The organism is Psychrobacter sp. UBA3480 (assembly GCF_002377945.1).
Classification (GTDB): Bacteria; Pseudomonadota; Gammaproteobacteria; order Pseudomonadales; family Moraxellaceae; genus Psychrobacter.
The window spans coordinates 227,425-285,095 of sequence record NZ_DFQV01000033.1 but is presented as its reverse complement, the minus strand read 5'-3'; the positions used below and the strand labels follow the sequence as shown (position 1 = coordinate 285,095).

The window sequence follows — 57,671 nt, the reverse complement described above, 5'->3', positions numbered from 1 at the left end:
GTGTGCCAAGTGCCAACTGGGAAGCAGATGATTATGCGGCAATGATAGTGCCTAAGTTGCAGGCATTGGCGGAGCGGATTGGTAGTGGGGTTTAAAACAGTAATATGGTGAAGATATAAGCCTTCCAGCCAGTCATAATTTTTCTATTGATATAAACTAAAGAGCTGGTTAATTGGCTGGCTCTTTAGCATCCAACACCCACACCGCATCGTGTCCAACAAAATATGTATGATGATCTGCCACTTCTATGTTATAGACATGATCTTCTTATTTTTTCTTCGTGGGACTGGTTGACCACGTTGGTGTTATGTACCCATGCTCCTGCGCGACCAATGAAGTAGGTATGATTGTCTGCCACCTCAAAGTTGTAGACGGTTGTCGTATAAGGAATAGGCTCGCTTTGATTGTCTTTTAAAAGATTCGTTAGCAGTAGTTTACCTTTTTCGTCTTTGATACCAATATCGAGATAACCGTGTTGTTGGTAATAGCTGACGTCTTTAACATAGCCTGTACCCTTATATTCTGCTTCGCTATAGTCGAGCATGTGCGATTCGGCATCTTGCACATAATCATCGTAGTAATCTTCATGATAGTGCTCTTGATACCAGTAATAATTTGGATTGAATTCTAGATTATCATTAGCGACTTGATAGGTAGGTTGCACACGCTCAACGGTATACATTATGCCATCAGTATTCACAGCAATCTCATACTGTTGTAGTTCGTCCACACGTTTAAAGTGAGGCTGATCATAGAACTCAATGTCCGCCTGTGGGTTTTCCATGGCACCAACGACCCAAACAGGGTGATTGGGTGTCGCTAGAAAACGGCTTATGCGGCTAGCTGACTTGTATGTTTGATAATCAACCATCTCTCGATCTTTATTAAACTTCTCAATATTTTTCTCTAAACGCACGATCCACATCTCTTTGTCTTCATGCACAAAGGTCTTGGTCACAGGCTTATACTCTATGTTACCACTACCATCTTCAGGCTTGGAGAGTACAGGCTTTGATAAAACTAAGTCGCCCACTTTGATATCTTGAATTGGCACTAAACCTTTGTCTGTAAGAATCAAAGTCCCTGCCACAAATCCTGTGTTATTCATTAATTTTCCTTTTATTTTTTATTATTGATGTGGTTAGTTGTTTGAACTGGCGTCATGTACCCAAACACCATGCTCGCCAACAAAGTAAGTGTGATGATCTTCGACTTCAATATTATAGACTATTGCTAGATAGTACTGCTCTTCACTAGATTTGGCAGAATGATACTTACGCTCTTCATCAGTCAATTTCTCATAAGCACCAGTCCAACCATCTTTGTCTAGTAGCCCTTCGTCGTGTAAATAAGCATTTTGTACCATTCTAAAATCATCGTCAGTCTGAATTTCTTTCACAAATCGATGATCTGGGCTTTCTGATAAATCGATATGGTCTTGTCTTTCATCCCACCAGTCATATTGCGCTGACTTGTAGACATCGACATTTTTTAAAATGACTGGTTTACCATAACTAAAGTCAATAATATTGTAAATATCGCCCGGCTCATCTGATAAATGGTCTCGCTGTATGGCAATATCCTTAATACTGGTTCTTATCAAGGGCGTTGAAAATGTATAGAAGCTGGTTTGGAATATAGGACGATTATTATAAGTAACCAACGTATAATCCTTATCTCTATAGTCTTTGTCATCCTGGGCTAAATCTACCGCACTCAACCACCCTTCCTCTTTTGTCCAAAAAGTATGGTTTTCCGTACAGTAGATATAGAACACTCCAGTTAACTCATCATTGTTATCAAATCCATCATTCTCTACAGCAGAGCTAACTCTAGCATCCATCACTTCATCTTTTATAGTGTTGTAAGCTACCCTGACTATTTTCTGCTTTTGTGCTGATACAAAAGTATTCAATACTTTTGTATCAGCAAGCTCGCTGTCGGGGTTATGTTCATTACGGGATAACACCATATCACCAACTTTTAGCTGCTCAATAGGCACTAACCCTTTATCCGTAAGAACGAGCGTGCCTGCCACAAATCCTGTGTTGTTCATATCATATCCTTTTTAATATTATTGCTTTAACCCATCAAACCTCAGCCCAAACTTCATCAGGTATTTACAAAATCTGTCGCTATCATTCGGGCTTTTTAGCTTATCGCGTGAGTTTGCGTACAGATAGCGCCCAGCCGCCGCTTGGTTTTTATGACTAATACAAACCTCAATCACATACGCTAATTGCACTGTATCAAACGGATCAATAGTTTTCAGCATGTCTTCATCGAAATCTTCTATTAAAACATTATGGCTACCCTGCTCAACGGTTTCGCTGTTTAAAGTAACATATGGGCTATTTTTAATCACTTTATTGCATATACTGTCATTACTTATTTCCGTAATCGAACTAATGCCGCTCTCAACAGAAATGATTTGGATAACCCTGTTACCCATTGATACCGACGTAACGACGTCATGCGTGTATGATGTACGCGACAAATGTAAGCATCTTATCTATATCAATCATTACTATTGAGCCTCGTTATGCCTGAATCTCGTACCAATCTAAACCCTGAACCCAAAACCAGCTCGCCGTATTTTATCGGATTATTACTTCGCTATAGCACGTTCGGCGCGGCGATTTTAATTCTGTTAGCGGGCTTATTACTGGTAAGTTGGTGGCTGATTGTGATCGGTGGTTTGGCTGTGGCACTTGGTATTTATGATTTGATTCAATCTAAGCACGCGATATTGAGCAACTACCCTGTCGCTGGACATATTCGCTATGTGTTGGAGGATTTCCGCCCTGAGATTCGCCAGTACCTGCTTGAGGACGATAAAGAACAAGTGCCGTTTTCACGTCAGCAGCGCGCACTAGTCTATCAACGTGCTAAGAACGTCAGTGATACCAATGCCTTTGGTACGCTAGATAATTTATATACCCATGGTAAAGAATGGTTTTTGCAATCCACCATCAGTACTCCACTAGAGAACAAAGACTTCCGTATCATGGTAGGCGGTGAGCGTTGTCAGCAGCCACACGATATGTCGGTATTTAATATCTCTGCGATGAGCTTTGGCAGCCTGTCCGCGAACGCTATCATGGCACTCAATCAAGGCGCAAAACTCGGCGGTTTCACCCATGACACGGGCGAAGGCGCTATCAGCCCTTATCATCGTAAGTTCGGTGGTGATTTGATTTGGGAATTGGGTACAGGCTACTTTGGTTGCCGTGATGATGATGGTAACTTTGATCCACAGTCTTTCGCTGAAAAAGCCGTCGATCCTCAAGTTAAAATGATTGAAATCAAGCTTTCACAAGGTGCCAAGCCTGGTAAAGGTGGCGTTCTTCCCTCTAGTAAAATCACGCAAGAGATTGCCGACACACGTCAAGTACCTACGGGTCAAGACTGTATCTCACCCTCTTCACATACTGCATTTAGCACCCCACGCGAGTTGGTCGCCTTTTGGCAGCAGCTACGTGAGTTATCTGGTGGCAAGCCAGTTGGCTTTAAGCTATGTATTGGTCAGCCATGGCAGTTTATGGCGATTGTCAAAGCGATGATAGAGACGGATAACTATCCTGATTTTATCGTTATCGATGGTGCAGAAGGCGGCACAGGTGCAGCGCCCGTCGAGTTTATGGACAATGTCGGCATGCCAATGGTTGAAGGGTTTTTATTGGTTCATAACACTTTAGTCGGTGCAGGTATTCGTGACAAAATTAAGCTTGGCGTCAGTGGCAAGATCGTATCAGGCTTCGATATTGCGCGCATGATTGCGCTAGGTGCCGATTGGTGTAACTCGGCACGTGGCTTTATGTTTGCGGTTGGCTGCATTCAGTCGCGCTCTTGTCATACCAACACTTGCCCGACAGGTGTGGCAACCCAAGATCCGTATCGTCAAAAGGCGCTCGACGTCCCTAGTAAGGCTGAGCGTGTTGCAAGTTTCCACAAAAACACGCTAAAATCGCTTGCCAGTATCGTAGGCGCGGTCGGTTTACAGCATCCTAGCCAATTACAGCCGTACCATATCGCACGCCGTCTAGATGATGGGCAAATTAAGCTGCTATCCAAATTCTTCTACTTTGCTGATAAAGGCGCATTACTCGATCATAGTGCCCGTGCCGATGTATTTAACCAGATGTGGGTCATGGCAAACCCTGATAGCTTCTTAGCCAACAACGATGCGCTCATTGCTTATAACAAAGACTCACGCGATAAGGGCAAAGAAACTGGCGCGCCAACAGAACAAAGCGCTGGATATAATTCTGAGCATTTGACCAACATCACCGATGGTGGACGATTAATTGGTAATGTGAATAATACAATCCGCGACTTCCCGCCTGCTAGCGACTGAATCAGCGCCTAAATCGTTGTACTTAAAAAATAGTAATGAAGGTGTAATTAAGCCGTAGATAGCAACCAAACTTAAATAATTAGTACATTAAAAGACGTGTGATTGATGCCAAGTTCTATTTTTACCTTATCCCTATCAACGATAGTGCTTGCGCTAGGCCTGAGTGCCTGCCAGCAGACCAATACTAATGCGGCTAGTAGCGATACCGATAGCTGGTCATGTCAGACTGAAGACAAGCCCTTTGCTTATAGTGTTTGCCGTGTAGATGCTACCGCGTTAGCGAGCGAGCGCTATTCATTACAACTGTTTTGGCAATCCTCTGATAACAATGAGCCTCTGCTAACCTTTGATGCGTTATTGGCCACATTACCGAACAATGAGACCCTTAACTTTGCGATGAATGCAGGCATGTATAATGAAAATTATGCACCGATTGGCTATACCGTCATCGAAGGCAAAGAACTCAAATCGCTAAATACAAAAGAAGGTGGCGGTAATTTTCATCTATTACCTAATGGGGTTATGTGGTGGGACAAAGCTGGCAACGTGCAAATCACCGAAAGTAATGCGTTAAATGAGCAGCTAAACAATGGTGATGTGCAGCCTTGGTATGCGACGCAATCTGGCCCTATGCTGGTCATCAATAACGAGATACACCCACAGTTCAACCCTGATAGCAGCTCAATCAAACTGCGTAATGGTGCAGGTGTTTGCCGTGACGGAAGTATACAGCTCGTTAATAGCGATGAGCCTGTGACTTTTTATCAGTTTGCAGAGCTATTTAAGGATGAGCTGGGTTGTTCAAACGCGCTGTTTTTAGACGGTGGTATTGCCTCAGCGTTGTATGCGCCTAGTATCGATAAGCAGGATAAAAAAGAGATGGGCGTGATGATTGGATTGGTTGAAAATAAAGAGTAATGCGCCCTGATACTCTTTTTTTTCAACTAAGATTAAAAAAGCACTTAGCGTGATTATTTCATGCTAAGTACTTTTTCATTACTGGCGACAGTCGGCTAGCAATAACAGTTAGTTGGCTAGCTAACTATTAACGAAACTAAGCTAAAAACTTAACCACCTAAGCTCATCTTAGGACCAAACGGTTCGTAGTGGACACTATCGACACCATGATCTAATGCTACTAACCCATCAATCATGCTCTCCATAAACGGCATCGAGCCGCACACATAGATATCGGCAGGCTTAGGCAAGGTAGCAAGCCATGTCTCATCCAATATCTGCCCCGACTCAAAGTAAAATATATACTTTTCTACAGTCTCAGCCTGTTCGAGTAATGCCTCTACCTGATCAGAAAAAGCATGATGTGTAGCATTTTGGCATGCATAAACCCAAATAATAGGTCGTTTAGGATTGGCTAATACTTGCGCCTCTAGCATAGACAGTACAGGCGTAACCCCGACCCCTGCACTCATCAATACTAACGGAATCTCATTTTGCTGTACCAAACCTTGATTGATCGCAAAGTCACCAGCTGGCGCCGATAATAGAACCGTATCACCGACTTCTAGTTGGTCATGCATATAGTTAGAAACCAACCCATGATACTCATTACGGTTATCACGTCTAACAGCAAACTGAATGCCTGTATCAGTACTAGCAGAGCATAAAGAATAATGGCGCAGGGCTATATGGTCGCTATCTTTTGGGTCTGTTTTCACCGTGATATATTGACCGGCAGTTAAGGTCAACTTGCTTAAATCAATCTCTTGAGCGTTTGCTAAATCATTGCCTTTATTGTTCTCACTCTTATCGACTGGTACCACGGTAAAGGCTGCTATATCTGTAGCGACTGCTTCCTTTTTAGTGATTTTAAACAGTGCAAACCCCTGCCACATTGCTGCTTCATACATACCATGTTCAATCTGGATAAACACGGAGGCAATTTCATCATAAGCTTCTGTCCAAGCATGGATAATATCGTCATTGGCCGCCTCTCCTAATACTTCTTTTATCGCCCCAATTAAATGCTTGCCAACGATAGGATAATGCTCAGGCAATATCTGTAAGGCTCTATGCTTGTGGCTAATCTGGGTCACTTGTGGCAATAGCGTAGCCAGTTTGTCCAAGTGCTTGGCAGCGGCCAATACTGTCATTGCTAGTGCCGTCTGCTGTCTTCCCAATTTTTGATTGGTCTCATTAAAAATATCTAATAGCTCAGGATGCTCATTAAACATATTTTTATAAAACACAGTGGTAATCGCAACGCCATGCTCTTCGAGTACAGGAACAGTTGCGGTGACGATTTCTAACGTTTTTGGTGAGGCCATGTTGTTTCTCTTAATCATTAACTACATTGATAAATTGAGATGTTAAAAATCATCGGTCTAAACTGGCAATAATGAGCAGACCTTTTTACAGTAGTCATCAAAATTTTTAACCGCCCAATTCAGAATATTTATAACATTCATTTAAAATGAATGTTAACACACTTTACTAGGCATACCAATATACAATCAATATAGAGTTCATTGGCATCAATAAAAAACAGCCGCTATGTTGTCATAACGGCTGTCATTATAAGGATTAACGCCTTGCTAACAGGCTTTATCAATTAGGCTGAATATTAAAATTATCGTGCCATATATTGAGTCATTTCTTCAACACCATGTAATGTCATCGGATACATTTTATTTTCAAACAGCTTTTTAATCTCAACGATGGTCTGCGTATATTGCCAGTAGCTAGGGTTTTCAGGATTGAGCCAAGTTACTTTATCAAAATGCTCAAGTACACGCTTCAACCATACGATGCCCGCTTCATTATTCATATACTCTACGCTGCCGCCTACTGTCATCAGCTCATAAGGTGACATCGATGCATCACCGACGAAGATAACACGATACTCACGGCCATATTTATTGAGTAGCTCAAACGTTGGCATCGGTGCACTATGGCGACGATTGTTGTCCTTCCACACATAGTCATACAAGCAGTTATGAAAATAAAAGAACTCTAAAGTTTTGAATTCATTTTTTGCCGCAGAAAACAGTTTTTCGAGCGCTTCAACATGGATATCCATACTGCCACCCACATCAAACAACATCAGCACTTTGACTCGGTTACGGCGCTCCGCTTGCATATGTATATCGAGCACACCCTTTTTTGCCGTGCGCTTAATCGTCTCATGAATATCAAGCTCATCAGCACTGCCAGTCCGTGCAAACTGACGCAGATTGCGTAGCGCCATTTGAATTTGGCGAGTACCGAGCTGATTGTCGTCATCGAGGTTACGATATTTACGCTGCTCCCAGACTTTTGCTGCGCTACGTTTACGAGACTCACCGCCGACGCGTACGCCTTCTGGATGATCGCCATAGGCACCAAATGGTGAAGTGCCGCCTGTGCCTACCCATTTACTACCACCTTGATGACGCTCTTTTTGCTCTTTTAACCGTTCTTCTAATGCCTTCATCAGCTCTTCAAGCGAGCCGTACTTTTTCAGTAGGCGTCTTTGCTCTTCGGTCAGATTCTTTGGATCGAGCTTTAGATCCAGCCACTCTTTGGGCACGTCCGTTAGCTTGGCTAATAGCTCATCCATATCGAGACTATCGACACCTTCAAAATAATCCGCCATGGCCCGATCGAACTTATCAAAATGGCGCTCGTCTTTGACCATGCACAGTCGAATCAGCCGATACATATCTTCGCGGCTAGCAAAAGTAGTCAGTGCTGGATCTTCAGGATGCGACTGCATCATCAGCCCTTTATCTAACGCGGCATTGAGATCGAGCAGCTCGCGCGTACTGACTGGCACGCCGTAAGTACGCAAGGTGTAGAATAGTTTGATAAACATAAGAGTCGTATCACTTATTGGCTGATATCATTAATTGGTACAGTCACAGGTTGAGCGTTTGCATTGACCTTCATAATAGACATCCGATATCGGACACAAGATATTAAAGCCCACGCAAGCGGCAAACATTAGCGACGCATCATATTGGCAAAACGCTGTAATAAACTCACATCGGCCTCGTTTTTGAGCAACGCACCGTATAGAGGCGGGATAGATTTCTCACCGCGCAGATTTTCTTCTAACTCGTCCTGAGCCATATCATCAGCAAGTAACAAAGTTAACCAATCAACCAACTCAGACGTTGATGGCGGCTTTTTAAGACCTTGAATACCACGCAGTTTATAGAAGATATCCAATGCATCATTGACCAGTTTTTCTTGAATATCTGGAAAATGCACTTCGATGATTTGGCGCATGGTTTCCTCTTCTGGGAAGTCAATATAATGGAAGAAACAACGACGTAAAAACGCATCTGGCAGCTCTTTTTCATTGTTTGAGGTAATAATAACTACTGGACGCTGCGCCGCTGTAATAGTTTCGCCCGTCTCATAAACATAAAAAGACATCTTATCAAGCTCATGTAGCAAGTCATTTGGGAACTCGATATCGGCTTTATCGATCTCATCAATCAGTAGTACGCTACGCTCTGTACTGGTGAAAGCGTCCCACAGCTTACCTGGCTTAATATAGTTGGCAATGTCGTAGACTTTATCATCACCTAATTGCGAATCCCGCAGGCGTGATACCGCATCATACTCATACAGTCCTTGCTCAGCCTTAGTCGTCGATTTGACGTGCCAAGTAATCAATGGCATGCCCAAACTCTCAGCAACTTCTTCGGCAAGCAACGTTTTACCTGTGCCAGGCTCACCTTTAATCAGTAATGGCTTTTGTAAGGTCATAGCGGCATTTACGGCCAGTTGCAAATCATCGGTAGCAATATAACTACTGGTACCAGTAAAGTTTTGCTTAGTATTGTCAGTTGTGGTCATAATCAGATCTCGATTGTTGTTATAGATGAGTTGTTATAAATGGATAGGTCTAAAACATAAATGACTAATAACGAATAAGTTAGTAAAGAATAAATTAGATTAGCACAGCCTGATGCATTGCCAAAATACTCATGCGTTCGCATTTATTAACAATTGTTATGTGCAATGTATAGTGAGCAATTATTTATATGCCTAATAAACAGTCGAGCACAAAAAAAGACACGCAGCGGTGTCTCTTTTTCGGGTATCAAATAAATTCTAAAACAATAGTACTATCTTAATGCCTAGCCTATTTTTATCACTTATCAGACGTATCGCTATCCGTTTTCTTAGCCAATGCATTGTCTTTTTTTAAGCTTACGTTAGTATCAGGCTGTTCGGTTACGGTAGCGCCTTCTGGCAAATAACTGCCTGTGGTCATTTGCAACGTTGCCTGTGTATCTTCTGCGCTGCGGCTACGGGCTTTGTCCAAGCTTGATGCAAATGCGCTGCGTATCAGCTGCCATACAAAACCAACAAACAACCCTGCGACCAGTATCACCAAGATCGGCAACATATTGGCCACCGCGCCTGCGTAATCTTTCATCATCACAGCATAGACGACGCTAATGCTGGCTGGTGCAAGCTCGCTCGGATCGCCAAGCGCTGTACCTGGTGCTAATAACACTGCAAACAGAACCATCCAGCTCATACCGCCCAATGGTTTTGGCAGTACACGAGCAACGAGTATCCATAGCACTAGTACCAAAACAGCACCACCCAGATAAGCATACATCGGCAAATCAGCGGGCGGGACATCCTTTACCATTTGGCCCCACCAAATGGCAATCTCACCGAGAATGTCACTGATAGACTCTAGCGGTAAGCTATGTAAGATATTTTTTAACCAGTCCATGCGTGTTTATTTACCTGCGTTTATCGCCGGTGACACAATCTGTGTCTAGCGGTATATGTGCGTTCTGTAGAACCAGAATGAGGCCAACTACATAATGAACTTATGCATTATGTAGGCTTATATCTGCATTGCGTAGGGTGTCAGTTTATCACGACTCTCTACTCAAATGCATGTGAGCAAGTGTGTCGTAGGTTTTTATCGACGCTGTTTTTAAGGTAGCGCACTGACATTTCCTACCACCCTCACTTGCTGACAATTCCATTAATTATAGATGCTGTCCTGCGATTCACGAGCACGCAGCTCTGCTTGGCGACGCATCACGTCTTGCGGCGGCAACTGCACAAAGTAGCCTTGAGACTGCAGTTTTGCCAGTACTTCTTCTTTATCGACACGAGCGAGCTTATCTTTAGTTGACAAGTCCAGATGCATGACGAACTTACTACGGCCTAAACCTGCACGGAAATCTTTTGGTAATACACCAAGCCAGTCTTTGATTTCATCAGTATCATCAGGATAATCAGGACGCGCAATGTAGATATACATGTCGTCATGTTTGGGAAATTTATAAATATCGCAATGCATAAAAACCACCTATCAGAAACTATGGGCGTAGGTTAGCATATTTCAGGCAAATACCAGTAGTCGCTTTGCGTTTTGCTGTCGTAATTTTTGTCAAAACACACAGATAAAACGCTGATATGAGCGATAAAAATATCGTTGTAAAACATAGCCTATTTAACAGACTGCCCTATTAAAACATCATTTTTGCCAAATTTATTTATTTTAATGGCTTTGATGACTTGTAAAAGCGCTTTGAACCTTTCATAATAAAAGCGTTTTTCAGGAGAGAGTTTATCAGCATTGTTTTTGTATTGAACCCTATTGGTTATACAACTATTGCAATTGCTAGATAACCACCGAAGGCGCATCCACCCTGCCAATCGCTCAGGTAAAAGGACTGAAAAACGCATGTCACTGTTGTTTGATAATGTTTAGTAATATGACGCTCATAGCGCACTACTTTTTTATCAAACATAAGGCATAACAAATCTGGAGAGTGGTAAGCACGGACGACGTCTTACCCACCGAAGGGGAGAAAATACGCTATCATCGACGATAGGGCTCATACAACTGCCCAAAAATGATGATTCGTGTTGAAAATCTCAGGTCACAGGACAGATAGGGCTTTAGCTCAAACTGACGTACAGCGTCTGTTTGGTTTACGTCTTCATCTTTGTTTCTGTGTCACCCTTTGATGTGATATTTGCGCCTTGCAATATTACTTCTCGCTACTTTTACGTTGCGCATCACTCCTTACTCTGCCGAGTACGACTGATGTACACATAAGGATTTGTTATGACTGATACCTATTCTCAAGACTCTAGCAGCAACCAAGCTCCTCAGCGTACCCCTTTTTACCAGTCTCATATTGATAGTGAGGGCAAACTGGTCGATTTTTCTGGTTGGGAATTGCCAATTCATTACGGTTCACAAATCGAAGAGCACGAAGCAGTACGTACAGATGCAGGTATGTTTGATGTCTCACATATGGTTGTGACTGACATCAAAGGCGCTGATACCAAAGCTTGGCTACAAACACTGCTCGCAAACGATGTCAACAAACTCACTACCGCTGGTAAAGCGCTATACTCTGGCATGCTCAACGAGCAAGGCGGCGTCATCGATGATTTGATCGTCTACCTGATGAATGCAGAAGAAACTGAGTACCGTATCGTCTCTAACGCAGCCACTCGTGATAAAGACTTAGCACAATTTAATAAAGTCGCCGAAGGTTTCAATATTGAGATTACCGAGCGTCCTGAACTTGCCATGCTCGCCGTCCAAGGTCCAAATGCTATTGCAAAACTGGCTCAAGCCAAACCAAGTTGGGCAGATACCTTAGCAGCACTAAAACCTTTCGTTGGTGCTGACTTGACCGATATCGAAGGCACTGATTGGTTTGTAGCTCGTACTGGCTATACTGGTGAAGATGGCGTCGAGGTCATTATGCATGCCGATGATGCGCCTGCTTTCTTTGAGCAGCTAAAAGCAAATGGCATCAAACCTGCTGGTCTTGGCGCGCGTGATACCTTGCGTATGGAAGCGGGCATGAATCTTTACGGCCATGATATGGACGAGACCATCAGCCCTTACGAATGCAACATGGGCTGGACGCTAGCGCTCAAAGACGACCGTGCTTTTGTCGGCCGTGAAGCAATGGTCAGCAAACGTAAGCAGTCAAAAGAAGACAACACCGCTATGAAGCAAGTGGGTCTGCTATTGACCACGCGTGGCGTATTGCGTGAAGGCATGACAGTGACTATCAATCAAGGCACTGATAATGAGCAAACTGGCATTATCACCAGCGGCACATTCTCCCCTAGCCTAAAAAATTCAATCGCGATTGCCCGTGTGCCTGCCAGCTTATCAGAAGATGACAGTGTACAAGTCGACCTACGCGGCAAAGGTAAATTCGTCGATGTACGCGTACTGAAGCTACCTTTTGTCCGTAACGGCAAGCAACAGTTTGACTCTTAGGTCTTATAAATTCTATCATTAGAGCGCGTTGTCATTTTACACACGATTATAAAAATGACGACACGCCCAGCCTCCATTATTTTTGTTAATTAACCTCTATCACTTAGGAGAGAGACCATGAGCAACATCCCAGCAGAGCTAAAATATATTGCGAGTCACGAGTGGCTACGCCTAGAAGACGACGGTACGATCACTGTTGGCATCACTGACCATGCTCAAGATCTATTGGGTGATGTGGTATTCGTTGAGCTACCAGATGTGGGCGATATCATCGCTGTTGATGACGAAATCTCAGTTGTTGAATCAGTAAAAGCGGCTTCTGACGTTTATGCACCTATTTCAGGTGAAGTCATCGCTATCAACGAAGCACTAGAAGATGATCCTGAAATCATCAACTCTGACCCATACGGCGAAGGTTGGTTCTTCAGAATGAAGCCTGACAACATCGCTGACTACGAAGCACTAATGACTGCTGACGAGTACGAAAGCGACTTATAAGCTAAGCACGTAAGCTAAGCATGCTCTCACAAGACATTAGCACTTGTAAGACTTTAGCTCGTACAAAGTATTAATCCCGACTAAACATCATAGATACTGGCAGCAGCTGGTATCTATATTCTCTATTTAAACGATTTAAAAACCTTTCTCATGAAAAGTATTGGCTCATTGACCATGCTTATTATTTGAAAGCAGCTTTATATGTAGATCTCCAACAATCATTATCGTCCGATGTTATTGCTACCAAGCGTTATCTCATTGACTCGTATTGATCACCTATTCGAATCCCAATGAATACGTGCTATCAATAACGACGCAAACTGATAACCCAATTTTCAGCATGGATCCTAATATGAATGCCAACACCGATAATAAAGACCCCATTGCCACGCCAAACCATACGCCGCAGCTACAAGCATTTCGCGATATCGTAGAGTCACGCCGTTCCGTGCGCCGTTTTACTGACACACCTATCCCTGATGACGTATTGGCAGACTGTCTGCGTTTGGCCATGCTAGCGCCAAACTCTAGCAACCTACAGCCGTGGGAATTTTATGTTATCGATGATGCTGACAATCGCAAACACGCTGTCAAAAACTGCATGAATCAAAACGCCGCAAAAACATCAGCTCGTTTGATTGCCATCGTTGCTCGTACTGATGTTTGGCACGATCACGCTAAGCAAGTATTGCGCGAATACCCTGATCAGCCAGTGCCAAAGAAAGTGAAAGACTACTACAACAAAGTCGTCACGATGGACTTTTTGCGCGGCCCAGCCAACGTGGTTTCGGCTGCAAAATGGGGCGCAACGCAAGTGGTTAGGCGCGTAAAGGGCCCGATCAAATCGCCTTACTATACGTTTGAAGACACCAAAAACTGGGCAACCAATAACACCGCACTTGCCGCCGAAAACCTCATGCTAGCATTACGTGCTCACGGGTTTGATAGCTGTGCTATGGGCGGCTTCGATGAGCCTGCTATGAAGCGATTACTAGGCCTAGGCGACGATCAGCATATCATTATGATGATTGGCGCAGGTGAACGTGCTGATAATGGCGTTTACAACACCCAGTTCCGTTTTGATCAAAAACAGTTTGTGCATTACGTATAACGTACCGCTCACACTATTCCCTTAATTGCTATTTTGTTTATTACTCCCTTAACCAAGGATTGTCATGACTATCTCTCAAAACCCATCGTTTGATACCTTTCAAGGATTGTTCAACGAAGCTGAATTTGTCTATCGCCACTTAGGTTCGAATGAGACCAAGCAAGCTGACCTACTCAGCGCTGTTGGTTATAAAGATATGCAAAGCTTTATCAATGACACTGTGCCTGAGCCAGTACGTTTGCACAAAGAATTGGATTTGCCAGTGGCGATGAGTGAGCACGCTGCACTTGCCAAACTACGCACAATGGCAGACGATATTACTGTTAACAAAAGCTATATCGGTCAAGGCTACTCTCCGGTTCGTATGCCTGCGGTCATTCAGCGCAATGTTCTTGAAAATCCAGGTTGGTATACCGCTTATACACCTTATCAAGCGGAAATCGCTCAAGGTCGTCTAGAAGCATTACTGAACTTCCAACAAGTATGTATCGATTTGACTGGTCTTGAGCTGGCTGGTGCATCATTGCTTGATGAAGCGACGGCCGCTGCAGAAGCAATGGCGATGTCAAAGCGTGTGAGTAAAAGCAAATCAACACAGTATTTCGTCGATGAGCGCGTCTATCCACAAACGCTAGATGTTATCAATACTCGTGCTAAGTACTTTGGTTGGGAAGTCGTTGTTGGTGACTTTGAAACGGCTAAATCTGGCGACTATTTTGGTGCGCTATTCCAGTATGTTGGTGCTGAAGGCGACGTTAAAGACTTAACAGACGTCATCAGTGCAGTAAAAGAAAACAAGACTTACGTCAGTGTCGTCAGTGACATCATGAGCTTGGTGCTATTGAAATCCCCAGCTGACATGGGTGCTGACGTAGCGCTAGGTAGTACTCAGCGTTTCGGTATCCCAATGGGCTTTGGTGGTCCACATGCCGCTTATTTTGCGTTCTCTGATAAAGCCAAGCGTTCAGCGCCTGGTCGTATCATTGGCGTATCAAAAGACGCACAAGGCAATACAGCACTGCGTATGGCTTTACAAACGCGTGAGCAGCATATCCGCCGCGAAAAAGCCAACTCAAACATCTGTACCTCACAAGTATTGCTAGCCAACCTCGCTGGTATGTACTCGGTATATCATGGTCCAGGCGGCGTGAAGCGTATTGCCACTCGTATTCATGCTTTTGCCACTGCGTTTGCTGATGCTATCACAGAATCTAACGACAGCAGCTTGAGCGTGGTACATGAACAATTCTTCGATACAGTCGTGGTTGATTGTGGTTCAGAGAAATTGGCTACTCAAATTTTCAAAAATGCAGATAACGTTGGCTACAACTTATGGCGTTTAAGCGACACCAAATTAAGCGTTGCCTTTAGTGAAACCAGCGATCAGCAAGACTTCAACACGTTGACTCAGCTATTCGTCAATAAGTCACATGACCTACCTGAAACCGCTCGCGTCTCTCTAGATAGCGCACACCTGCGTACGGATGACATCTTGACTCATCCAGTATTCAACTCGCATCATACCGAGCATGAAATGCTACGCTATCTAAAGTCGCTTGAAGACAAAGATCTAGCGATGAACCGCAGTATGATTTCACTTGGTAGCTGTACCATGAAGCTAAACGCCACCAGTGAGATGCTACCGATTACTTGGCCTGAGTTTGCTAATGTGCATCCTTTTGCACCGCGCGACCAAGTCACTGGTTATATCGCGATGATTGATAGCTTGCAAGATCAATTAAAAGCCATTACTGGTTTTGATGATGTCTCTATGCAGCCAAACTCTGGTGCTTCTGGTGAATATGCTGGTCTGTTAGCGATTCGCCGTTATCATGAGTCACTAGGCGAAACCAATCGCGATGTTTGCCTGATTCCTATGTCGGCGCACGGTACCAACCCTGCTACTGCCATGATGATGGGTATGCAAGTGGTCGTGGTCAAAACTGATGAAAACGGCAACGTTGATATCGACGACTTAACCGCCAAATGTGAAGAATACAGCGATCGCCTAGGTGCGCTAATGATCACTTATCCATCGACGCACGGTGTGTTCGAAGAAGGCATCCGTCATATCTGTGACTTGACCCACAAGCATGGTGGTCAGGTCTATATGGACGGCGCGAACATGAATGCTCAGGTAGGCATGATGCAACCTGCAGACGTTGGTGCTGATGTATTACACATGAACCTGCACAAAACCTTCTGTATTCCGCATGGCGGCGGTGGTCCAGGCATGGGCCCTATCGGTATGAAAGCGCATTTGGCAACATTTATGGCCAACCATACCTTGAGTCCTGTACATAATGCACAAAAAGACTGCTCAGCAGTATCAGCAGCACCTTATGGTTCAGCGAGCATCTTGCCTATTTCGTGGATGTATATTGCTATGATGGGCCGTGATGGTCTGCTAAAAGCAACGGAGTTGGCATTACTGAACGCCAACTATGTGGCAGCTGAATTAAAAGGTCACTACCCTGTCCTATATGCTGGCAAAAACGGCCGCGTAGCTCACGAATGTATCATCGATATTCGTCCGTTAAAAGAAGAGACTGGCATCACAGAAAGCGATATCGCTAAGCGCTTGATGGACTATGGTTTCCACTCACCAACGATGAGCTTCCCAGTCGCTGGCACGCTTATGATTGAGCCAACAGAGTCTGAATCAAAAGAAGAGTTAGATCGCTTTATCAGTGCGTTAAAATCTATCAAAGCTGAAGCCATGAAGGCCAAAGCTGGTGAAGATAACTGGACGCTAGAAGATAACCCATTGGTTAATGCACCGCATACCGCAGCTATGATTACTGGCGAAGAGTGGACGCATCCTTACAGCCGTGAGACTGCTGCATTCCCACTGCCATACATCCGTGCAAACAAGTTCTGGCCAAGTGTCGCGCGTGTCGATGATGCGTATGGTGATAAGAACCTAATGTGCTCTTGCCCAAGTATCGAAAACTATATGTAATTATCATTTTCGATAGTTATGCTCTGTAGTAAAAAACCTCCAAGTCAGCAGCTGACTTGGAGGTTTTTATTTTGCTGACTTTTTATCTATTACATTAGTAGGTAATATTATCAATAAAATAAACGATAAGAATTCAATGCAATAAAAGCTTATATCAATAATAAACTATTTATCTTAAATTTCTGAAGCAATCATTTGGACACTGCTATGCAATCTAAAGCGCCTAAACAAAAAACTCGCGTTATTCTAATTCACGGGCTACATCAAACCCCATGGATCATGCGGCCATTAGCCAAGCGCCTGCAAGTAGCAGGATTTGATACCCATCAGTACGGCTACCGTAGTATGCGTGATGGTATCAAAACCAATAGCGCCCGCCTAAATAGCTGGCTAGAAACAAACCATCATCCAGATCATCCTATCGATTTGGTCGGGCATAGCTTGGGTGGTTTGATCATTCGTGATTTTGTTGCTCAGTATCCAAAATGGCAAATTGGACGTTGCGTGACTCTAGGGACACCGCATATAGGCAGTGTGTGTGCAGATTATATCTGGCGATTGACTCCTGTTGTCGTAGGTCGTTCGTATATCGACGCACTCGACGGTACAGTCGCGCCATTGCCCAAACATGTAACGCTAGGCGTCATCGCTGGCAACCGACCTTATGGTCTAGGTCAGCTGTTTTTGCAATATCATAATCGCAAACTGCGCAAATCCGACAAGCCACCCCTTAACGAGCAACTTGCACATGACGGGACAGTATATATAGAGGAGACGAGGATAGAGGCAGCAGCTGATCATATCATCATGCCAGTCTCACATACTGGCATGCTAGTGAACCCAGATGTCGCCGAGCAAACTCGACACTTTTTAGAGCATGGACGATTTAAACGCTAAGAGCTGTATGAATACTTGAGTGTCAGTTTTCAGTCTTATCGAACGATTTCTTGTTAAACGGTGCCTTATCGAACGCTGCTTTATCGAACGATTCCTTATTGAACACGAATACCCATGCCCTGTTGCAGTTCGGTTTTATGCTTTTTGATGACTGGAATTAAGGTTTTAATGACCCAGTCGTTACGCCAACCTTTTAGCCCTTGTGGCAGTTCGCTCACATCTTTATCAAGAGCAACCACTTCATATAATTGTCCTAGCCATTTTTTACGCATCAATACACTGGCAGGTATACCGATTTCGCGTGCATGCTCATCAATTGCTTGCTGCACTGCTTTTGAGAGTACTTTATTTTTTGAGCGATATGGTGGCACTAGACAGTCTGGATGCTCTGTAGGCGGTAGACTCTTGGCATCTCTGATTACTTTCAGCAGCTCTTCACCATATAGTCGCAGCATACTACGGTGCATGGTCGTTTTATGTGCTAGCTCGCGCATACTGTTTGGTTTTTCAGTGACAATTTCACGAACTGCTTGTTTCTTTATCACAAAGGTACGCGGTTGATTGGTCGCACGTGCCAGCTCTTCTCGCCATGTAGCCACCCCTTTGAGTATCGCCATTTGCTGTGAGTTATAGCGGTAATCTGCCATCGTTAGATACATCGCTTCATCTTCGACGTGCTGCGTGTCATACAAATCACTGGCATAGAGCTGACAGTCGGCCCAAACATAATCATATAAACCTTGAGCCTTAAGCGCATGTTCGATACTGAGATACAGTGCTGGCAAATAACGCACATCATCGATGGCATACTGCTCTTGTTCATCTGTCAACGGGCGCTGGAGCCAATCAGACTGGCTGTGTTCTTTATCGATATGCATATCTAGCTGGTCAGCCAGTGCCTGCTGATACCCCATTTGCAATTGACCTGTTAAATAAGACAACGCAATTTGCGTATCGAAGATATTGGTCAACGGCGGGCAGCCAGACAGCAGATAAAAAATACCCAAATCTTCGCCACAGGCATGCCAAATAGCAACATCTACTTTGCGTAGCGCTTCCCACAGCTCAGCCAGTTGCAACTGCGGTGCATCCAGCAAATAAACATGATCACCAGTATTCAATTGCACCAGTGCCAAGCGCGGATAATAAGTGTCACGCTTGATAAACTCAGTATCTAAGGCCACGCGTCCGCAAGTCGCTAAGGCATCAATAACTTCATCTAAATCGCCTTGCTTACGTACCCATGTAATAGCAACGTCATCAGCAATATCCAATAGTGCATCAATATCTAGCACCTCAATATCTGGAGTATTAGTAGCTGACTCAGATACTGTAGTTACTGACATTGGCTCAGTATTAGCGGCTTCTTGTAATGAGCCATCATTGATATCAGAAGTATTTGATTGAGCTGAGGCGTTTGAAACGTTATTGGACACGGGCAGATACCTGCATTAATAGGAGAAAATAAAACGCTAAACCGCGCCTTAATAGAATTAGAAAATAAACAATAATAAAGTAATTATAACAATTCCAAGAAATGAATTGGGTAAGACTTTGACGCAATCAAAACATTATAAAAAAGAACGATTTTGCATGGCTTGACCAAGCGTCATACTATCCAGATACTCAAGCTCGCCACCCATCGGTACACCTTGAGCTAAGCGCGTCACTTTATTGACATGGCGACTGACTGCCTCACTGATAAAGTGCGCCGTAGTCTGACCTTCGACAGTCGTACCTGTTGCAAGTATTAGCTCTTCGACAGGCTCTTGCTTCACTCGCCATACGAGCTGATCAATATTTAAGTCATCAGCGCTGACACCATCAATTGGCGATAAATGCCCGCCCAACACAAAATAACGACCACGGTAACCAGCTGTCTGTTCAATCGCCATCACATCTGCTGCTGTCTCGACCACGCATAGCAGACTGTCATCACGTCTAACATCTTGGCAAAGCGGACATACAGCCTCATCACTAAAGCTATGGCAACGTTGACATTCAACAATATCACGCATGGCTTCATCTAGTGCTTGGGCGAGTGCCATGCCTTGTGGGCGTTTTTTACTGAGCAGATGTAGCGCCATTCGTTGGGCACTTTTTTGACCGACGCCTGGCAATATACGCAGCTGTTTGACCAGCTGATCAAATTTGGCTGTAAGCAAAGTAGCTTCCTTTAGTTGACTTTATCTAACTGAATTTATAAATCGTAGCTATAAAAATGGGGTCGTATCGTGTCGATAACAACCCCATTTTTGTCTTCAGTATGAAGTATTTAATGCTTAAAACATGCCTTGCATACCTGGTGGCAGACCCATACCTGAAGTCGCGCCAGCCATCGTTTCTTCGTAGAGTGCATCTGCTTGACGAACCGCATCATTGATAGCAGCAGCGATAAGATCTTCGATCATATCTGGCTCATCTTCTAGCAGACTTGGATCAATAGTCAAACGCTTAACCACATGACGACCAGTCATCGTGACTTTAACTAGGCCACTGCCCGCTTCTGCTTGTACTTCTTTGTTAGCAAGCTCTTTTTTAGCGTTTTCAACGTTTGCTTCTACTTTCTTTTGCATCGTTTGTGCTTGTTGCATCAATGCTTGAATGTTCATAGTTGCCTCTTTTGTTATTTATGGTTTGTATTTTATGCTAGTGCGTATAGTAATGAATAATTAATAACGTAAAGTTAATGCAATGCGTTAGTGCAGATTATACCTTTATCTTTACAAACTGTCTAAACCACGTGCCAAGTCTTTGATAATATCTTCCACATCTTCCAGACCTACCGATAGACGAATCAGACCGTCTTTAACGCCAGCTTCGGCACGAGCTTCAGCAGTTAGACGGAAATGCGTGGTGGTTGCAGGATGAGTAATCGTGGTTTTGGCATCGCCCAAGTTATTGGTGATAGAGACCATTTGTGTTGAATCAATCACATGCCACGCCGCTTCTTTGGTATCACGGCTATCAGATGCCTTGACTTCAAAACCCATGATAGCACCGTAGCCATCTTTCATATGATGCTGACGTGTAGCAAGCTCGTGCGCAGGATGGTCACTCAAGCCTGAAAAGTGTACGGTACTGACATTAGGATGATTGACCAAAAATTCTGCCACTTGATTGGCATTTTGGCAATGCGCTTGCATACGTAACTTGAGCGTTTCGAGCCCCTTGGTAAATACCCAAGCATTAAATGGACTCATGCTGATACCGCCTGAGCGCACCACGGTAAACGCTTCTTGCATCAGTTTATCACTACCGACCAGCGCGCCGCCCAATACACGACCCTGACCATCCAAATATTTGGTCGCAGAGTGAATGACCACATCCGCACCCAAGTCTAGCGGGCGCTGCAATGCTGGCGTTGCAAAGCAGTTGTCAACGACGAGTAATATGTCATTGGCTTTACATAGCTGACTGAGATAACCAAGGTCGCAGATCTGCGCTAGTGGATTGCTTGGGCTTTCGCAATAGATCACCTTGGTGTTTGGTTGAATAGCATTTGCCCATGCCTCATTATCGAAGCAATCAACATAGCTGACTTCAACACCGAATTTGGCCATATAGTTGTTAAACAGACCGATAGATGAGCCGAATAATTGGTTAGCCGCGAGCAGATGGTCGCCCGCTTTTAGATATGCCAAGCACATGGTCAAAATAGCGCCCATACCAGAGGCCGTTGCAACCGCGCGTTCACCGTTTTCTAACGCAGCCAAGCGACGCTCAAAAGTACGTACGCTTGGATTGGTATGACGAGAGTAAACATTGCCTGTTTTTGTACCGTCAAAATGAGCAGCGGCATCAGCGGCTGAACGATAAACGTAAGAGCTGGTGGTAAAAATAGGCTCTGAATGCTCGCCTTCGTCCGTACGGTGTTGACCTGCCCGCACTGCGATGGTCTGCATGCCATAATCAAGCCCTAAATCTAAGGCATCATTGCGCCAGTTTGGATCTAACTTGTTCAAACTGCTCTCATCATGGTTTTGCGACTGACTCATAAACGTTCCGTTACTTTGGTTGGTATTTTATTGGTTGATCTTTTAATTTAAATAAAATGACTGCTTATTCTTCTGATCATCGACCGAATTCATCAGCGTTATCATATCATGTCGACTTATTCCACACAGCTGGTTTCAAATGGCCACTAAATATTATTTTCGAATACCAAAGATGTATCAATTCTACTACTTAAAATCTGCCACATATATAGTTAAACACTACTTAAAAAACGATGATTTCGTGCGCTAAATCTAACAAAAATAACGTATTTATAATAGGCAGATATCGCAACAGCTGCTAAGCTTAGCGACGATTTAGATTTTGCCACGCGTAATACAACAACAGTTTGGTAATACATCTAAAAAGAGTGACTTAAGCACTCTGAATCATTATTTGTCAGTACATTTAGGCTCATTAAGGTAAATTCGTTATGTCGATGTTCAGTATAGAACCAAGCAGCTTATCGTTGAGCCTAACCCTAGGACTGACTTTAGGGCTTAGTGCTTGCCAGAGTTTGCCCAAGCAGCCACATTTACCGGAAAGCCAAGCACTATCAGCACGTGTAGAGGCTCTATATTCAGATAAGCAAATGACGCAAGGTGAGACGATTAAGACTAGCAGCACTGACTTGGTCTCTGCCATTAGTGCGCAGAACGATATTCACCCTGATTTGTCTGGTTACCATCCAATCGTAACCGGAGCGAATGCTTTTGCGGCACGTAGCATCCTGACAGATATGGCCACGCGTAATATTGATGCGCAGTATTATATTTGGCATAACGATCAGGCTGGCCAGCTTCTGTTAAAAGATTTATGGGACGCGGCCGAGCGTGGCGTAATCGTGCGCTTATTGTTAGATGATTTTAATAACAGTGCCAAGTTCGATCAGCATTTATTACGCTTTGCCAGTCATCCTAACATTGCGGTGCGCATCATCAATCCTTTGATGCATCGTAAGTTTCCAACGTTGAACTATGTGACTGGTTTGCCGCGTATCAATCGCCGTATGCACAATAAAAGCATGACCTTTGATAAGCAGATTACTATCATCGGCGGGCGTAACATCGGTAACGAATACCTTAGCAATGACCAAAGCAGCCAATTTGCAGATTTGGATGTCTTACTTATCGGTAAAGTCGTTGCAGATATTGATAACAGTTTTTATGACTATTGGTCATCGCCTTTATCATTTGATATCGAGACCTTAGCGAAATTTGATGATGACGTCACACCTGATTTTTTGAAGGCCTTAGATAAGCTCGGTCTGGATGAAGAAAACAACGAAGGCAGCAGCTTGACGGTTTATAAAGCTGCGATCAAAGACTCTACGATTGATAGTGACTTGATTAATAAACGTGTGCCTTTCCGTTGGACCGACATGCAGTTTTTAAGTGATGATGTTGGCAAACTAAGCAAAACGGTTCCTGCTGATACCAACTTGGTTCATCAGTTGCGTAACTTGCTTGGTAGCCCAACCAAGAAATTGACGATTATTTCTTCTTATTTTGTACCGACCAAAGATGGCGTCGATACGTTGGTTAAACTGGCTGAAGCTGGTGTCGATATTAAGATATTAACCAACTCATTTGATGCGACCGATGTGACTGCCGTGCATTCTGGTTATAGCCAGTGGCGACCTCGCCTGCTTCGTTCAGGCGTCAAAATATATGAGCTAAAATCAACCGCTGCTGAAGAAAAACGTGATAACAAACTGTGGCGAGCACGTAGCCAATCATCGACCAGTTTGCACGCAAAAACGTTTGCAGTAGATGACTATCAAGTCTTTATCGGTTCATACAACGTTGACCCACGCTCTGCCAATATCAATACCGAAATGGGTGTCATTATTAATGATGACGAGCTAGCAAGGCAGCTGCATGGCGCTTTGAGCGACGATCTATTAAATCAAGCGTATGAGGTCAAGCTACTAGAAAATGGTAACCTGCAATGGCATACCATGGAGAAAGGCGAAAAAGTAGTCTATGACTCCGAGCCACGAGTGGACATGGGTGACCATGTTTGGCTAACCATTATGTCTTGGTTGCCCATTGACTGGCTGCTGTAGATACATAACTTATTAATTTCGACAGTTCTAGAACATTTAGTTTTGCGACTCAGTTGTATTAAGTAAACAAAATACCATTCAAACACTTTTATTTTAAACACCCAACTTATTGTTTTGGCAAATCATCTTTTATATATCTTGATTTGCCGTTTTTACCATGGCCGGTTATCCAAACGATGATCGTCTTAATGACCACTTTACTCTGTGGATATGTGATCTATTATGCCGTCTCGTTCTCAATACGCCCTAATGTCTACTAAAGACAAAAACATAGTGATGTTCATTAGCTTCATCAGCGCTGTGATATTTTTTGATTTTTTGATTTACTTGTATATCTCAGATATTGTTTCAGCGGCTATTTTTCCTGCTAATGCTGACCCTAGAGTTGCTAAACTGCAAGGAATGGGGCTTTTTGTTATCGGTTATTTAGCACGTCCAATCGGAGGTGTTCTCATCGGTCGTTATGGTGATATAAAAGGTAGAAAGCCCGTTTTATTGCTAAGTATCATAGTCACCGCATGTAGTCTCCTAGCGATGGCATTTTTGCCCACTTATGCACAGTGGGGCATCTTTGCGCCTGCTTTATTTATTTTATTAAGAATTATACAGGGTATGGCATACGGACTTTATGTTCCCTTATCTTGGGTATTTGTGGCAGAGCATGTGCCCAGACAGTATTTATCAGTAGCTTGTAGCTACGTGACTGCCAGCTTCTTTGTAGGTGTGTTATTCTCAAATGCATTTTTTATGTGGCTCTCTAGCTTTATGACCACAGCTGAGTTAACTGAGTACGGATGGCGCTTGCCATTTTTAGTGGCCGCTGTACTCAGTGCTTTGCCGTTATTGGTGTGGCGATTGGTTGGAGAGACGCCTTTCTTTTTAGCACTCGTAAAACCGAAGACAGGCAAAAATGCAGGCAAGCCGCTGACGTTACTCTTCAAACACTGCAAACATTCCATTTTTATCGGTATGGTACTGACACTAGTAATCTCTAGCATTTCTACTGTTATCGTTTTGCTATTACCGGACTTGATAGAGATAAACTTTTCGTTAGACAGTGATTTGTTCGGGTTATCCCATAGCTTGGGCATCATATTTATAATTTTTGGCTGTATATTCTACGGGATGATTTCTAATCACGAGAATTTTGGTAAAGTGTTGGCAATCGGTTCAATTTTACTGATTGCTCAAATGTTGGCGTTCTTTTACCATTTACAGGCGGGCGGTGATTATATATTAATCATGTATGCGATTTTGGGCTTCTGTGCTGGCGTGATTGGTATGGTCCCTGCTATCCTTATAGAGCTGTTTCCGACCAATGTACGTCTCACCGGCGTTGCTTTTTGCAACAATGTCACACAGGGTATCGTGGGTGTACTGATACCTTTTGGTCTTGGATACGCCACGACTCTAGTCAGCTTTTCACCAGCACTGTACATTGCCTTTATTGGCTTTATCGGTATTATCATGGGGCTTTATTTTTATAATTTGCCCGAGTTGAAAAAGATTGACCACGTTATTGTATAAGTAAACAGTCAATCGCCGCTTCGCATAACGCTTGAAGCTCTAGAAAATCTTGAAAATAAGGTGCAATGGGTTGTCTCATCCATTGCACCTTCTCCATTTATTTAAGACACAAATATTAAGGCTTGATAACCATGGTTGATATGACCAACAAACGCCTCTCAGTTGCGCCAATGATCGACTGGACTACGACAGATTATCGTTATTTTGCGCGACTGTTTAATACGCATACCTATCTATATACCGAGATGATCAGTACTGGTGCATTGATACATGGCAATCGAGCACGCCACTTGCGCTTCGATACACTTGAGCATCCTCTTGTATTGCAGCTCGGCGGTGCAGACATCAGTGAGATGACGCAATGCGCAGAGTTTGCTCAGCAGTATGGCTATGATGAAGTCAATATCAACGTCGGTTGTCCCTCAGATCGCGTACAGCACAACAAAATAGGCGCCTGTCTGATGGCAGAACCTCAGACCGTCGCTGATTTGGTCAAGCATATGCAAGCTGCAGTCGATATTCCAGTGACGGTCAAACATCGTATTGGCATCGATGACTTTGATAGTTATGAGTTTATGGTGGACTTTGTGCAGACAGTGGCAGCGGCAGGTTGTACCCGCTTTATCGTACATGCGCGTACGGCATGGTTGCAGGGGCTCAGCCCTAAGCAAAACCGCGAGATACCACCGCTGCGTTACGATGATGTGTACCGTCTAAAGCAGGATTTTCCTGAGCTAGATATCGAAATCAATGGCGGCATCGATACAATTGAGGACATCCGAACGCACCTACAGCATATCGATGGCGTGATGATTGGTCGGGCGTTTTATCACAACCCGTATCTATTAGCAGAGGCCAATAGCTTATGGAATGAGGAAACTCCTGAGACAATACCTAAGCGCTCAGAGATTTTAGAGCAGCTATATCCATATCTCGAAGAACAAATTGCAAAAGGCGAAGCGCTGCCAACGATGACACGGCATTATTTAGGACTCTTCCAAGGTCTAATGGGCGCACGTAAGTGGCGCCAAGCATTGAGCGGCAAACCTCAGCTGACAATTGATGATATTAAGCGAGCTGCCGATGAAGTGCTATCGTTAAATCCTGATGCATAGCCCTAATACGTAGCCAAATTTGAATATCTAACTGGCTCGATAGAATTTATATGCCAGCCGTTGTTGTGGTCAGCATTTTATCTACGTCGCTTGCGCAATATACTGCCATATCGCTGCACCATTATTGATAATGTGCAGTACGATTGGCAGTAATATCGAGCCTGACTTAATCCGTGCATAGCAAAATATCAATGCTAACACTACGATGGTACTAATCTCGTAGATACCATACTGCACATGGATCACAGCGAATATCAAACTTGTCACAATACTGGCGACAATCGCCCCATAATTCGCTGAATAGGATGGTGCTGTGAACTGTTCCGCGATGGCTGACCACAATATACCGCGAAAGATAACCTCTTCATAAATTGGTGCGACGACCACCATGGCAAATACCAGTAGCCAAACCGAAATGACAGACTGATAGAGCGGATCAACAAACACCAACGGCGCCATATCAAGTACATACGTCAATGCCTGACTGGCAATCATAAATATCAGTAGCAGCCCAAGCATGCCTATACCTACCGACAGTGAGAACGGCTTTAGTGCTAAATATTGACGCAGACTGCCACCTTTTAAACGAATGATAAGCATGCTAATTGCCACTAGCAATACACAGCCGATGAGTATAGACAGGCTCACAATTGTTCCATCATTACTACCAAAATAGAATATACGCCCTATCGATGTCCTTTCATCGGCAGGTAATACAAGCTTGCCAGCGACATAAACACCTACCAACTGACTGATAAAAAACGCAAGCACCATTCCTACTGTTAGCACGAATGTACCCACGCGCGAAAATAGTGGCAGAGACTTAAGTGAGGCAGTCGTACTAGATGGCGCAGTTAGGTTTTTTGGCATAAAGGTATCACTTAAAAATACTCTGGCAGCTCATATCCATTACAAGCATGACTGATGATATGTTGCGTTTATTCGGACAGTTGCTGCTTGATCAATCCTAGCACCTGCATTGAAACAGACTCTGGATGCTCAAGTGGGAACATATGGCCCCCTTCATGAGTCTCATAAGGAATGCCCAAGCGCGATTTTATCTGCTGTGGAAAGCGACGTTTCAAAAAGATGCTGTCTTGACCAATGATTAAAGTCACAGGAACTTTAGGGCCACGGTTTGGTGCCAGCCAATACCAAGATGGATTGGTACGGAACACAGCAACTTCGCTGGCTTTAGGAATAGCCAATGTCACTTTACCATCAGCGCGCTCATGTAATCCATGATCGATATATCCTTGAAAGCTACGCTCATCAAAATTCTTGAAAAACCCTTTATGTCGCATTTTCTCATATGCTTCATCCCGGCTATCCCACACATCACGGCGATGTTTGGACACGCCAGCTGGTGACAGTTTGTCCATCAGACGATTATTCATAAGCGGTAATCTATCTGCTGTCTTTGCCAAATGCCACAACAAGCTGACTTTGCCATAAATCCAAGGCGGGTCCATAAGCACCGCTTGTGCAAATAGTTCAGGCTGACGATACGTGGCCTGCAACGTACACATGGCCCCAAGCGAATGCCCCACTCCTACTACCTGTGCAACGCCATGCTTTTTGCAGGCACTGTTTACGCTATCAATGATTTGCTGCGTCAGACTACGCCAATGATCATCTACTGGATAATCGGGCGTATCACCCAACATCGCAATATACTCAATCGTAAAAAATTCTGATAAACCTTTAAAAAAAGGCTCATATACCGCGCTTGGCATTCCATTAGCATGGGCAAAATGCAGCACAGGTTTATTGGTTATTTCAGAGACAGGTAGTTTAGCAAAGGACTGTAAATTTATTTCATCACTCATGACAGACTCTCGTGGGATCATTTATGTTATATATTATTTTAATGATTGAACCTTGTACCATTATCAAAACCAACAGCATTAAAAATAACTTCTTCAAAACCAACCATGTTTATATGGCAAGTTTGACGACTGTGTTTGATGGTTATAGTTGTATAGCTAATTTAATCAGGCTATCACTTGGGCCAAGGTTTTTTATTTGGTATTGCATACAATTAAGGCTGAGCACAATTATATGCTCAGCCTTAACAATCATACACATTATATCTAAAACATAAAACGATTAACGCATTTGCCCAGTGTTGCTTTCTTGTGGCAATACGTCAAGACTAACGCTAGAGCCAATACCGGCACCTAACTTCACTGCAAAACGATCCATAAACATTTGGAACGGATCAGTTGGGCTATAGCTGATGATCGTATCAAGGTCGAGTTGCTTACTTAGACTTGTGATACTACCTGTTTTGTCTGCTAAGCCTAGCTCAATAGACTGCTCACCTGTCCAGAATAGCCCTGAGAACAGTTTGTTTTGCTCAGGATTTTTCAGACGGTTACCGCGACCTTCTTTGACAGCGTTGATAAAATGCTTGTGCGTGTTTGCTAGTACTTTTTCGACATGATTTTCTTCATAGTCAGTCAATGGACGAGATAAGCTTAAGATGTCTTTATACTCACCAGCCGTAATCGTACGATCTTCTACACCAACTTTGTCCATCAAACCTTTAACATTGTAGCTTGGCATAATGACACCGATAGAGCCGACCAAACTTGACGGATTGACATAAATCTCATCTGCGGCAGACGCAATATAATAAGCACCTGAAGCACCGATATCACCAATCACCGCATAAAGCTTTTTGTCTGGGTACTCTTGTCGTAAGTCCATCATGGTCTGCCAAATCTCATCAGACTGTACTGGTGAACCGCCAGGTGAGTTAATGTCCAATGCCACTGCTTTTGAATTACTGTTTGCAAAAGCGTCTCTCAAGGCTTCATTAACATCATACGCATTGGCCACATCGTCATTACTGATGACGCCTTGCAGCTCAACCACTGCCAAATGCGGATCGCTAGTATCGACTGCGTCCATACCTGTTGGCGCACTGCTGCAACCACGACCAAGGGTCAAAAATATCAATAAGATATAACCAAAGGTCAGTAGTTTAAAAAAGATACTCCAACGACGAGCGCGGCGCTGCTCAACCACACTCGCTAATAACGTGTTTTCCAGCACCTTCCATTCTTGTCCACTTGGCGGGCTTGGTTGCTGCGGTTGCGTTGGCTGATTTGCCGAATTATCAGGACGTTTGTTAGGGTCTGGTGGCCAGTTGGGCATATAACTTCCTAAGTTAGAAACAATCTAAAACAATAAAATGAGGTTGTCGAGAAATACAGCTAGAACGGTGGTATATACCTGATACTGTCTCACCATATCTGTGACCTATGTTAATAGTCAGTGACCTGTATTAATAGGCTGCTAAGTATGGTGGTATTTCGATAATGGTTCAATAGTATAACTGTGAAATATCACTATATTGTAACGCTGATAATATAAGCCTTATTTTTGAGGGTTAGTAGTCTCGGCGTTGGGAATGCTATCAATGTTATTTAGTTGTTTAGCGATAATGCCGCGTCTAACGGCTTATTATCATAGGTTATAACTTCATCGACTCCCTGACGACTTATGACATCGCCTGTAATTTGCGAAGCACTATGACCAAGCCACCTTGTATTTTTGAATAGCATGTCATCATTATTCGATTCAACTGAACATAGTAATGACCACAGTTGCCAAGCGCGTTGATGAGTATCAGCATTTAAAATCAAACGCGACTGGAAAGACTCTGACTGTTTGCCAGTTAACTGGTTAGATACTATTTGTGCTTGACGATTGACAGGTGATTTGACAGGTAACGAATTGAGTGGGTCTGCCGCATTGTATCTTAGAACGCGTATTGGCAATTTAGTATCAAGAGCAATCGTACAATCCCAAACGCTGGCATCACCTATCTTGGTCCAACCAGTAATGGCCTGTACTGACAATTCATCGTTAGTCGACTGCCATGTTTTGCCTTGCTCACAACGTTGGACACTGATAGTAGGCGTATTTTCAGATTGCCTAATTGTTTTATAGGCTTGCTGAAACGTAGACCAAAGATCAGAGCGCCCTGCTTGCCAATATTGGCTAATGGTTAAGTGGTCATTTAATTGCGCAACGGTTATCGGCAGTAATTCAGAATTTTTGGTATTAGCAATATTCTTATTGTCAGAGATTAACGTATCAGTCAGGCCGACATTGCTACTCTGTACGACAATACTCTCTAACTTATCGACAGATAAACTGCCCAGTTGCTGCTTCAAATTTTCAGATAATTTTTCTGCTGTCAGGCTGCTTGGCATCGTTCGTGTAGAGGCTGGTCTGTGATCAGATAAGAACAACCAATTGGTACTGTCTTCGTTGACGGTAGGATATTGCAGCAATGCCGCCGTTATATACGAATCACCCGTTGGCAAAATATATAGGGTCGGTACAGTTACCAGTGACTGCTGATTGGCATACACCGTCATCATCAGCAACGTTAATGGTGGTAACATCAACCAACGACTGAGTAAACCTCGTGGCAACAGCCAAGGCAATGCACTTAGCAAAGCCATCGATAGTATCGCGATATTAACTGGTGTATAGAGCCACGCATCCGATAGCGCTGGCAATGACGTCAGCCAACTCATCAAATCGTGTAGATGACCAACTATCGTACTAATAATTACCCAAAGAATATCAGCGATACTTGGCACCAAAAGATAACACAACCCGGCTAATAAATTGAGCGGTACAATCACCCAACCAAATAGCCCGATAGCAAGTAAATTGATAAAAAGGCCCCATAACGACGCCTTACCAAATAAAAGCAACGTAACGGGTAATAAAGTAAGAAACAGCCAAAACTGTAATTTAAACACACGCTTAACCATTTGCCAAACACGGTTAGATAGCACGTTATTGATATGAGTACGTGGCTTATCATCGTATAAATTCGTTACAGCAGTAGTCTGATGCTGATACGACTTATCGTCATACTTGAGTAATAACGCCACTGCAATAAAAGATAGCCAGTATCCCGCCTGCCATAATACGTAAGGGTCACCCCAAGCCATCAATACAGCTAGCGCTAATAGCACGCGCATCGTACTGATAGGAAGTAATGTTAATCTGACGAATCCAATCGCTAATAACATCCAAGCCGTACGGGCAGCAGGCACGTCAAAACCAGTAAATAGCGCATAAATAAAAGCAGCACCAATCATTACCCACCAGCGCACTTGCCAGCGCGGAATCCGACGGTAAATCGTTGAATAATTACGATCAAACAGCAGTACGACTATACCTGCTAGCACAATAGCTAAAAATAGTACGTGCGTACCTGAAATAGCGAGCAGATGTGAGATACCCGCCAGTTGATATAAGTCCTTAGTATCACGATTAATCAAGCTACGATCACCCGTAAGCAGACTTAATGTAACGGCTTTTGATTGTTGCTCTGCTGTCGTTTGCGCTGACCAGTCTTGATAGAAATGCTGTCGTAATCGCCAACGCCCCTGATCGATACGAGTACGAAAGCGCTGAAGATAAGAATCAGAGTCTAGCGACTGCTTCGAATATTTTTCATCGCTGATTTCATTGCTAATTTCGCTACTGTTTACCAATGTAGGACTAATGGCCAAAATATTCGCAACGCCATCAATATGCCGACCTCGCAACCAGCGATAACTGTCAAAACCAGTAGGGTTATTGACTGCTTGCTCAGAAGTAGCTAACGGCGCCAGTGCTAGGCTAATGAATATCTCATCGCCGGGCTGCAAATCGTTTAAGAATGCAAACTGGCTATCATTTGCAGACTTTTTTGGATAGGCGTTAAGTAGGACTCGGTGTTCGCTAACTTTGAGACTAATTTCATTGGGATTAACATCGTTATTAGTGCTTAGGCTATTTTTATTTGCATCTAAGTAGTCGGATGTTTTAGTTGCTAATTCTATCGGCGTCAGCTCAGCGACTAATGGAGCGATGTTCGTTATCACTGCTACTTGGCGATACCCGCTGTCTGCAGTGGCATCATAAACACTGTCGCTCAACCCTTCGATACGCACTAACGCTTGTACTCGTACCGGTGCAGTTATTTCAGTGCTTTCTGCTCGTTGATGAGTAACCAAAGCTTGCAATGCGCTGCCTATCACTAATGCAGCCGTTAGCAAAGCTAGGACTAAGTATCTAATAATTCGGAAAGGAAGTTTAGTATGACGAGATGCATTGTTAAAGGTACTGTTATCAGCGCTGTGGCTGTCTATCGAGGGTATGTTGAATTGAGCAGAAGCCAACAGAAATATAGCAAATACAATCAGCGCCAAAGGCAGATTAGACGTACCAACTGTCTCTAGCAAAGATAAGTCGGTTGGCATTATCACATTATCTGCGACTGCCAATACGCCCATCATAACTATAATTATGAGGCTACCAATCAACCAGTACACCAGCACTCCTTGCTTGATGACTTAAATATTATTCGGCCAAATATGGTTACTTACTATAGCAAATGGCACGCGATGCAATAGCATTTATATTTATATTACCCTATACTGAGGCAACGTATTAGGTGGTAACTATCTGACACCACCATTCTGTGTGTTCTAACCTTTATCCTACTCACCATATATTACTTTATACCAGCTTCTCAATATCATTGAGTAGACTGTAGTTAATGATTAAAGGCGATCCTGTGCCCCAAAAACGTCTAAAAGACCTACTTCCTACACCAGAGAAAATCTTAGAAAGTCGCACTTTAAAGCTGTTTGCACCGCACTTGGCTGATCCAAGGTTATGGCATTTCAATCGACATAGCCTAAATAAGGCTGTCTATATCGGTGTACTGAGTGCATTTTTTCCGCTGCCAGGACAGATGTTACTGGCGCTCATTGGCTCGCTTATTTTTCGTGCCAATGTTCCTATGGCGCTTGGTTTGACATGGATTACCAACCCAGTCACTAGCTTGCCAATCTTCTATGCTGGATACTATATCGGTGCAAAGATCATTGATGCACCTGTGATTAGCTTGCGATTCATCGGTAGAATGATTGCTGATTTTAGCTTATGGGCATTATCAAACGGCGCCAATCCGTTCATTACTTATCGCGGTACAGTATCGCTTGCTGCATTTTGTATCGGACTAACGATTTTAGCTGTAGTCACCAGTCTTATTTGCGGTTTGGCATTTAAGGCCATTTGGCGTTATAAGACCGTAGCGAGCTGGCAGAAACGTCAGCAAAAACCTTCTGACGAATCTGACAAGTTATAAGGTTCTCTATCGTTATTACACTGCTATAACGCTTACGCCCTAGCTAAACTAAGCAAGCAGAGCTTATTCTTCTTTACTGTTCTCTATAGCGTTCAAAACTTTATCAGTGAAATTGCTATCCATCGGTACGATCTCAATGACTTCATCATTTTTACAGAGCGTATAACGCTTACCTGTCGCGCTATCTTGGACTTTTAGGTCATAATCAACCCCAGCCAAAGTGATAGCATCAAACACAGGGGTCAGTAGCTCAGTTTGTGCCTGTCTATCGAGCGCTTCAAACAAAGTTGGATCGATGTAAGGCTTTAACGGCTCATCACCCTCTTCCGCACTGCCAAAAGCCGCAATTGGATTATCATCTTCACGCATTTTACGCATCCTTATAAAATAGATAAGGCGGCTGGCTCACAACCGCTTAATCGCTAGTTCCTATGATATATTTTCTTAATAATACAACAATAACTTTTCAATATGATAGCCATAACAAACGCCAATAAATGGCGTTTCGGTCAGTTTTTCGACCTAATATAAAAAATTATTAATACTGTTCCCAATGCCCATTGCGTAGCAACAACTGACGGTCAGCAAGCGCCGCCAAATTGCGATCATGCGTCACCATAAGTAGCGCGGTTTGCATAGTGCTTTGTAGCTCTGACAACAGACCAAATACGCTTTGCGCATTGTCATAGTCCAAGTTACCTGTTGGCTCATCTGCCAAAATAAGCGATGGCTTAGTCACTAGCGCGCGTGCAATCGCTACACGTTGACGTTCGCCACCTGATAGCTCACCTGGTCTATGCATCAAACGATGCTCAAGACCGACATTTTCTAGAATCTCAACCGCTTGCTTGCGAGCATCAGTCGTTGATACTTCTGGACGCATCAGCAATGGCATAGCTACGTTTTCGATTGCTGTAAATTCTGCCAACAGGTGATGAAACTGATAAATAAAGCCCAAATGCTTATTTCGCATTGCACCGCGCTCAGTTTCATTCATGCTATTTAATAACTGACCATGCAACCAAACCTCACCACTCGTTGGCGTATCTAGACCACCAAGCAAATGTAACAGCGTACTTTTACCTGAACCACTGGTACCAACGATAGCGATGCGCTCACCCGCATGAACAGTCAGATCAAGACCAGTCAATACTTGTGTACTGACCGCGCCTTCATCATATATCTTATTGATATTGGTCGCCTCTAAAATGGCAGACATAGCGCTTCCTTTATTTTATTTATTTCGGTATTTATTTCGATGTTTGGGCGTTTGGGATTACTCATAGCGTAACGTTTGAGCAGGCTGAATCTTAGCCGCTCGGCGCGCTGGATAAATCGTTGCCAAAAAGCTCAGTACAAACGATGCACCTGTAATTAATACCACGTCTAACAAACGCAACTGTGATGGCAAGTAATTGACAAAATACGCATCAAATAGGTTCAGACCAAAGGCTTGGTTAATAAAGCCTAAAATATCGCTGACCGTAAGCGCAAATATCACACCCAATATCGTACCAGCGATAGTACCGATGACCCCGATAACCACACCTTGAACCATAAAGACTTGCGTAATCAAACGAGGAGACGCACCAAAGGTTTTTAAGATTGCGATATCTGCTTTTTTATCGGTCACTAGCATGACCAGACTTGAGACAATGTTAAAAGCAGCAACTAAGATAATCAAAAATAGTAATAGGCCGACCATGGCTTTTTCCATTTGAATTGCCCCAAACAGATTGCCATGGGTCTGTGTCCAGTCATTTGGATATAGCTTTTCAGGTGCGATAGCAGCCGCTTTTTCCGCAGCTATCGGCGCAGTAAAGATATCGTTAAGCTTCATGCGTACGCCCTGCGCACCTTCTGGTAAACGCAGTAATTTTGCCGCATCTCCCATCGGGATAAACGCCATAAGGCTGTCTACTTCTGGGCTGATCGTAAAGATGCCTGTCAGAGTAAAACGCTTAAACCGCGGTATCACGCCTGCTGGTGATGGCGACGCTTCTGGTAATACCAGCGTCACTTTATCCCCTATTTGCAGACCCAAAGACTGCACCATCTCCTCGCCCAACACGATACTGAAATCACCACTTTTCAGGGTGTCAATACTACCTTCAATCATGTGCTCATTGATAATGGAGACGTTTTTTTCGTATTCAGGCTCGACGCCTGTCACCATGATCCCTGCGACCTGACCATTTGATGTCAGCATCCCTTGCAGTTGAATGAATGGTGCCACACCTGCCACTTCTGGGTCTTCTTTGATCTGATCAGCGAGCTGTTCCCAGTCACCAATAATTTCTGATGAGACCACAGTAGCCTGCGGCACCATTCCCAAAATGCGGGTTTTCAGTTCACGGTCAAAGCCGTTCATCACTGATAGCACCGTAATCAATACGGCAACCCCAAGCGTCAGACCAATCATCGAGATGAGTGATATAAAGGAGATAAAGCCATTACTACGTTCTGCTCGGGTATATCGTAAGCCGATAAATAACGCTAAAGGACGAAACATATTCAAACTCTTTATCTTATCTACGTGCGACTTTATATAGGTTGCATAACGAGCAGTAGTAAATGCATCATACAGTTGCTACTACTCACATATAAATCAAACACAAAAACAGGGGGTCAGACTAGCCAATAACAGCTGTCAAAAGGGAGCTAGTTTGACACAAACTAGCTGATATGTGCCAGTCATTAGCAACAACTGAGAGTATTTTTTACCAAAAAACTGGGTTTTGTTATTATTTTTTATAGGGGGCTTGCTATTAGCTGTACCAATACCTATATATTATATGCTAAAGACAATTGTCATTAACCCCTCATTGAGGTTTACTCACTATTTACTGATAATATCGCTGACCATCATAAACCAATCATTTAAAATGTTGGATGGTACACAAGCAAACACAGTATTAGATACAAACCTCACGCTGACTTAATTTTGAGTATTTTCATGACCATAAATTATCAATACAAAAACATTCAATCTCCCACCAAGATCACGTTGACCGATGAGCAGTCTGCAGGTCACGCCGATCACTGGCGTATTCTGACCGATGATATGAGTCATGATGTGCCTGAATGGTTACAAAAAATGATCGAAGTCGCAGCGATGCCTAAAGGCCTGAACAACAACGTCAGTGCAAAAGACAGCTGCCTGCTTCTATCAGAAGATCAGCCATGCCATATTAATCAAGTGCTCGCGATGAAAGATGGTAAGCCAGAATGCTTTATCAATGCCTACCCTTGTGTCGATAGTCCTTACGGATTGAACTGTAAAATTGAGCGTGTCATCGCCAATGACAACTCACATGATGCCGTGTTGCGCTTACGTACTGCTGATGGCAGTATCATTTATGCGTTTGATCAACTCTATACGACCAACCGTCATCTATATCAGCGCGATACCTCTTACTATGTCAACTTTAGTGCTTGGGCGCACGAAATTAAGCTAAGCGAGCAAAACGAAGTCATCATGGTCGAAGACCAAGAGTCTATCCGTTATCACCGTGCCTTCAACGACATCGTGGCAGCAAATGACGGAAAAATCCCTAACGACCTGCAAGAGCAAATCAGTGAATGGAAGCCTGAAACCAAAGAACAAATGGCACCTGTCGAGATTAACTTGGGTCATATGTGTGCTTACTTGTTTGGCGATACGTTAGGACAAGAAGATGAAGCTTGGTGTCAGGGTCAAGTACTTGGCAAGCAAGAAACCGTATTTAATGGTAAATCTATCATATTGTTTGATGTGGTGACGCTACGTGAGCAAGACGCAGATCCTTTTGTAGTGCGTATCGGTGCGCTCAACACTGCTGAGACTAATAGCATCAAAGTACATGATTACGTCCAAGCAAACGTATGGCTACAAGCAGCAATATACAAAGAAAACCAATCAAATGCGACGCAGCAATCAAAAGCTAGCTAGACTGTTTGAGAGACTTTTTATGCCTATTTGATTGCGCAATAAAAAAGCCCCTAATATGAATTAGGGGCTTTTTTGTGTCTTACTGACTTACAACGCAAAAATCGTATAAATACGCGATTAAGCCATTGTCGTCATTGATTTGATACGAGTGTATAGCTCTTTTTGCTCTGCACTTGGTCGAGCAGTCTGTACTGCCATTAGCTGTGACATATCGCCTTCGACGCGGATTTTGCCACTCATAAATGCACCCATAATTTGATTGGTATCAAAATCAGTGATGATAGACTGTAGGATATCGCGATCTAATAGCAACGTCGTCGTTGCATTATCGTTTAAGCCGCGATGCAGCAGACCATTGGCAAAATTGGCTTCGATAGTTTTATCAGCTTCAGCCACTTTTAGGTTGACGACCATATTGGCAAGTACTGGCGGTAAATTTAACTCACCTGCTTCATTGCCCATTTTTTCTACTTGCTCAAACCATTCATCTGTCAAAAAAACTGCCATATTATATTATCCTTAATTGATATTCTGTCAGACCAATACCCTTGAGGCAATATTGGCCTAACTATTAGAATTATTAAAATGATTGCTATCAATAGATCTATGCAATACATAGCCATTAATGACGTTCAGCCTCATTATAAAGGGCGACTTGATAAGAAGTAAAACCTATTTATCGGCTCAGCAATGTTATTGTTACAAAACTTCTTTGCAAGCCTACGCTTATGTCTAGCGAGCGCTTCCCCCTATTCAATCAAAATGAGCATCTAGAATAGTGACAAAATTGTGTATAAAATAGAGGAGTAGCACAGCAATAATAAGTTGCTCGCTAACATTTATACCAAAGAGTTTGTATTTTGGCGCATAGTTCTGATGATATTTAATTAGGATTGCGTTACAATACCCTTAAACAGAGTCGGGAGTTTTAACCAAACATTACATAATCGTGTTTTTTGTCAGCCGCCGCTAGCATACATCTATGGTCAATGCGTTTTAATAGCCCTATAGATATGGGTATCTATCTTCATTAGTACAGATTTTTTCGTAATAATTAAGATACATATTTAGCCTTATGAGATGTTTGATGCTCAAAACGGCGCGTCTTCTTATTTACCTTGATGATCTATTAACAATCCTACTATCGATTGACTTTAAGTAAAGTGTATGAAATGCCTATTTCTATTTATTAGTATTAACTAATAGACAGTAAGGGCCTAAATCGATAGTTAATGACGTCATTGCGCTAAATAAGCCAAAAAACAACATGTGTTGGCGCTAGTATAAATACAAATTTGAGAGTATTTATAGTGCAGACAACATAGATTGTTGGTTAATTCTGTTGATAATTCGGGCTGTAAAGGAATCATCCAATGAGTTTACAAAACACAGCAGTCGCCCCAGTTGACCGTGAGTATGAAATTACTATCGTAAGATTTTTTACGATCATGGCTGTCGTTTGGGGCATCGTCGGCATGAGTCTTGGTGTGTTCATTGCTTCACAGTTAGCATGGCCAGCACTCAACTTTGACATTCCATGGCTGACCTTTAGTCGTTTAAGACCGCTACATACCAATGCGGTCATTTTTGCGTTCGGTGGCTCTGCCCTGTTCGCAACGTCATATTACATCGTTCAGCGTACCTGTAAAACGCGCTTATTTGCGCCATACTTGGCTTGGTTTACCTTTTGGGGTTGGCAAGCGGTTATCGTATCCGCCGTTATTACCCTTCCTCTAGGTTTGACCTCGACTAAAGAATACGCTGAGCTTGAGTGGCCTATTGATATCTTAATTGCCTTGGTATGGATCTCTTATGCCATTGTATTTTTTGGTACGCTCATCAAACGTAAAACCTCACATATCTATGTGGCTAACTGGTTCTTTGCCGCTTTCATCATTACGATTGCATTACTACACATCGTAAACAGCATGGCGATTCCAGTTAGCGCGTTCAAATCTTATTCGCTATTTGGCGGTGCAACTGATGCGATGGTGCAGTGGTGGTACGGGCATAATGCGGTAGGTTTTTACTTAACGGCAGCCTTCCTTGGAATGATGTATTATTTCGTTCCTGTACAGATTGGTCGTCCTATCTATTCTTATCGTTTGTCTATCGTTCACTTTTGGGCATTGATTGCTTCATATATGTGGGCCGGTGGTCACCATTTGCATTATTCAGCGCTTCCTGATTGGACGCAGTCTCTTGCTATGGTCTTCTCAATCATCCTGTTTGCACCATCTTGGGGTGGTATGATTAACGGTGTACTAACGCTATCAGGTAGTTGGGATAAGCTGCGTACCGATCCGATCATTCGCTTTATGATTGTTGCATTGTCGTTCTACGCGATGTCGACGTTCGAAGGCCCAATGATGTCTATCAAAACAGTGAATGCGCTATCGCACAACACTGACTGGACAGTTGGTCACGTACACTCAGGCGCACTTGGCTGGGTTGGTATGATTACGATTGGTTCGCTATACGTACTGTTACCACGTATTTATAACAAACCGAAGATGTACTCTATCAGCTTAATCACCACGCATTTTTGGCTTGCGACTGCAGGAACGATCTTCTATATCGTGTCTATGTGGATCTCAGGTATTGGCCAAGGCATGATGTGGCTTGCTACTAACCCAGACGGTACTTTGGTATATAGCTTCGTTGATACTGTTGAATTCTCGCATTTCCCATATATTGGCCGTGCATTTGGTGGCTTCTTATATGTATCGGGTATGTTTGTAATGGCTTATAACTGCTATAAAACACTCAAAATGCCAGAAGGTAAGCCTGTAGATGTCGCTGATCCAACGGATCATGAACCTAGTGTCGAAAAACCTTCGACAGCTAACGTATAAGGAGCGATCATGGCTGGTTCACCGCATGAAATTATTGAAAAAAATACAGGCTTGTTAGTCATTGGTATCGTGATTGCTATTAGTTTTGCAACGCTAGTTGAAATCGTGCCATTGATCTATGACAACAAGGGTCCTGAAGAAGGTGGGGTGAACGCTCCCCTTCCCGCTATGGAGCCTTGGACAGCGCTTGAATTTGAAGGTCGTGATATTTATATCCGTGAAGGATGTCACGTTTGTCATACTCAAATGGTTCGCCCATTACGTGCAGAAGTTGAACGTTATGGACCATATTCACGTGCCGCTGAGTCGACGTGGGATCATCCATTCTTATGGGGATCGAAACGTACTGGACCAGATTTAGCACGTGTTGGTGGCCGTTATTCTGAAGATTGGCAAAAGCAACATTTGATCAATCCACGTTCGCTAGTGCCTGAGTCAGTTATGCCTGGTTTCCCTTGGTTGGCGACTAACGAAGTAGATGGCGAAAACGTTCAAGCTAAAATGCGTCTATTCCGCGATCGCTTCGGTGTTCCTTATACTGAAGAAGATATTGAAGGCGCTCCAGATGCAGTGCTTGGCGCTACTGAGCTTGACGCTTTGGTCGCCTATCTACAGCAGTTAGGTACCGCAATGGAAGGACAGCGCTAATGGGTATTGGTGAATTACAAACAATTGCGACCGTTTCTGCCTTTATTGCCTTCGTAGGCGTTGCATGGTGGGCGTATTCGCCAAAAAACAAAAAACGCTTCGAAGAAGATGCACAACTTGCGCTTGATGATGAGGATATAAAATCTCTGTCTGAAGAGCAGCGCAATAAGGATAAATGATGACATTTTTTTGGAGTTCTTGGATCACACTAATCAGTTTCGGTTGCTGGCTTTTTATTCTTGGCGTTCTGCTGTTTGTACTAAAATACAAACCAGACGTTGAGGAAGACGGTACCACTGGTCATGAATACGATGGTATCCGAGAATACGACAAACCACTTCCTAAATGGTGGTTGGTGATATTTTTTGGTTCAATCGTTTGGGGTGTCGCATACTGGGTATTCTTTCCAGCTATGTTCCCGGCACATTGGAACGGTATCGCCACCGTAGAAGTTGACGGTGAAACTGTACCGTGGACCTCTAAAAACGAGTTGTTCAGTGAGCTTGAAAGCAACAACAAAGTATTTACCGATAACTTTGAAAAAAGCATTTTGGTAAAAGCAGATGCTGCAGGCGCGACTGCGACACTTGGTACGCTAAACGAGTTACAAGCGACCATGCGTCGTAGCGAAAACCCACCAGCAGATCTACAGACTAAAATTGACGAAAAAGTTGCAGAACTTGCTCCTTATGTCGAAAAACTGTCTGAAAATCCAAATGCGTTAAAAGTTGGTAGCCGTTTGTTCCTACAGAACTGTTCTGTATGTCATGGCTCTAACGCTAAAGGTGCAACAGGCTACCCTAACCTAACAGACAATGATTGGTTATATGGCGGCGAAGCTAGCAACATTCTGACCACGCTACATAATGGTCGTATCGGTGGTATGCCTGCTTGGCGCGATCAGATCGGCGAAGACGGTGTACGTGCAGCATCTGAGTATGTATTATCACTATCTCCAAACAACGGTAGCAAGAGTAACGGTGAACTTGATCAAACTTTGGTTAATCAAGGCGAAGCAATCTTTAAGCAACAGTGTGCACTATGTCACTCTGAAAGCGGTAAAGGTATGATTTCAGCAGGTGCACCAAACTTGACTGACAATATCTGGTTATATGGCGGTGAGCGTGAGACTGTACGTAATACATTACGTTATGGCCGTGCTGGCGTTATGCCTCAGTGGGAAACTAAGCTAGGTAATGAGCGTATCATGCTACTTGCTGCTTATATCTACTCACTATCAGATAAAACAGGCAAATCACCTGAAGCAGCACCAGTTACTGCTGCTACTCAGCCTATAGCAACTGAAGAAGCAACTGCTAACTAAGACGTTGTTACTGTACTGAATATGGACGAGATTTAATGAAGGGAGAACTGTTATTGCAGTTCTCCCTTTTGCGTATAGTGGTATTGATTTTCATTTAAAAATGACAATGATGAGCGGCTATAAATACTAGAAATCGTTCTCATATACTCATTGCTTTTTACGATTATTACCCCATTATTAGTAAGGAGAATGCTAAAATAGCTATTTTTTAAAATAGTCTATTGGTCACGGCTTTATATCGCTCTGACTCAATCACATAACACGATAGTCAATTTCGCATAAATCAGATACAGGCTTGTTTAGCCTACTACTTGTAGTACCTTTGCTTGTATCAAGGTTATGTTGAACCGACTATATTTACAATCGATCATTTGGTAAGCAGATTAGAAAGTTTTATATCGAATTTTTTATCCGCTATTTACTGACATTGATAACATCATACACTCATATACCTCGACGCTAGAGGTGTTTGTTCATCATGCCAGCAGACTGATTCTTTTTTTAAAGAGGCACGTTTATGTCAGCACAACAATCCAATAAAATTCCTGTACAGCAAGTCGATCTTGATGCAACCAAGCATCGTGTGCATCCGAGGTTTGTCACAGGTTTTTATCAAAATATTCGTGTCATCACGATGTATGCTCTTTTGGCGGCTTTTTTACTTTTGCCATGGCTGCGCTATAATGATAGACAAGCGATATGGTTTGATGTGCCATCTCAGCATTATTATATTTTTGGCATGACGTTTTTGACGCAAGATTTTTATTTTATTGCTGCATTTGCCATTATTGCCGCGTTTACGCTGTTTATGGTGACGGTATATGCAGGGCGCGTTTGGTGTGGTTATGCTTGTCCTCAAACGATATGGACGCATCTATACCAATATGTTGAAAAATGGGTGATTGGCGATCGTAATAAACGCATCAAGTTTGATAAAGCGCCATTAAGTGCGAGCAAAGTATTCAAACGCACGGTTGTGTATTCAATTTGGTTCTTGCTTTCTGTGATTACAGCAGCGACCTTTGTTAGTTATGTGGCGGGAACAGACTCTCTATATCATAGCTGGCAGTCAATAGGAATGATTCCGTTCCCTGATTGGCCAACGTGGGTATGGGTCTCAATGTTTATCTTTACCTTTGCCACTTATGCCAATGCAGGCTACATGCGTGAGCAAATGTGTGTACAGATTTGCCCCTATGGCCGCTTTCAAAGTGTGATGTTTGATAAAGACACATTGATCGTATCTTATGATTATGAACGCGGTGAGCCGCGCGGTGCCCGTAAAAAAGGCACAAACCCAGAGCATTTAGGCGACTGCGTTGAATGTACCATGTGTGTGCAGGTCTGCCCTACTGGTATCGATATTCGTGATGGTTTACAAGTTGCCTGTATCCAATGTGCGGCTTGTATTGATGCCTGTAATGAGGTGATGGATAAGGTCGGCTATCCGCGTGGTCTTATTCGTTATACGACCGAACGTCAGCTAGCAGAAAAAGAGCCAAGCCGTGTACTGCGCCCACGATTATTTGCTTATTTGGCATTATTAGCCGTACTATGTGGCGGTGTTATATATGCGTTAACCGATCGCGTGCCCTTAGAGATTGATATCCGCCGCGACCGTAATCAGTTATCGTCTATCAACAATCAAGGCATGATCGAAAACAGCTATATCGTTAAGCTAACCAATAAGACGCAGGATGCTCATACCTACACGATAACACTGGCACCGCAAAAAGGGCTGAGCTTAGAGCTGCGCTTTAATGACGTACCATTAGAAGCGGGTGAAAGCTTTGATATGCCAGTCAGTATTTATGGTGATCCTGATGTGATAGAGTTTGGCCAAACGCCTGTTACGCTAAATGTGAGCAGCGAAAACGGTAAGTACAAGGTAAGCAAACAAAATATCTTTACGACCCAAGGTCAGTAAATGATTAGCAGACCCATTATTTAATTTCATGTATGTCATTCGGTCGTCTGTAGTTAGTGCAAGTAGTTAAATAACTATTCTAGCTAAAGTCTATCGAATAAATGTTTTACCATTAAACTGGTAGCGCTTAGCCGCCAAATTATCCGTTGATACCATTTGTAGATATATAATGAACAGCTATCTATTGAATGCGTATCTGATGCATAGGTATTTTATGTCTACTCCAGCACCGAACTTTAAACATCAAGATAAGCAGCCATGGTATAAAAATTACATGGTCGTTATCTTTGTGATTGGCATGCCTGCTGCGGTCGTGATCGCTTGTATCTGGTTTGTTTATTACTCTTACCAGATACGTGATAGCGTGGTACGTGACGACTGGTATATGGATGGCAAAACGCTCTATCACGATGTGTCTCGTGACAAGCTCACGTATGACTTAGACTTGCATGGACAAATGCAGTTTGCAGAAAATGGCGATATTGTATTTTATCTTAACTACCCTGAGCAAAGCGTCCAGTCAGGCAAGCTGCTAAACGGTACACCACTTACCTATCCTGATACGTTGGAGCTTTCCATTTCTCATGCAACGGATATCAAAAAAGACCGCGATGTTGTCCTTAAGCATGTTGAGGGCAATAAATACAGCGCCCAAGTCGATATTGATCCTGTAAAAGCCAAGTATTACCTTCAGGTTAGCAATGACGGTAAAGATGATTGGCGTATGCAAGATGTCGCAAAACTGCCTCGTTCAAAGGTCAGCTTTGACCCACTACCAGTTTTTGCTAAGAGTTAATACTGTTAGTAGCACTTAGACGTGAAAAAACCAGCCACTCGTCAGAGATTGGCTGGTTTTTTTTGAGCTATTTAATATTCTACTAATTAATAAGTACTATTTAATATCGTACTAATTTTTCAATTACTAAATCACAGGATTAATCGTTGGAATCTTCTGTGTTTTACGCTCGCTTTGCGCGGCTTTATCCGTCTTTGTCGAATAAGGCTTATCACTAGCGAACTTAGGATTGAACGTTTGCGTCCTTGGTGATACAGGTAAACCAATCTCAGCCAAACTATCCGTCTGCCCAGCTTGAATATTGTCGCCTTCAAATAAACGCTCATCGTTATCGCGATCAAGACTGAGTGTTTCAAAATCAAACAATTCACGATCAGCTAATTGTGATGGCGCGACGTTTTGCATTGCCTTAAAGATAGAAGCCAAACGCTGCGGGTGAGCATCATCCCATTCACGTAACATATCGTTGATGATGGCGCGTTGTAGATTGGTCTGGCTACCACATAGATTACAAGGAATGATTGGAAATTCTTTTAATTTGGCATATTCAATAATGTCTTTCTCTTCGACATAGGCCAATGGGCGAATCAGCATATTTTGCTTGTCATCACTCAGTAGCTTGGGCGGCATTGATTTGAGCGCACCACCATGGAATAAGTTCAAAAAGAAGGTTGCCAGCATATCGTCACGATGATGGCCAAGGGCAATCTTAGTCGCCCCAATCTGTTTGGCAAAGCCATATAGTGAACCGCGGCGTAGACGTGAGCATGCAGAGCAGTAAGTCTTGCCTTCTGGCACCACGCTTTTGACGATGCTATAGGTGTCTTTTTCTAAAATATAGTGGGCGATGCCCTGCTCGTTTAGATACGCAGGTAAGATGTCTTCCGGATAGCCTGGCTGCTTTTGATCAAGATTCACCGCGACGATATCAAAATGAATTGGTGCAATGCGTTTTAGCAGCAATAAAATATCGAGTAAGGTATAGCTGTCTTTACCACCCGAAACACAAACCATCACCACATCGCCATCTTCGATCATATTAAAATCGCGGATTGCCCAAGAGACTTGGCGACGCAGCTTCTTTTGTAGTTTACGAAAGTACGCTGACTCGTTAGGTGCTTGCGCATCGGCACACTGCTCGTCAATCATGTCCTCATCATTGCCATCTTCAGAGACGTCATCGTACTCTCTGCTATCAGTATCGGTGTCCAAAGCCTGACTATCAAAGCTCATTGCATCAGATACATCATCAGCTTGAGAAGGAATATTTGGCGTAAATAAGGTTGCTGCGGTCATAAGTTACTCAATATCTTTATAAGGGTGATTTTACTATAAAGCGATTTGCGATAAGGCTTTTAAAGCATTATCACCAATGTCATGTGACTGATACTTTAAAAGCTGCGATTATAACAAATATTGCTAACAGATTGAAAAGATGACAGTAATACCGACTTTATTTTATTGCAGTGCTATGTAAACTAGCTTTAGTAGCTTAGTGACGGGTGATTGGTCGCTTCGTGGTTCTGTAATAGACGTATTTTTGCTAAAATAGCCGTTTTCGTAAACCAATAATAGATATCACTATGACTAACGTTACTTTGCAAAATACCTCCAATCAAGTATCAGATGCTGATTTAGCTACTCTTACCAAAAGCCAAAATGCGGTTGTCCTTTTATCAGGTGGTCTCGATTCGGTGACTTGCTTATATTGGGCAAAAGCGCGCTATGCATCAGTGACAGCAGTCAGCTTTAACTATGGTCAACGTCATAATAGTGAACTTGTGGCCGCAAAGACCATCGCTGAGACAGCAGGCGTCAATCATAGAATCATTGATATTGATATCGCACAACTGGGTGGCTCTTCACTGACAGACCACAGTATGATCGTGCCAGATGGTGATTCGGACAAATTCCCTAGCAAAAAACGCGATGAGATTGATAACGACGCTATCCCGAATACCTACGTGCCTGCGCGTAACACTATCTTCTTATCATACGCGTTAGCAGTCGCCGAAGTCGCTGATGCCAATCATATCGTCATCGGTGTCAGCTCAGTTGACTATTCTGGCTACCCTGATTGTCGCCCAGAGTATATAGCTGCCTTTGAACATATGGCCAATCTCGCAACAAAAGCAGGCGTTACTGGTCATCGCTTATCGATTCAAACGCCATTGCAGCAATTATCAAAAGCCCAAACTATTGAGCTTGGTCTGTCATTAGGTGTCGATTACGGACAGACGATTTCTTGTTATCGTGCAGATGCCAATGGTCTTGCTTGCGGTGTTTGTGATAGCTGCGCATTACGTCGTCAAGGCTTTGCCCAAGCTGGCGTCACTGACCCTACTCATTATCAGTCTTAATTAATTTTAGTCGGTTATATATAAATTGGATAAGGTATCAAGCGCGCTTATTCCGCTATCCTTCCTTATGTCTAAATCATATCGAACCAACTATGCATTAACGCTAAATGTTGCGTGGTATGATGATACCCATCAACATTCGCGCAACATTCGCTTGCATTAACACAGCACGTCGTTCTTGTATTCTAATCGACATACTTGCTATCGTATGAACGATTATATTTATCGAAAGATGTAACTGACGATATCGGTCACTCATATATTAATGAGTTGACTTTGCATTGAGCAAAAGATAAAAAATTGACGCTACCCGTAAGAGGAAATTTATGAAGTTGTTGCCAGTACTACCCTTAGCCTTAGCGGCCCTGTTTGCCATGCCACAAGCCAACGCTGCTGACATTAAGCAAGACAATATCAATTCATGTGTCAATGGCGCAGTCAAATACAAAGTCGCTGACAAAAGCAACGCAACCAAACTATGTAACTGTACTATTGGCGTGCGCAGCAACATGACTATCGGTCAAATGTGGGAAATCGAAAGCTACGCACAAGATAAGAAAGACCCTTCTAATCTGCCATATGTGAAGGCAATGCAAAAAGATTTGCAACAGTGCACCGTTGGCTTGGATTTGAAGAAGCCACAAAAACCTGCGTAACCTCTAATCGCTTGATATACAAAAGACTGGCCATTGCCAGTCTTTTTTGTTGCCAATGAATGGGCAAAGTGTAAAACTGATTATTTATTTCTACTAATCTGCCTATAATAAGAACACTATAAATAGAACCATCATTAAGCCAATACACATAACTAAAACTAATAAGGATTTTACAATGGCCAAGCCAACAACAGAAACCATTCACCTACCTGATTTTCCAGTAACCATAGTACGCAAACTTGCTGGTAACTTTATTCATGATGAAATCAGTTTAAAAGAAATGGTCGCCAATACCGATAAAGGCCTTATTCTCTATTTTTATCCCAAAGATAATACGCCAGGCTGCACCACACAGGCAACAGAGTTTACCTCGCACCTCCATGACTTCGATGAATTAGGCTACGACATCATCGGCGTCTCTCGTGACAGTGTTGAATCTCATGAAAAATTTATCGACAAATATGACTTACAGATTCCACTCATCAGTGACGCTGATGAAAAGCTATGCCAGTATTTTGAAGTTATCAAAGAAAAAAATATGTACGGCAAAGTTACGCTAGGTCTTGTACGTTCGGCATTTGTATTCAATAAAAACAGTGAACTGACTCATGCCCAGCGTAACCTACGTGCCAAAGACTATACGAGTCGCTTACTAACTATATTGGCGCCGTAATCATTGGTTCTGTAATCAAATCAATATTCATCATAAAAACGATAAAAACCGAATAAAAAATATAAGCCAAGCATTCAGTCTATTACTGAATATAACCTTGCCCCTATTAGAGAATAATATGAATAAACAATCTGGCACGACCACTGACGATACGCCGAAAGAAGTCACGCGTAAAGTATCTGTCGCTATTATTGGCGCGGGTACCGCAGGTCAAAACGCTTTTCGCCAAGCAAGTAAAATCAAAGATGACGTTGTCATTATTAATGAAGGATTTTGGACCACGACCTGTATTGCGGTCGGCTGTATGCCTAGTAAGCTGTTAATTGCAGCGGCGGATCGCGCACATGATGCCAACCATTCTGCTGAATTTGGTATCCATGCGACCGCGCAAATTGATGGCAAACGAGTCATGGAGCGTGTGCGTGACGAACGCAGTCATTTTGCTAGCTACATTAAAAAACAAGTAGACAGCTGGCCTGATCATAAAAAAATCGACGGTCGTGCTCGTATCAATGAGCAAAGGCTAATCGAGGTCAATGATGAGCTGATTGCTGCTGAGCAAATCATTGTCGCCACAGGTAGCTCGCCGTTTATTCCTGATGGATGGGCGGATAAGCTTGGTGATACCATGCTAACGTCTGATAGTGTTTTTGAGCTTGAAGATTTGCCAAAGACTATGGCTGTCGTCGGTGCTGGTGCTATTGGCCTAGAGCTTGCACAAGCATTCACACGTTTAGGTGTGGAAGTTACGCTGCTAAACCGTGCCAAACAAGTGGCTGGTCTAAAAGACGATGATATTAATAATAAAGCCATGGATTGCTTAAGTCATGAATTAACCATGCATCTAGGCAGCGAAATTACCGATGTAGGCACAAAAGTAGATGAAGGTAATAAAAGTGCATTTATCGAGTATGAAGACAGCGCTGGTGAGTCCCAGCAATGGCAAGGTGAGTACGTCTTAGTTGCTACTGGTCGTCGCAATAATATTAAGCAGCTAGGTGTCGAAAACTTGGGCGTTGAGCTAGACGATAAGAACCGTCCAAAAAACTTGAGTAAAAAAACAGGCCAAATTGGCGACTTAAACGTCTATATCGTTGGTGATGCCAATGCTAATATTCCGTTACTGCATGTGGCCAGCGATGAAGGCTATAGTGCGGGCAGCATGGTCTGTGAAAACACAGAAGCGGCCTATATTCGCCCACCTGCGACGCCGTTTTCTATCGTATTCTGCTCACCGCAAATCGTCAATGTTGGTATGTCGCTACCAGAGATTCAAAAAGATTCAGAACTCGAATTCGTCATCGGTAGTGTGAGCTTTGATAATCAAGGACGTAGCCGTGTAATGGGTGTCAACTGCGGTTTACTACATATCTATGGCTGCAAAAAGACAGACAGAATTTTGGGCGCTAGTATGGTCGGTCCTGACGCTGAATATATCGGTCATATACTTGCTACAGCGATTACCAATGATTTGAGTATTAAAGATATGCTCGACACCCCTTTTTATCATCCAACGATACTAGAGGGTCTACGTACGGCGCTACGTGATGTTCAATATAAAATGGAGATACCTTTCCAATCTCTAGATACCCAAAAGGATAATTCTTAATCGACCCTTTAGCTAAGTCCTCAAGTCAATAATGCTTTCAAGTTGGTAGTAATTAGCATTAATCATTGCTCTTATTTGATTGCCTTGACGACTTGAGGTAATTTATAAATAGATATTCGTTTACAACTTTTTGTACAAACACATCCTGCATGGACGAAAAAATGCCAATCGCTAGTGTTACCGACTTTTTTAAAGAGATCGTTCGCGACTTACATACTAGCCTATATCTTGCTCTCGGCGGCTCTATCGATGAAGAGTCACTTAATTGGTCCTCTCAAGCAGTAGAATTGGCGAGCACTGGCATCAAAATCCTAATACTGCTTGCGGTATTGGGATTTTTTTATTGGTTGGCCAATTATATCCTTAGGCAAAGCCGTGCTAAAATTCGGTTAAATGAGCGCCGCACCAAGATTGTCCGTTCAGTTTTGCGCTATGTCTGGATTGTTGCCAGTCTGATAGCGATTATGAGTCAGATAAACTTTGAGCCAGAAACCATCAAAGCCACCGTAAAGGCAAGCACTTGGGCGGGCATCTATTACGTACTTTGGGCATCATCAGGACAAATCATTCACAGAGTCCTACAGCACTATGGTCTCAATGCTTCAATAGAGCAGCTACTCAAGAACATTTTATCTGTACTACTATTGGTACTCGGGCTGGCCAGCGTCATGGCTCAATTTGGCTTCGACATTGTATCGTTAGTGGCGGGCTTGGGTATTGTTGGTTTGGCAGTAGGTTTTGCCGCTCAGTCTACCCTTGCTAATTTTATCGCTGGTATCACCATTCTGCTTGAGCAGTCTTTTCAAGTCGGTGATTGGATTCATATCAATGACAATGAAGGGCGTGTGGTACTTATCGCGTTGCGCACCACTCATATCCTCACTCGAGACAATATCACTGTCATTATCCCAAACTCCAACGTTGCCTCATCAGAAGTCATCAACCTGACTTCCAAAAACTTTATTCGTTTTGATATTCGTGTACGTATCGCGTTCGAAGATGATATTGAGACAGCTCGCAAGGAAATTTTGCAAGTACTTAGCGATACCGATGCGGTGCTTAATCGTCCTGAGACCTCAGCGACCGTGGCAGAAATTGGCGAGTATGGGGTGTTCTTTATCGTACGCTTTTGGGTCAAACCAGCAGCCGTTGCCCGCATCCCCAAAATCAAAGAAGTGCTGCAAGAAGAGATTAAAATTGCGTTTGATGCGGCTAATATTTCTACGCCCTATCCGCATATGCGACTGCTAATGCCAAAGGATGTTGACTACCCTATCGCAACTAAGCCCTTTGCGACCACCACTCAAATCGTCCCAGAGGAATTACCACTGACGAAAGGTGAGTAGAGAATTTGCTTTCCCATATTTAACTATCACATCTTAAAATCTTAAACACGGCTACTTTGAACCATCCTACTGTGAATTATGGTAAAATTGCCGGTTACACCGATTATCTTATTATTTGCTTTTTTGTCAATTTAGCCCACAGGTACCCGTATGACCGAACAAACCGCGCCCGCATCTCTAACAGCAGCTTCACCAGAGTTGTCGCTTGATCTTATTATTACCTGTGCCGATGGGCTTGAAGCACCACTGCAGACTGAGCTAACCAGCCTTGGCATTGACAGCGAAATCAAAAGTACCGGCCGTCTAGCCGTAACTGGTGGTTTACGTGAGCTATATACCATCTGCCTATGGTCACGCGTGGCCTCGCGCGTATTGATGCTGATTAAACGTAAAAACATCAATGCAGAATACGACGTTGCAGAGCAGCTATACGGCTTGGCAAAATCGGTCAATTGGACTGAGCAATTTAGCCTAGAGCAAACCTTTGCTATTCGTCTGTCTGTCGATAAGCGTGTCGCTGTCAGTCAGCAATTTGCCATGCTACGTATCAAAGATGCGATTGCCGATACCTTTAACGAAGTTTACGACAGCCGTCCTAACGTCGATAGCAAAAACCCAGACTTCTCTGTTTTTGCTACCATTAATGACAAGCAAGCCGAGCTATATCTAGATTTGTCAGGTACCAGTTTACATCGCCGTGGTTACCGTGTGGCCATGACAGAAGCACCATTAAAAGAAAACTTAGCAGCTGCCCTACTCTATAGTGCTGGTTGGCACAAGAAAAACGAAGCTGGCGATGCACCTTTCTATAATGCGTTAATCGACCCAATGTGCGGTTCTGGAACTTTCCTTATCGAAGCGCTATTGATGCATTGCGACTATGCCGTGGGTATCGACAAAGCTGCCAATCAATTTGGTTTTTACCAGTGGCAGCACCATGACGAGACGTTATGGCAAGAAATGATCGATGATGCTCAAACACGTTTCCGCGAAGCATTAGAGATTGCCAATGAGCAGCCTGATACGTTGCCGCTTATGCTGGGCTTTGATGCTGATAGTGGTGCGATCCTCGCCACAGAAAAAAACTTAATTGCCGCAGGTCTACAGGACATTTTACCGCTACTCGATATCGAGCATCGTGCGCTTGACCAACTCAGTAACGTGCTTAAGCCCTTAGTCAATGAAGGTCGATTGAGCAATCCTTTGGTCATTACCAACCCACCGTATGGTGAGCGTTTGGGTGATGAAGAAATGATTAAGCCGTTGTATCAAGCAATTGGGCTGATATTGCAAGACAGCTTTGCCGGTAGTGGCATTGACCCGATGCTTGGCATATTGGCCTCTCATGTTGAACAAGTAGATATTCTACCAATCAAAGAACCAAAAACCTTACGCTGTCATAATGGTGCTATCACCGTCTATTTCCGCTACGGAACGCTTATCGCTGGGCAAACGGGCAATCTTGTTAGTCGTTTTGAGAAACGCGAGATTGAAGTAGAAGATGGTCAAGACTTCATTAACCGTCTGCAAAAAAACCTTGCTAAACTCAAGAAACTGGCCAAAAAAGACAATGTAAGCAACATTCGTGTTTACGATGCTGATTTACCTGATTTCAAAGTTGCGATCGACTTGTACGGTGATTATGCACATGTACAAGAATATGCACCACCAAAGACCATCCCACCTGAAACTGCGAAGAAACGTTTTAATTTGGCATTGATGGGTATCCGTGAAGTCTTTGATATTAACCGTGAACAGATCTTTATCAAAACGCGTGCCCGTCAGTCTGGCAACGATCAGTACAGCAAACAGAACACCACAGAAAAACGTGGTAAGTTTCATGTTGCGCGCGAAGATGGCGCTTACCTTTATGTCAATTTTACAGATTACTTAGATACTGGTCTGTTTATCGATCACCGTAATATGCGTGCTCGTATCAAGGACAACAGCCGCGGTAAAGCCGTACTTAACCTGTTTGCTTATACTTGTACCGCAAGTGTGCATGCAGCGCTTGCTGGTGCGAAAAAAGTCACTAGCGTTGATTTGTCACAGAACTATCTAGATTGGGGCAAACAAAACTTTGTCTTGAACGGTTTGGACGTTAGCCGCAATAAGTACCAGTTCGTTGCTGCCGATATCTTTGAGTGGATAAAAGACAATACCGAACAGTTCGATGTTATCTTTATTGATCCACCGACTTTCTCAAATTCTAAGAAGTTTCAAGGTACTTTTGATGTGCAACGTGACCATGCTGCATTGATTAATCGTGCGATGAACCGCCTAACCTCTGATGGTGTCTTGTACTTTTCTAACAACTTTACGCGTTTTGAGCTAGATGAACAGTTGACTCAGCGTTATGACATCATTGATATCACGCAAAAAACCATTGGCTTTGATTTCAATATCAAAAAACCGATTCATCAAAGCTTTGAGATTCGTCATCGTCAAAGTCTATAATTCGAAGTTTTAGATTTATAGTTTAGAATCTAAAGTCCGTAAATAGGATTTTGATAAATAAAACTATAGATTTATAGTCGCAGCATAAGTACCTGAAACTTCTGTTTTTTGCCGAATGTATATGAAATATAACAATGGCCCAATCAGCTTTGATTGGGCCATTTTTTGTTGCTATGATAGAGCGTTACTAGGCGATGGATTTGCGCAGTTATTGCGTAAGCATCGCCTTTTTTCGATTACTTTATAAAACCACTAACGTCTAATAAAAAGGATAACACCATGGCTTTATCACTTAATAAAGGCGGTAATTTATCGCTAACGAAAACCGACCCAAATTTAACCAAGCTACTTATCGGTCTTGGTTGGGATGAGCGCGCCACTTCTGGTGCTGAGTTCGATCTTGATGCTAGCGTTTTTTTGCTAAATGGCGCGGGCAAAGTGCGCGGCGATCATGACTTTATCTTTTATAATCAGCTGAAGTCTGACAATGGCGCTGTCGAGCATACTGGTGACAACCGTACTGGCGAAGGCGACGGTGATGATGAGGTTATCAAAGTCAACCTCACACAAGTACCTGCTGATGTAGATAAAGTAGTCGTGACAGTGACTATCCATGACGCTGCTGCTCGCAGCCAGAACTTTGGTCAGGTCGCCAATGCCTTTATCCGTGTCGTCAATGAGGAAACAGGAACTGAAGTGGTACGTTTTGATTTAGCAGAAGACTACTCTGTAGAGACAGCGATGGTGTTTGGCGAAGTATATCGTCACAACGGCGAATGGAAATTCCGTGCTGTTGGTCAGGGCTATTCAGGTGGCTTGCAAGCGATGTGTCAGCAATACGGTGTTGATATCTAAAACCATTATTTACTGGTCTTTAGTCTGTTATTAGTCACCGTCATCACGTCCAAAATAGCAAACCGCCATCGTTGCAAATAGTCACAATTTTTAATGGCCAAATGACTAGTAATGCTTTACGTTTCGTTTAAAATTATGCATAAAAAGTGGTTAGTAATAACCGCTTTTTTGCGGTTCATGCCTATACTAGGTAGACCTTAGCTTTACGCAACCATACAGGATGTGTCATGAGACATTTTTATTTAGACTTTATCTTCACCGCAATTGCTTTGGCAATAGCAGCATGGTGGGGATATTCACATGGCGGTATGGGTGGCATGATAGCCACTCTTTCTATTACCGCTATTTTGGCCGTCATGGAGATTTCATTATCTTTTGATAATGCGGTGGTCAATGCTTCAGTCCTTAAGGGCTGGGACGAATTTTGGAAAAAGATATTTTTAACCGTTGGTATCCTAATCGCCGTATTCGGTATGCGATTGGTCTTCCCTATTGTCATCGTCGCGGTTACTGCCGACCTTGGTATGATGGAAGTCATCAACTTGGCTTTATATAGCCCTGAAGAATACTCGGCAAGACTAATGGCACACCATGCGGAAATCTCAGCATTTGGTGGTATTTTCTTACTATTGGTATTCTTGAACTTTATTTTTGATGACAAAGAAGTACATTGGTTTGACTGGCTTGAGAGCCGTTTAGCCAAGCTAGGCAAAGTCGATGCCATGAGCGTATTTGTAGCGCTTATCGTCTTGATGATTGCGGTATCGTGGGCCAATGCAGAGCAGTCAAGTGCTGTCCTAATCGCAGGTGTTTGGGGTATCTTGGTTTATCTGGGCGTACAGGTTGTATCAGGTATGCTTGAAGGTGATCTGGAAGAAGACCTAGAAAATGAAGAAAATGGTTCGGGCGCTGCGGCGACCAGTGCCATTATGAAGGGCGGTATCATTGGTTTCTTATACTTAGAAGTCCTAGATGCCTCATTCAGTTTCGATGGTGTGATTGGCGCATTTGCAATCACCAATGACGTGATTGTTATCATGTTAGGTCTTGCAATTGGTGCGATGTTCGTACGTTCTATGACTATCTTCTTGGTAGACAAAGGCACGCTTGACGAGTTCATCTATCTTGAGCATGGCGCACATTATGCCATCGGCGCATTGGCACTGATTATGCTATTGTCAGTGAAGTTCCATGTACCAGAGATTATCACTGGTCTGATTGGTATTGCCTTTATTGGTTGGGCACTACTAGCGTCACTTCAGCATCGTAAAGCTGAGAAAGCAAGCCTAAACTAAGGCGTGTTCTCAGTGTAGTCTGTATCTAGTTATACATCTAAGCAGGTCATATCATCAGGTATGGCCTGTTTTTTTTCACATTATTTCGCCATACTGTCAGGTCTTGTAGAAGCCCCAAAATATCGGAATAACCCATAATTGAGACAATCAATGGTTAAAATTACGTTTGCCCTGTTACTATTACCCTATCTTCAGTTAAAATCCTCATCTTTAAATAACTTGTCGAAATAAGACCCTATAAACGATATGCAAAAAATTCTTGATGATATTGCCGCAGAGATGGCAAGAGAAACTGACCGCGGCAAAGTGGCAGATTATATTCCGCAATTGGCTCATGTCGATCCGAACCAGTTCGGTATAGCTGTAGCGACTCCTGATGGGCATATGTATGCAGCAGGTGATGCAAGCACTCTGTTTTCCATCCAAAGTATCTCTAAGGTATTTACCTTAACCATTGGTCTTGGCAAGCTAGGCGATACACTTTGGACACACGTCGGACGCGAACCATCTGGCGATCCTTTTAATTCAATTGTGATGCTCGAGCATGAGTCTGGCCGACCGCGCAATCCTTTTATCAATGCTGGGGCAATCGCAGTTGTCGACGCCATTATGATGGGACATGAGCCAAAAGAGACACTGGGTGAAATCCTGCAGTTTGTTCACCTCATTGCAGATGATGAGTCAATTCGCTTTGATCATAAAGTAGCGGCTTCTGAGATGGCGCACAAGGACCGGAATGCCTCTCTGGCGCACTTTATGAAATCCTTTGGTCGTTTAAGACACGATGTGGATAATGTATTAGGTACGTATTTTCATCAGTGCTCAATTGCAATGAGTTGCCAACAGTTGGCCAGTGCCGGTCTTTATTTAGTGTCTAACGGAGTTGATAAGCACTCAGGAGTACGTGTAATCAATGAAAAACGAGCACGCCGTATTAACTCATTGATGATGATGTGTGGTCATTATGATGGTTCTGGTGAATTTGCTTACCGTGTGGG

At 43.2% G+C, this 57,671-nt stretch carries 50 protein-coding genes and 2 riboswitches (1 of these 52 running past the window's edge); of the genes, 28 read left to right on the top strand and 22 right to left on the bottom strand.

Features of this window, described 5'->3' with window-relative positions:
* Positions 1–95, top strand: partial view of an IclR family transcriptional regulator gene (locus tag B2863_RS14145; protein ID WP_296211684.1) — the 3' portion only. Its footprint begins 733 nt before the window's first position; only the last 95 of its 828 coding nucleotides appear in the window; its start codon lies beyond the left edge, outside the window; the stop codon is at positions 93–95.
* 73 nt (positions 96–168) lie between these two features.
* Here B2863_RS14145 and B2863_RS14715 read toward each other — a convergent pair whose 3' ends face one another.
* Genes B2863_RS14715 through B2863_RS14130 form a run of 4 tightly spaced genes read right to left on the bottom strand, consistent with a single transcriptional unit; the run spans position 169 to position 2,497 of the window.
* The gene (locus B2863_RS14715) at positions 169–243 is read right to left on the bottom strand and encodes a hypothetical protein (protein ID WP_414706956.1); all 75 of its coding nucleotides are present in this window, start codon (positions 241–243) and stop codon (positions 169–171) included.
* Positions 244–250: 7 nt separating this feature from the next.
* Positions 251–1,108: a hypothetical protein gene (locus B2863_RS14140; protein WP_296211682.1), complete on the bottom strand. Its 858-nt coding sequence runs from the start codon at positions 1,106–1,108 to the stop codon at positions 251–253.
* Between the two features lie 33 nt (positions 1,109–1,141).
* Entirely contained in the window at positions 1,142–2,056 is a 915-nt protein-coding gene (locus tag B2863_RS14135; RefSeq protein WP_296211680.1) for a hypothetical protein, read from the bottom strand.
* Positions 2,057–2,074: 18 nt separating this feature from the next.
* Positions 2,075–2,497: a hypothetical protein gene (locus tag B2863_RS14130; protein ID WP_296211678.1), complete on the bottom strand. Its 423-nt coding sequence runs from the start codon at positions 2,495–2,497 to the stop codon at positions 2,075–2,077.
* Positions 2,498–2,542: 45 nt separating this feature from the next.
* Here B2863_RS14130 and B2863_RS14125 point away from each other — a divergent pair, with 45 nt between their 5' ends.
* Together B2863_RS14125 and B2863_RS14120 are read left to right on the top strand one after the other, a co-directional pair.
* Positions 2,543–4,357: an FMN-binding glutamate synthase family protein gene (locus B2863_RS14125; RefSeq protein ID WP_296211676.1), complete on the top strand. Its 1,815-nt coding sequence runs from the start codon at positions 2,543–2,545 to the stop codon at positions 4,355–4,357.
* A 105-nt stretch (positions 4,358–4,462) separates the two neighbouring features.
* Positions 4,463–5,275: a phosphodiester glycosidase family protein gene (locus B2863_RS14120; protein WP_296211673.1), complete on the top strand. Its 813-nt coding sequence runs from the start codon at positions 4,463–4,465 to the stop codon at positions 5,273–5,275.
* Between the two features lie 149 nt (positions 5,276–5,424).
* On the opposite strand, the gene B2863_RS14115 is transcribed toward B2863_RS14120, so the two are convergent.
* The 5 genes from B2863_RS14115 to B2863_RS14095 form a co-directional block, all read right to left on the bottom strand.
* Positions 5,425–6,642: a globin domain-containing protein gene (locus tag B2863_RS14115; RefSeq protein ID WP_296211670.1), complete on the bottom strand. Its 1,218-nt coding sequence runs from the start codon at positions 6,640–6,642 to the stop codon at positions 5,425–5,427.
* A 302-nt stretch (positions 6,643–6,944) separates the two neighbouring features.
* Positions 6,945–8,168, bottom strand: a complete 1,224-nt coding sequence (locus B2863_RS14110; RefSeq protein ID WP_101205694.1) for a vWA domain-containing protein — start codon at positions 8,166–8,168, stop codon at positions 6,945–6,947.
* Between the two features lie 128 nt (positions 8,169–8,296).
* Entirely contained in the window at positions 8,297–9,160 is an 864-nt protein-coding gene (locus B2863_RS14105; protein ID WP_296211668.1) for an AAA family ATPase, read from the bottom strand.
* 298 nt (positions 9,161–9,458) lie between these two features.
* Positions 9,459–10,055, bottom strand: a complete 597-nt coding sequence (locus B2863_RS14100; protein WP_296211666.1) for a hypothetical protein — start codon at positions 10,053–10,055, stop codon at positions 9,459–9,461.
* Between the two features lie 261 nt (positions 10,056–10,316).
* On the bottom strand, positions 10,317–10,637 hold the full coding sequence (locus B2863_RS14095) for a YcgL domain-containing protein (protein WP_057760762.1): 321 nt from the start codon (positions 10,635–10,637) through the stop codon (positions 10,317–10,319).
* 249 nt (positions 10,638–10,886) lie between these two features.
* A riboswitch (glycine riboswitch) is annotated at positions 10,887–11,026 on the top strand.
* A 69-nt stretch (positions 11,027–11,095) separates the two neighbouring features.
* Positions 11,096–11,244: riboswitch (glycine riboswitch) on the top strand.
* 167 nt (positions 11,245–11,411) lie between these two features.
* On the opposite strand from B2863_RS14095, the gene gcvT reads away from it, so the two are divergent.
* From gcvT to B2863_RS14070, 5 genes are all read left to right on the top strand, one after another.
* Complete coding sequence (gene gcvT / locus B2863_RS14090) at positions 11,412–12,593, top strand: glycine cleavage system aminomethyltransferase GcvT (RefSeq protein WP_296211664.1); 1,182 nt, start codon at positions 11,412–11,414, stop codon at positions 12,591–12,593.
* A 117-nt stretch (positions 12,594–12,710) separates the two neighbouring features.
* Positions 12,711–13,091, top strand: a complete 381-nt coding sequence (gene gcvH / locus B2863_RS14085) for a glycine cleavage system protein GcvH (RefSeq protein ID WP_057760766.1) — start codon at positions 12,711–12,713, stop codon at positions 13,089–13,091.
* 352 nt (positions 13,092–13,443) lie between these two features.
* Complete coding sequence (locus tag B2863_RS14080) at positions 13,444–14,202, top strand: nitroreductase family protein (RefSeq protein WP_296211662.1); 759 nt, start codon at positions 13,444–13,446, stop codon at positions 14,200–14,202.
* 64 nt (positions 14,203–14,266) lie between these two features.
* A complete protein-coding gene (gcvP, locus tag B2863_RS14075) occupies positions 14,267–17,164 on the top strand; it encodes an aminomethyl-transferring glycine dehydrogenase (protein ID WP_296211660.1) in 2,898 nt (965 codons plus the stop codon).
* 207 nt (positions 17,165–17,371) lie between these two features.
* Entirely contained in the window at positions 17,372–18,061 is a 690-nt protein-coding gene (locus B2863_RS14070) for an esterase/lipase family protein (RefSeq protein WP_296211658.1), read from the top strand.
* A gap of 95 nt (positions 18,062–18,156) precedes the next feature.
* Here B2863_RS14070 and B2863_RS14065 read toward each other — a convergent pair whose 3' ends face one another.
* The 4 genes from B2863_RS14065 to B2863_RS14050 form a co-directional block, all read right to left on the bottom strand.
* The gene (locus tag B2863_RS14065; RefSeq protein ID WP_296211656.1) at positions 18,157–19,497 is read right to left on the bottom strand and encodes a ribonuclease D; all 1,341 of its coding nucleotides are present in this window, start codon (positions 19,495–19,497) and stop codon (positions 18,157–18,159) included.
* Between the two features lie 135 nt (positions 19,498–19,632).
* Positions 19,633–20,226, bottom strand: coding sequence for a recombination mediator RecR (gene recR, locus B2863_RS14060; RefSeq protein ID WP_057760773.1), 594 nt, complete (start codon positions 20,224–20,226; stop codon positions 19,633–19,635).
* 117 nt (positions 20,227–20,343) lie between these two features.
* Entirely contained in the window at positions 20,344–20,673 is a 330-nt protein-coding gene (locus tag B2863_RS14055; protein ID WP_045445429.1) for a YbaB/EbfC family nucleoid-associated protein, read from the bottom strand.
* A 111-nt stretch (positions 20,674–20,784) separates the two neighbouring features.
* The gene (locus B2863_RS14050) at positions 20,785–22,059 is read right to left on the bottom strand and encodes an O-succinylhomoserine sulfhydrylase (RefSeq protein WP_296211627.1); all 1,275 of its coding nucleotides are present in this window, start codon (positions 22,057–22,059) and stop codon (positions 20,785–20,787) included.
* Between the two features lie 431 nt (positions 22,060–22,490).
* Between B2863_RS14050 and B2863_RS14045 the strand changes: the two genes are divergently transcribed.
* The 3 genes from B2863_RS14045 (at position 22,491) to dusA (ending at position 26,767) form a co-directional block, all read left to right on the top strand.
* Positions 22,491–24,125 (top strand): phospholipase D family protein, encoded by a 1,635-nt coding sequence (locus B2863_RS14045; RefSeq protein ID WP_296211625.1) that lies wholly within the window; start codon positions 22,491–22,493, stop codon positions 24,123–24,125.
* Positions 24,126–24,347: 222 nt separating this feature from the next.
* Entirely contained in the window at positions 24,348–25,652 is a 1,305-nt protein-coding gene (locus tag B2863_RS14040; protein WP_296211623.1) for an MFS transporter, read from the top strand.
* Between the two features lie 131 nt (positions 25,653–25,783).
* Positions 25,784–26,767 (top strand): tRNA dihydrouridine(20/20a) synthase DusA, encoded by a 984-nt coding sequence (gene dusA / locus B2863_RS14035; RefSeq protein ID WP_296211622.1) that lies wholly within the window; start codon positions 25,784–25,786, stop codon positions 26,765–26,767.
* Between the two features lie 81 nt (positions 26,768–26,848).
* Here dusA and B2863_RS14030 read toward each other — a convergent pair whose 3' ends face one another.
* The 4 genes from B2863_RS14030 to B2863_RS14015 form a co-directional block, all read right to left on the bottom strand.
* The gene (locus tag B2863_RS14030; protein ID WP_296211620.1) at positions 26,849–27,637 is read right to left on the bottom strand and encodes a CPBP family intramembrane glutamic endopeptidase; all 789 of its coding nucleotides are present in this window, start codon (positions 27,635–27,637) and stop codon (positions 26,849–26,851) included.
* Positions 27,638–27,705: 68 nt separating this feature from the next.
* A complete protein-coding gene (locus tag B2863_RS14025) occupies positions 27,706–28,596 on the bottom strand; it encodes an alpha/beta fold hydrolase (protein ID WP_296211618.1) in 891 nt (296 codons plus the stop codon).
* A 280-nt stretch (positions 28,597–28,876) separates the two neighbouring features.
* Positions 28,877–29,929, bottom strand: a complete 1,053-nt coding sequence (gene sppA / locus B2863_RS14020; protein ID WP_296211615.1) for a signal peptide peptidase SppA — start codon at positions 29,927–29,929, stop codon at positions 28,877–28,879.
* Between the two features lie 272 nt (positions 29,930–30,201).
* A complete protein-coding gene (locus tag B2863_RS14015) occupies positions 30,202–33,120 on the bottom strand; it encodes a ComEC/Rec2 family competence protein (RefSeq protein WP_296211613.1) in 2,919 nt (972 codons plus the stop codon).
* A 245-nt stretch (positions 33,121–33,365) separates the two neighbouring features.
* Between B2863_RS14015 and B2863_RS14010 the strand changes: the two genes are divergently transcribed.
* Positions 33,366–33,941, top strand: coding sequence for a DUF2062 domain-containing protein (locus tag B2863_RS14010; RefSeq protein WP_227522947.1), 576 nt, complete (start codon positions 33,366–33,368; stop codon positions 33,939–33,941).
* Positions 33,942–34,004: 63 nt separating this feature from the next.
* Here B2863_RS14010 and B2863_RS14005 read toward each other — a convergent pair whose 3' ends face one another.
* The 3 genes from B2863_RS14005 to B2863_RS13995 form a co-directional block, all read right to left on the bottom strand.
* A complete protein-coding gene (locus B2863_RS14005) occupies positions 34,005–34,310 on the bottom strand; it encodes a hypothetical protein (protein WP_201567460.1) in 306 nt (101 codons plus the stop codon).
* 169 nt (positions 34,311–34,479) lie between these two features.
* A complete protein-coding gene (gene lolD / locus B2863_RS14000) occupies positions 34,480–35,160 on the bottom strand; it encodes a lipoprotein-releasing ABC transporter ATP-binding protein LolD (protein WP_057760792.1) in 681 nt (226 codons plus the stop codon).
* Between the two features lie 57 nt (positions 35,161–35,217).
* Positions 35,218–36,453 carry a lipoprotein-releasing ABC transporter permease subunit gene (locus B2863_RS13995; RefSeq protein WP_296211611.1) on the bottom strand — a complete coding sequence of 412 codons (1,236 nt, stop codon included), beginning with the start codon at positions 36,451–36,453 and terminating at the stop codon, positions 35,218–35,220.
* 444 nt (positions 36,454–36,897) lie between these two features.
* On the opposite strand from B2863_RS13995, the gene B2863_RS13990 reads away from it, so the two are divergent.
* Positions 36,898–37,872: a hypothetical protein gene (locus B2863_RS13990; RefSeq protein ID WP_296211609.1), complete on the top strand. Its 975-nt coding sequence runs from the start codon at positions 36,898–36,900 to the stop codon at positions 37,870–37,872.
* A gap of 117 nt (positions 37,873–37,989) precedes the next feature.
* On the opposite strand, the gene B2863_RS13985 is transcribed toward B2863_RS13990, so the two are convergent.
* Positions 37,990–38,379, bottom strand: a complete 390-nt coding sequence (locus tag B2863_RS13985; protein WP_057760797.1) for an SCP2 sterol-binding domain-containing protein — start codon at positions 38,377–38,379, stop codon at positions 37,990–37,992.
* Between the two features lie 866 nt (positions 38,380–39,245).
* Here B2863_RS13985 and ccoN point away from each other — a divergent pair.
* From ccoN to B2863_RS13955, 6 genes are all read left to right on the top strand, one after another.
* The gene (ccoN, locus tag B2863_RS13980; protein WP_057760799.1) at positions 39,246–40,727 is read left to right on the top strand and encodes a cytochrome-c oxidase, cbb3-type subunit I; all 1,482 of its coding nucleotides are present in this window, start codon (positions 39,246–39,248) and stop codon (positions 40,725–40,727) included.
* Between the two features lie 9 nt (positions 40,728–40,736).
* Positions 40,737–41,375 carry a cytochrome-c oxidase, cbb3-type subunit II gene (ccoO, locus tag B2863_RS13975; RefSeq protein ID WP_296211607.1) on the top strand — a complete coding sequence of 213 codons (639 nt, stop codon included), beginning with the start codon at positions 40,737–40,739 and terminating at the stop codon, positions 41,373–41,375.
* Positions 41,375–41,554: a CcoQ/FixQ family Cbb3-type cytochrome c oxidase assembly chaperone gene (locus B2863_RS13970; RefSeq protein WP_057760804.1), complete on the top strand. Its 180-nt coding sequence runs from the start codon at positions 41,375–41,377 to the stop codon at positions 41,552–41,554. Before ccoO ends, B2863_RS13970 begins: the two co-directional genes overlap by 1 nt.
* Positions 41,554–42,699, top strand: a complete 1,146-nt coding sequence (locus B2863_RS13965) for a c-type cytochrome (protein ID WP_296211605.1) — start codon at positions 41,554–41,556, stop codon at positions 42,697–42,699. Before B2863_RS13970 ends, B2863_RS13965 begins: the two co-directional genes overlap by 1 nt.
* Before the next feature lie 517 nt (positions 42,700–43,216).
* Positions 43,217–44,626, top strand: coding sequence for a cytochrome c oxidase accessory protein CcoG (gene ccoG, locus B2863_RS13960; protein ID WP_296211602.1), 1,410 nt, complete (start codon positions 43,217–43,219; stop codon positions 44,624–44,626).
* 214 nt (positions 44,627–44,840) lie between these two features.
* A complete protein-coding gene (locus tag B2863_RS13955) occupies positions 44,841–45,422 on the top strand; it encodes a FixH family protein (RefSeq protein WP_057760810.1) in 582 nt (193 codons plus the stop codon).
* A 126-nt stretch (positions 45,423–45,548) separates the two neighbouring features.
* Here the strand turns inward: B2863_RS13955 and ttcA are convergent, their stop codons facing one another.
* Positions 45,549–46,655: a tRNA 2-thiocytidine(32) synthetase TtcA gene (ttcA, locus tag B2863_RS13950; RefSeq protein ID WP_296211831.1), complete on the bottom strand. Its 1,107-nt coding sequence runs from the start codon at positions 46,653–46,655 to the stop codon at positions 45,549–45,551.
* A 350-nt stretch (positions 46,656–47,005) separates the two neighbouring features.
* Between ttcA and queC the strand changes: the two genes are divergently transcribed.
* The 9 genes from queC to B2863_RS13905 all read left to right on the top strand — a co-directional run.
* Positions 47,006–47,782, top strand: coding sequence for a 7-cyano-7-deazaguanine synthase QueC (queC, locus tag B2863_RS13945; RefSeq protein WP_296211599.1), 777 nt, complete (start codon positions 47,006–47,008; stop codon positions 47,780–47,782).
* A gap of 326 nt (positions 47,783–48,108) precedes the next feature.
* Positions 48,109–48,438, top strand: coding sequence for a hypothetical protein (locus B2863_RS13940; protein ID WP_057760815.1), 330 nt, complete (start codon positions 48,109–48,111; stop codon positions 48,436–48,438).
* Positions 48,439–48,613: 175 nt separating this feature from the next.
* Entirely contained in the window at positions 48,614–49,111 is a 498-nt protein-coding gene (locus B2863_RS13935; protein ID WP_296211597.1) for a peroxiredoxin, read from the top strand.
* A 118-nt stretch (positions 49,112–49,229) separates the two neighbouring features.
* Positions 49,230–50,720, top strand: a complete 1,491-nt coding sequence (locus tag B2863_RS13930) for a dihydrolipoyl dehydrogenase (RefSeq protein ID WP_296211595.1) — start codon at positions 49,230–49,232, stop codon at positions 50,718–50,720.
* 161 nt (positions 50,721–50,881) lie between these two features.
* Entirely contained in the window at positions 50,882–52,066 is a 1,185-nt protein-coding gene (locus tag B2863_RS13925; protein ID WP_296211593.1) for a mechanosensitive ion channel family protein, read from the top strand.
* Positions 52,067–52,216: 150 nt separating this feature from the next.
* Entirely contained in the window at positions 52,217–54,523 is a 2,307-nt protein-coding gene (gene rlmKL, locus B2863_RS13920) for a bifunctional 23S rRNA (guanine(2069)-N(7))-methyltransferase RlmK/23S rRNA (guanine(2445)-N(2))-methyltransferase RlmL (protein WP_296211591.1), read from the top strand.
* A gap of 279 nt (positions 54,524–54,802) precedes the next feature.
* On the top strand, positions 54,803–55,378 hold the full coding sequence (locus tag B2863_RS13915; RefSeq protein ID WP_057760825.1) for a TerD family protein: 576 nt from the start codon (positions 54,803–54,805) through the stop codon (positions 55,376–55,378).
* Positions 55,379–55,605: 227 nt separating this feature from the next.
* On the top strand, positions 55,606–56,673 hold the full coding sequence (locus B2863_RS13910) for a DUF475 domain-containing protein (RefSeq protein ID WP_057760827.1): 1,068 nt from the start codon (positions 55,606–55,608) through the stop codon (positions 56,671–56,673).
* A 246-nt stretch (positions 56,674–56,919) separates the two neighbouring features.
* The coding region (locus B2863_RS13905) for a glutaminase (RefSeq protein ID WP_296211589.1) at positions 56,920–57,671 on the top strand (752 nt) is incomplete at its 3' end.

What these genes read in the sequence shown, in the direction of transcription:
- B2863_RS14140 (WP_296211682.1), bottom strand. Translation starts at nt 1,108, where the DNA reads ATGAATAACACAGGATTTGTGGCAGGGACTTTGATTCTTACAGACAAA.
- B2863_RS14135 (WP_296211680.1), bottom strand. Translation starts at nt 2,056, where the DNA reads ATGAACAACACAGGATTTGTGGCAGGCACGCTCGTTCTTACGGATAAA.
- B2863_RS14125 (WP_296211676.1), top strand. Translation starts at nt 2,543, where the DNA reads ATGCCTGAATCTCGTACCAATCTAAACCCTGAACCCAAAACCAGCTCG.
- B2863_RS14120 (WP_296211673.1), top strand. Translation starts at nt 4,463, where the DNA reads ATGCCAAGTTCTATTTTTACCTTATCCCTATCAACGATAGTGCTTGCG.
- B2863_RS14115 (WP_296211670.1), bottom strand. Translation starts at nt 6,642, where the DNA reads ATGGCCTCACCAAAAACGTTAGAAATCGTCACCGCAACTGTTCCTGTA.
- B2863_RS14110 (WP_101205694.1), bottom strand. Translation starts at nt 8,168, where the DNA reads ATGTTTATCAAACTATTCTACACCTTGCGTACTTACGGCGTGCCAGTC.
- B2863_RS14105 (WP_296211668.1), bottom strand. Translation starts at nt 9,160, where the DNA reads ATGACCACAACTGACAATACTAAGCAAAACTTTACTGGTACCAGTAGT.
- B2863_RS14100 (WP_296211666.1), bottom strand. Translation starts at nt 10,055, where the DNA reads ATGGACTGGTTAAAAAATATCTTACATAGCTTACCGCTAGAGTCTATC.
- B2863_RS14095 (WP_057760762.1), bottom strand. Translation starts at nt 10,637, where the DNA reads ATGCATTGCGATATTTATAAATTTCCCAAACATGACGACATGTATATC.
- gcvT (WP_296211664.1), top strand. Translation starts at nt 11,412, where the DNA reads ATGACTGATACCTATTCTCAAGACTCTAGCAGCAACCAAGCTCCTCAG.
- gcvH (WP_057760766.1), top strand. Translation starts at nt 12,711, where the DNA reads ATGAGCAACATCCCAGCAGAGCTAAAATATATTGCGAGTCACGAGTGG.
- B2863_RS14080 (WP_296211662.1), top strand. Translation starts at nt 13,444, where the DNA reads ATGAATGCCAACACCGATAATAAAGACCCCATTGCCACGCCAAACCAT.
- gcvP (WP_296211660.1), top strand. Translation starts at nt 14,267, where the DNA reads ATGACTATCTCTCAAAACCCATCGTTTGATACCTTTCAAGGATTGTTC.
- B2863_RS14070 (WP_296211658.1), top strand. Translation starts at nt 17,372, where the DNA reads ATGCAATCTAAAGCGCCTAAACAAAAAACTCGCGTTATTCTAATTCAC.
- B2863_RS14055 (WP_045445429.1), bottom strand. Translation starts at nt 20,673, where the DNA reads ATGAACATTCAAGCATTGATGCAACAAGCACAAACGATGCAAAAGAAA.
- B2863_RS14050 (WP_296211627.1), bottom strand. Translation starts at nt 22,059, where the DNA reads ATGAGTCAGTCGCAAAACCATGATGAGAGCAGTTTGAACAAGTTAGAT.
- B2863_RS14045 (WP_296211625.1), top strand. Translation starts at nt 22,491, where the DNA reads ATGTCGATGTTCAGTATAGAACCAAGCAGCTTATCGTTGAGCCTAACC.
- B2863_RS14040 (WP_296211623.1), top strand. Translation starts at nt 24,348, where the DNA reads ATGCCGTCTCGTTCTCAATACGCCCTAATGTCTACTAAAGACAAAAAC.
- dusA (WP_296211622.1), top strand. Translation starts at nt 25,784, where the DNA reads ATGGTTGATATGACCAACAAACGCCTCTCAGTTGCGCCAATGATCGAC.
- B2863_RS14030 (WP_296211620.1), bottom strand. Translation starts at nt 27,637, where the DNA reads ATGCCAAAAAACCTAACTGCGCCATCTAGTACGACTGCCTCACTTAAG.
- B2863_RS14025 (WP_296211618.1), bottom strand. Translation starts at nt 28,596, where the DNA reads ATGAGTGATGAAATAAATTTACAGTCCTTTGCTAAACTACCTGTCTCT.
- sppA (WP_296211615.1), bottom strand. Translation starts at nt 29,929, where the DNA reads ATGCCCAACTGGCCACCAGACCCTAACAAACGTCCTGATAATTCGGCA.
- B2863_RS14005 (WP_201567460.1), bottom strand. Translation starts at nt 34,310, where the DNA reads ATGCGTGAAGATGATAATCCAATTGCGGCTTTTGGCAGTGCGGAAGAG.
- lolD (WP_057760792.1), bottom strand. Translation starts at nt 35,160, where the DNA reads ATGTCTGCCATTTTAGAGGCGACCAATATCAATAAGATATATGATGAA.
- B2863_RS13995 (WP_296211611.1), bottom strand. Translation starts at nt 36,453, where the DNA reads ATGTTTCGTCCTTTAGCGTTATTTATCGGCTTACGATATACCCGAGCA.
- B2863_RS13990 (WP_296211609.1), top strand. Translation starts at nt 36,898, where the DNA reads ATGACCATAAATTATCAATACAAAAACATTCAATCTCCCACCAAGATC.
- B2863_RS13985 (WP_057760797.1), bottom strand. Translation starts at nt 38,379, where the DNA reads ATGGCAGTTTTTTTGACAGATGAATGGTTTGAGCAAGTAGAAAAAATG.
- ccoN (WP_057760799.1), top strand. Translation starts at nt 39,246, where the DNA reads ATGAGTTTACAAAACACAGCAGTCGCCCCAGTTGACCGTGAGTATGAA.
- ccoO (WP_296211607.1), top strand. Translation starts at nt 40,737, where the DNA reads ATGGCTGGTTCACCGCATGAAATTATTGAAAAAAATACAGGCTTGTTA.
- B2863_RS13970 (WP_057760804.1), top strand. Translation starts at nt 41,375, where the DNA reads ATGGGTATTGGTGAATTACAAACAATTGCGACCGTTTCTGCCTTTATT.
- B2863_RS13965 (WP_296211605.1), top strand. Translation starts at nt 41,554, where the DNA reads ATGACATTTTTTTGGAGTTCTTGGATCACACTAATCAGTTTCGGTTGC.
- ccoG (WP_296211602.1), top strand. Translation starts at nt 43,217, where the DNA reads ATGTCAGCACAACAATCCAATAAAATTCCTGTACAGCAAGTCGATCTT.
- B2863_RS13955 (WP_057760810.1), top strand. Translation starts at nt 44,841, where the DNA reads ATGTCTACTCCAGCACCGAACTTTAAACATCAAGATAAGCAGCCATGG.
- ttcA (WP_296211831.1), bottom strand. Translation starts at nt 46,655, where the DNA reads ATGAGCTTTGATAGTCAGGCTTTGGACACCGATACTGATAGCAGAGAG.
- queC (WP_296211599.1), top strand. Translation starts at nt 47,006, where the DNA reads ATGACTAACGTTACTTTGCAAAATACCTCCAATCAAGTATCAGATGCT.
- B2863_RS13940 (WP_057760815.1), top strand. Translation starts at nt 48,109, where the DNA reads ATGAAGTTGTTGCCAGTACTACCCTTAGCCTTAGCGGCCCTGTTTGCC.
- B2863_RS13935 (WP_296211597.1), top strand. Translation starts at nt 48,614, where the DNA reads ATGGCCAAGCCAACAACAGAAACCATTCACCTACCTGATTTTCCAGTA.
- B2863_RS13930 (WP_296211595.1), top strand. Translation starts at nt 49,230, where the DNA reads ATGAATAAACAATCTGGCACGACCACTGACGATACGCCGAAAGAAGTC.
- B2863_RS13925 (WP_296211593.1), top strand. Translation starts at nt 50,882, where the DNA reads ATGCCAATCGCTAGTGTTACCGACTTTTTTAAAGAGATCGTTCGCGAC.
- rlmKL (WP_296211591.1), top strand. Translation starts at nt 52,217, where the DNA reads ATGACCGAACAAACCGCGCCCGCATCTCTAACAGCAGCTTCACCAGAG.
- B2863_RS13915 (WP_057760825.1), top strand. Translation starts at nt 54,803, where the DNA reads ATGGCTTTATCACTTAATAAAGGCGGTAATTTATCGCTAACGAAAACC.
- B2863_RS13910 (WP_057760827.1), top strand. Translation starts at nt 55,606, where the DNA reads ATGAGACATTTTTATTTAGACTTTATCTTCACCGCAATTGCTTTGGCA.